Source organism: Amorphus coralli DSM 19760 (genome assembly GCF_000374525.1).
Taxonomy (GTDB): Bacteria; Pseudomonadota; Alphaproteobacteria; order Rhizobiales; family Amorphaceae; genus Amorphus; species Amorphus coralli.
The window spans coordinates 616,097-673,045 of the sequence record NZ_KB894571.1 but is presented as its reverse complement, the minus strand read 5'-3'; the positions used below and the strand labels follow the sequence as shown (position 1 = coordinate 673,045).

The window sequence follows — 56,949 nt, the reverse complement described above, 5'->3', positions numbered from 1 at the left end:
GCTGGTGGATCTGCGCCGGAGCGTCGACGATGGGTCGGGCGGCGAGACCGAACTTGCCTTTTCGGTGGCGCGAGTGGTGCCCGGGGCGATGGATGAGGGACGCATCCAGTTCCTGACCCACCATACCGAGCAGGCCATGTGGCAGCCGCAGATGCTGGACCATCCCAATGGCGCGGAATCGCTGAGCGACCAGATCGTGGTGGTTGCCGACATCGGCGAGGCGACCCAGCGCTGGGAGCGGTTTCTCGGACGGTCGGCGACGACAGTCCGATGCGGACGCCTGTTCGAACTGGAGCGCGGCCGCCTGGTGCTCTGCGATGTCGCCTATGGGGCGGCCGCTGTCCCCGGCCCGCATCCCGCACCGCCTTTCATGGCGGCCTACGGGATCGGGGTCGCGGACCTTGAACCGGTCCGCGCCTGCCTTCACCGTGCGGGCATTGCGCCGGCTGAAGAGGCAGAGGGCCGGGTCACGGTCGCCTTCCCGGAGGCACTCGGGATCGGCGCGATGCACTTCCTCACGGAGGCCGCCAATCCGCACTGGCTGGCCAAAAGCTGAACCTGGCAGCGCAACGGGTGTCTTGATGGCAGAGGTGGATATTCGCTTCGCGCAACATCCGTTCTGGGACTTCTCTCTCGCCGTCTACGGCCACGAGGGCGTGGCGGCCGCCAGTCTCGACCTGCAGGATCGCGTCGGCCTCGATGTGAATTTGCTCCTGTTCTGCCTCTGGGCGGGCCTGGAGCGTGGTGTGGCCTTCGATCGGGAGAGTTTCGCGCCCGTGGTCATTGCCGCCGATGCATGGAACGAGAGCGTGGTTCAGCCCATTCGCGCGGCCCGCCGCCGGCTGAAGCAGGGCTCGGCTTACCTCCGTGATGACATCACCGAGGGATTGCGCAGGCAGGTCCTGGAGGCCGAGATCGGCTGCGAGCACGGCGAGCAGCTGATCATTGCTGCAGCGGCCGAGGCGGTGCTCGCCAAGGCGAGACAAGGCACCGTGGCCGAAGCCGTTGCGGCCAATCTCGCCGTCTACGCGGACGCTGCGGGCTTCCGGTTCTCCAACGCCGACAGGTTGCCGCTCGCGCGGGTCCTGTCGGCTCGTCTTGACGCGACGGGGACCGAAGACGTGCTTCAAACGCTGCTTGCTTCCGGCTAATCGAGCGGTGCGCCGGCGGGCCCGATCCGGCCCATCATCGAATTGACCGGCTCCGCCGGCCCGATGATAGGGTACGCTGCCCGCGCTGCGGGTCGACCCTGTTCCGGAGAGCCTCATGCCGATCGTCAACCGTTTCTCCGATCTTCTGCCGGATATCACCGCCTGGCGGCGCGACTTCCACCAGTATCCCGAAACGCTCTACGACGTTCATCGCACGGCCGGCCGTGTCGCCGAGCTGCTGACGGCGTTTGGAGTGGACGAGGTGGTCACCGGCATCGGACAGACCGGCGTTGTCGGCGTGATCCGCGGCCGAAACACGGCGTCGGGCAAGGTGATCGGGCTGCGCGCCGACATGGATGCGCTGCCCATCCTCGAGACCACCGGCAAACCTTACGCCTCGAAGGAAGACGGCAAGATGCACGCCTGCGGCCACGACGGCCACACGGCAATGCTCCTCGGCGCGGCATACTACCTGGCGGAGACGCGCAATTTTGACGGCACGGTGGTGCTCGTCTTCCAGCCGGCCGAAGAAGGCGGCGCTGGCGGCAAGGCGATGATCGACGACGGGCTGATGGAGCGGTTCGGCATCCAGCAGGTCTTCGGGATGCACAACTATCCCGGCCTGCCGGTCGGGGAGTTCGCGGTTCGCCCCGGCCCGTTCATGGCGTCGGCGGACGTGTTCGAAATCGTCGTGGAAGGGCGTGGCGGTCACGCCGCCTGGCCGCATACGACGGTAGATCCGGTGCTGGTGGGAGCGCAGGTCGTCACCGCCGCCCAGTCGATCGTGGCGCGTTCGGTGGACCCGCTGGATGCGGCGGTGGTGTCGATCACGCAGTTCCACGCCGGCGACACCGACAACGTCATCCCGCCATCGGCTTGGTTGGCGGGGACGGTTCGCACGTTGCGCCCGGATGTCCGCGACTTCGTCGAGAAACGGCTGGGCGAGCTGGTAGCGGCAACCGCGGCCGCGTTCGGGGCGCGGGCGACGCTCAGCTACGAGCGCAACTATCCGGTCGTTGTGAACCATCCCGCCGAGACGGCATTCGCCGGCAGCGTTGCCGCCGGCATCGCAGGTGCCGACCGGGTCGAAACCGATGCCGCGCCGATGATGGGTGCGGAGGACTTCTCCTTCATGCTGGAGGAGAAGCCGGGCGCATTCATCTTCCTCGGCAACGGCGACAGCGCGAAGCTGCACAACCCGGACTACGACTTCAACGACGACGCCATTCCATACGGCTGCTCCTACTGGGTGAAGCTCGTGGAAACGGCGATGCCGGTGCGGGCCTGAGCGCCGGTCCGGCCTTCGATCAGCTTCCGACCAGGCGGAGCTCGCGCTTTTTCTCGAAGACCCGCAGCACCTTCTCCAGGTCGTGGCCGCGCTTGAGGATCGCGCCGCCGGCGTTGACCACCGCATAGGCGCCCTGCTTGCGGGCGTTCGCCGGCGTCTTGGTCACCCGGTAAAGAGGCACCTCAGCGGTGCGCCGGAATATGGAGAACGTCGCCTGGTCCTTCTGATGGTCGATGGCGTAGTCGCGCCATTCGCCTTCGGCGACCTTGCGACCGTAGACGCGAAGGATGGTACTCAGCTCCGTGCGGTGGAAGGTCGTGAGCCGGAGTGGGGCGTTGCTCGGCTGCGATCCGCCGAACGGCACCACGCCGGCCGGAAATCGACTGTCTTCCGTATCGCTCATTGCGCCTCCTGCCGTCATGTATCTGACATGATCGGGGCAAAGTGGCCGGGCATCAAGGGCGGGCGGCCCGATGCGGAAAACGCCGGGCCGGGGGCCGCGGGCACAAATTTTTTTCTGCGCGCCGAAATCGCGGATTTCCTGGGTTTTCGCGGATGAGAATGATCACCCTTCTGCCTTATTTGAGCCCTTGCTCCGCCACGGGGAACCTGCATGGTTTTCGAGCGTTACCCGGTTGATCCGGCCGCGCTCGGCTTTGGCAATCGTCAGCCCCCCAGCCCCCCGAAGCTGACGACGCGGCCGGATCGCCTTTTCCAGGTCAACGCATGGGCCGGCCGCAAGGTCGGCCCTTTTTTTATGTCCAGCGTCCCTCCTGGGCGCGCCGAGCCTCTTTCATCTTCGCCGTCGCCGACATAGCTATGCGGACGCATGGGCGCGCGCCGACCAATGGCAGCGTGCCGTCCTGGACTCGTAGCAAACAAGACGGTGAAAACGGCCATGACCGGCGAAAACGACACCTCGCCCGCATCCGAAACCCGCGCCTTCGAAGCCGACGTCGCGCGGCTGCTGCACATGATGGTGCACTCGGTCTACTCCAAGAAGGACGTCTTCCTTCGGGAGCTGATTTCCAATGCCGCTGATTCCTGCGAAAAGCTGCGCTACCGCGCACTGACCGATTCCGACCTGCTCGGCTCCGACACCGATCTCAAGGTGACCGTGGAGGCCGACAAGGCGAACGGCACTCTCACCATCGCCGATAACGGCGTTGGCATGTCGCGTGACGAACTGGTCGAAAATCTCGGCACCATCGCCCGCTCCGGAACCCGCGCCTTCCTCGAGGCCACCGCCGCCTCCGGCGAGAATTCCGGTCTGATCGGCCAGTTCGGCGTGGGCTTCTACTCAGCCTTCATGGTTGCCGGCGAGGTCACCGTGGCCAGCCGCGCCGTCGGCTCGGACGAGGCGTGGACCTGGCGCTCGGACGGAACCGGATCCTTCACCGTCGAACCCGCCGGTACAGAGGCTCCGGCGCGCGGCACACGGGTGACGCTGGTGCTCACGGATGGTGCCAAGGAGTTCGCCGAGACGGCGACCATCGAGCGCACCATCAAGCACTACTCGGCCCACGTGCCGGTGCCGGTCTTCGTGAAGGAGGCCGGCGACGCCGCCGACAAGGAGGTGGTGGACGGTACCGCACTCTGGGTGAAGCCGAAGTCGGAGATCTCCGCTGAGGAGTACAAGGAGTTCTACCACTTCGTTTCCGGTAACTGGGACGAACCGGCCTTCACCATTCACTACCGGGCCGAGGGACGACAGGAATACACCGTCCTCCTCTTCATGCCGGAGCAACAGCCCTTTGATCTGTTCGATCCCGACCGGCGCGGGCGCGTGCGCCTCTATGTGCGTCGCGTCTTCATCACCGACGACGCCGACGTGCTGCCCTCCTGGCTGCGCTTCGTGCGCGGCGTGATCGATTCCCAGGACCTGCCGCTCAACCTCTCGCGCGAAATGCTGCAGACGAATCCGCTGCTCGCCTCGATCCGCAAGGCGGTCACCAATCGCGTGCTCTCGGATCTCGAAAAGTCCGCCACCAATGATGCGGAGGCCTACCAGCGCTTCTGGGAAGCCTTCGGCGCCGTCCTGAAGGAGGGCATCTACGAGGATCCGGAGAGGCGCGACGCGCTCTTCAAGCTTACCCGGTTCCACACCACGACCGATCCGGAAGGTTGGCGGTCGCTCTCCGACTATGTAGCCGCCATGAAGGAGAAGCAGACCGCCATCTATTACGCCATCGGCGACAACGCCTCGACGCTGGCCGAAGCGCCGCACCTTGAAGGCTTCCGGGCCCGGGGCATCGAGGTGCTCCTCCTGACCGACCCGGTCGATTCCTTCTGGGTTCAGGCGGCAGTCGGCTTCGAGGGCAAGCCGCTTCAGTCGGTGACCCAGGGCAAGGCCGATCTGGACGCCATCCCGCTCTCCGATGCCGACGAGACCAGCGCGGACGACGCCGCAAAGCCCGGCGATGTCGCCACGCTGACGGCGCTCTTCAAGCAGGCGCTCGGTGACCGCGTGAGCGAAGTCCGCACCTCCGAACGACTCGCCACCAGTCCGGCCTGTCTGGTTGCTCCCGACATGGGGCCGGATCGCCAGTTCGAGAGGCTCATGGCACGCCAGCGCGGCGGTGGCGCCGGACGGCTTCCGCCGGTTCTGGAACTCAACCCGGGCCATCCGCTGGTGCGCTCGTTGTCGGAGCGCGCGAGCCGCGGTGGAGAGGCGCCACGGCTTGAGGAAGCCGCTTTCATGCTGCTGGCCAGCGCCGAGATCCTCGACGGCGAGGCCCCGAGCGATCCGGCGGCCTTCAATCGGCGTCTGCTGGGCATGATGGAGCAGGCGTTTTCGGTTCCCGGTGGAGAGGCGTCCGAGGCGACTGCGCCGGACGTCGCGGATCAGGGTTAAAGGCGGATTAACCTTGTTCGGATAGTCATCGGTCCCGGATCAAACCGAGACCGATGATGACCGGACAGCACCGTTCAGAGTTTCCGGCGCACATTGCCGACTCGCCCTTCCAGCGTCTTGCTGCGCTGATTTCCACCGTGCCGCCAGGCGCGACCCCGATCGATCTCGCCGTTGGCAATCCACGCCACGCGGTCCCTTCCTTCGTCCGCGAAACCGTCGCGGCCCACGCCGAGGGCTTTGGGGTCTATCCGGCGATCAGGGGCGCTGACGACTTTCGCGCCTCCGTGGGCGACTGGCTGGAAAATCGTTACGGGCTTGGTGGCCTGCTCGACGCGGAGACAGGCATCCTGCCCCTGAATGGCAGTCGCGAGGGTCTCTATTTCGCGACCCTCGGCGCCGACTCCTACCTGAAGAAACCGGGTGACCGGCCTGTGGTCCTGGTGTCCAACCCCGGCTACCCGGCCTATTCCGTCGGGGCCTTCGCCGTGGGTGCGGAGATCCTGCCGTTCGCGCCGGCGACGGCGGACGGCGTGATGCCTGACTGGGACGCCCTCGGCGGGGATGTCCTGGACCGCACCATCGCCGTCTTTGTTGCCTCGCCCGCCAACCCGCAAGGTACCGTGGCGAGTAAGGCAGACTGGCTGCAGCTCCTGGAACGGGCTGAGCGTCACGAGTTCATGGTGTTCGCCGACGAGTGCTACTCGGAGATCTACCGGGGCTCCGTGGCGCCACCGGCCGGCGCTCTTGAAGCTGCCGCCGAGCGGGGCAGTGCGGCGCGGGTCGTCGTGTTCAACTCTCTGTCCAAGCGCTCCAACCTGCCCGGCCTGCGCTGCGGATTTGCCGCAGGCGACCCGGCGTTCCTCGCCAACTGGGCGCGGCTTCGCAACATGGCGGCACCGCAGGTCCCGACACCGACCCAGGCCGTTGCTGCCGCAGCTTTCCGCGACGAGGACCACGTCGTGGACAATCGTCGTCTTTACGACGCCAAGTTCGCCCTTGCCGAACAGGCCCTCGGCGATCTCTTTCCCGCGATGACGCCGCCGGGCGGTTTTTTCCTGTGGCTCGACGTCTCGCGGTTCGGACCTGATCCCGACGTCAGCCGTCGCATGTGGGCGGAGGCGGGGGTGCGGACCGTCCCGGGCTCCTATCTCGGAGCGCCGATGGCCGACGGGATCAATCCCGGCGAGGGCCATGTCCGCATCGCCCTGGTGCAGGACGAAGCCACCACCGAAGAGGCGCTCGGTCGCCTCGCTGACATGTTCAGGAGCCGTTGATGACGATGCTGCGCGCCTTGCCGCTCAACGATCTCTTCGACCATCCCGCCGTTGAAGCGCTGATCGGGCCGCTCTGCCGTGCCATCGGCGTGGCATTGGTGCTGCTGTCGGTGGGGCTGGTGGCCGCGCTGGCGAGCTGGTCGGTCACCGATCCCAGCCTCAGCTATGCCGCGGATCTGCCCATTCATAACTGGATGGGCTGGCCCGGATCGGTTGCCGCGGATCTCCTGATGCAGACGGTCGGGCTGTCCGCACCGCTGATTCTCGTGCTGCCGCTTGCCGTTGCCGCGCGGCTGCTTCGGCGCCGCCCGATTCATCTTCACTGGTCGCGGATCGCCTATACGCTCCTTGCCATCGCGGCCGCCTCCGGTGCGCTTGCCCTCCTGCCGGAACCGGCGAGCTGGCCGCTGCCCACCGGTCTCGGCGGGGCCCTTGGTGATGGCGTGATCGCCCTTGTGGCCGCGCCGCTCGGCGCCGATGCCGGGGTTCGCGGCTTCGCAGCGCTGTTCGTGCTGGTGGTGGCCGCGGCGTTCAGCCTGCGCCGGGCTGCGGCACCGCGCCCCACCCACCGGCTAGCGGCTCAGGCGGTCGAATCGCGCGGGCTCGGCATCCGAAAGACGGTCTCCAAGGACGAGATGGCGGGAACGTCGCGCCGCTCGGCCATTCGGGTGGAGCAGGACGAAGAGGACGACGAGGACGAGGCTGGCGGCGATGGCCGGTTTGCCGCCTTCGTGGGGCAGGCGACCCATTGGGCGCTGTCGACCCGAGCGCGATTCCGCCGACGGTTCGGCCGCGACGAGGCGCCGCGCCATCCTGAACCGAAGTTGCGCACGGGCTCCCGCCTGCGCGACGCGCTTCTCAATGTCACCGAGACCGAGGACGAAGACGCCCTTGAGAGCGTGTCGGCCGAGCCCGAAGCCCTGCGTCCGCGCCGCTCACGGGTCGAACCCCGCTTCGATCTTGGCGCTTGGTCGGAGGATTTGGCCGATGCGGTGGCCGACGTGCGCGATGCGGGCCCTGAAGGAACCTATGACGACGCGGATTGTGGTCAGGACTACGACGACGGCATCGACCCGTTTGCCACCTTCGACGAAGACGAGGAGCCGCCGTTCGAGCCCGATCCGCAGCCGGTGAGAGGTCAGCGGCAGGCTGCCCGCCCGACCGCCGTGGAGCCGCCGTCGAGCACCACTCGGGTCACACCGGCGGCCGGACCGGCCAAGACCGGCAAGCGCATCATCCGCGAGGCGCAGCCCTCGCTGCTGCGCAACCCCGGCGAATACGAGCATCCGCCCCTCGGCTTGCTGGCGGCGCCACCGGCCGGCCGCCGAGACACCGCAATGACCTCGGAGGCGCTGGAGCAGAATGCCCGCATCCTGGAAGGGGTGCTCGACGATTTCGGGGTGCGCGGCGAGATCATCAACGTGCGGCCCGGCCCGGTGGTGACGTTGTACGAGCTGGAACCGGCCCCCGGTATCAAGTCCTCGCGCGTGATCGGCCTGGCCGACGACATCGCCCGCTCCATGAGCGCGATCTCCGCCCGCGTGGCCGTCATCTCCGGCAAGAACGCCATCGGCATCGAGCTTCCTAACGAGCGCCGCGAGACGGTCTTCCTGCGGGAGCTCCTGGCCTCCAACGACTACGAGAAGTCGAAGGCCCGGCTGGCGCTGGCGCTGGGCAAGACGATCGGTGGCGAGAGCGTCATCACGGACCTGTCGCGCATGCCGCATCTGCTGGTCGCCGGCACCACCGGCTCGGGCAAGTCGGTGTCGGTCAACACCATGATCCTGTCGCTGCTCTACCGGATGACGCCGGAGCAGTGCCGGTTGATCATGATCGATCCGAAGATGCTCGAACTCTCCGTCTATGACGGCGTGCCGCATCTTCTCACCCCCGTCGTGACCGACCCAAAGAAGGCGGTGGTCGCGCTCAAGTGGGCGGTGCGCGAGATGGAAGAGCGCTATCGCAAGATGGCGAAGCTCGGCGTGCGCAACATCGATGGCTACAACAACCGTCTGGCTGAGGCGCAGAAGAAGGGCGAGGTGCTCACCCGCGTCGTGCAGACCGGGTTCGACCGCGAGAGCGGCGAGGCGATCTTCGAGGAGGAGACCCTCGATTTCGAGCCGATGCCCTACATCGTGATCATCGTCGACGAGATGGCGGACCTGATGATGGTTGCCGGCAAGGACATCGAAGGTGCCATCCAGCGCCTGGCCCAGATGGCCCGTGCTGCCGGTCTGCATCTGATCATGGCAACGCAGCGCCCGTCGGTCGACGTCATCACGGGGACGATCAAGGCGAATTTCCCGACCCGCATCTCCTTCCAGGTGACGTCGAAGATCGACAGCCGCACCATCCTCGGTGAGATGGGCGCGGAACAGCTTCTGGGGCAGGGCGACATGCTCTACATGGCCGGTGGCGGGCGCATCCAGCGCGTGCATGGGCCGTTCGTCTCCGACGAAGAGGTGGAAGAGATCGTCGCCCACCTGAAGGCTCAGGGCGTTCCGGACTATCTCGACCAGGTGACGGAAGAGGATGGCGACAGCGGCCAGTCGTCCTTCGATATGGGCGTCGACAACATGTCGGAGTCCGATGATCTCTACGACAAGGCGGTGGCCGTGGTGCTGCGCGATCGCAAGGCCTCCACCAGCTACATCCAGCGCCGACTTTCCATCGGCTACAATCGAGCCGCCTCGCTCATCGAGCGGATGGAGGACGAAGGGGTTGTCGGCGCCGCCAACCATGCGGGCAAGCGGGAGATCCTCGTGGGAGACCCTGAGGGAGCGGATCAGTGATGCTGCCGCAACTTCGTCAAATCCCGGGTCTATCCACCGGCGCAACGGCGCGGCCCTTGACTGTGTTTTCCAGGCCGCAGCCGAACCCACTCAGGAGACTATCGGCAATGAAGCGCACCTCCACGCGCCACTCCTCCCATGGCGGGGCAGGCTTCTGGATCCGGATCGTGGCCATCGTCGCCGCGCTCACGGGCCTGACGCTGGCCGCATCGGCGGCCCGAGCGGAGACCTCCGCGGACGACGCCCTGCAGGGCATCAACGAATATTTCAACGGCATCGACACCATGCGCGGCCAGTTTGTGCAGATCGGCCCTGACGGAAGCCGTACCGAAGGCCAGTTCGCGCTGAAGCGCCCGGGTCTGGTGCGCTTCCACTACAATCCGCCGGCGCAGATGGACATCATCTCCGACGGCACCTCGGTCGCCGTGCGCGACCGCAAGCGCGCTTCCCAGGATATCTGGCCGCTGAAGCGCACGCCGTTGCGCTTTCTTCTGTCGGACCAGATCGATCTGACCCAGGACGCGAAGGTCTCGCGCGTCGAGGTCCGGCCGGACGTGGTGCTTGTCACCATTGCGGAAAACACCGCCTTCGGCGATGGGACTCTGACGCTCATGTTCGACCGCGGGACCGATGAGCTGAAGCAATGGGAGGTGGTCGACGCCCAGGGCCAGCGCACCCAGGTCTCCATCCACAACGTCGCGCTCGACACGCCGGTTGACCCGGATCTCTTCAAGATTGACTACACGGTGATCCGCGAAGGCGTGAACAATCGCCGTTGATTGAGACCGAGGGTCTCAGGCGCGCCGGTGATTAGGCCGGCGCAAACAGGCCGCTTGTCGGCCGGATTCGGCGATGGCACAGTCGCGCCATGATCAGCCCTCGCAAGAGCTACGAACCCGGTCACCAGCGGAAGTTCCTGGTGGTTATCGACGAGACGCCTGAATGTGATCGGGCGGTCGTCTATGCAGCCAAGCGCGCCGAGCATACCGGCGGCAAGCTCGTCCTTCTCTACGTGATCGCTCCCGGCGAATTCCAGCACTGGCTGGGCGTCGAGACCATCATGCGCGAGGAGAAGGAAGAAGAGGCCAACGCCACGCTGTCGCGCTTCGTGGACCGCGCCCGGGCAGTGGCCCGGGTCGACCCGGAAACAACGATCCGGGAGGGCAGCCGGGCGGAGGAGATCCGCAATCTGATCGACGACGACGAGGATATTGCGATCCTCGTGCTGGCGGCGGGGGTCGGCTCCGATGGGCCCGGACCGCTGGTCGCCTCGGTGGTCGGTGCCTCCAGCGGCTTCCACATCCCGGTCACCATCGTGCCCGGCGACCTCTCCGACGAGGAAATCGGCGGCCTCGCCTGATCGCGGCGAGGTGCTACCGGCTGGAAACCGGACCGGTTCCCGGTTACATCTGCCTGCGCCCGCTTGTCGGTTTGCGGACCCGGATTGACGGGGAGAAGCGATGCCTCGCATCGGGCCGAGACCGGGGAGGGAACGGCAACATGGCTGACAGTGCGGAACCCCAGTTCCACGTGGGTCCGGCGACGGTGGTGGAAACCGCGGCCGTCAAGGTTGATGGCACGGCCCGCATCGACGGCACGTACCACGGCGACCTCGAGGCGACCCACCTGGTGGTTGGCGCGAGCGGCCGGATCGTTGGGACCGTCCGGGGCGAGACGGCGGATGTCGAGGGCCAGCTGGAGGGGACACTTGCGCTGTCCGGCCAGCTGACCGTTCGCTCCACAGGGGTTCTGCGGGGCAATGTCGGCTATGGCGGGCTTTCGGTCGAGGCCGGAGCACGCCTTGTGGGCGACGTCTCTTCGGGCACGTCGGACGGTCCCGTCCGCACGCCGAAGCCTTCGGCGACGCGCGCCCCGGCTGTCGCTGCGGCGACTGGCCGATCGCGCCGGACCACCGACGACATCTGAAGCCGGGATCGTGCCCGTTAAGGCGACGATCACCTTTCCCGCTTCAGGTGGGGGACGCGGCAGGCTGCTCATCACGGAAAGGCGGGAGACATGGCGAAGGCGACCAAGGCCAGCGAACCGGCAAAGCGGCGGTCGATCATCTGCGCGGCGCGCAGCGGCGGCCAGGGCAAGACGACGATCGCGCAGCTCGTTCACGCCGTCTGCCAGCGCCACAACATCCCGCATATGCTCTATTCGGCTGACTTTCTCGGCCGCAACGACAGATCAAAGCTCGGCAAGCTCTATCCGGGACAGGTCACGGAGCTCGGCACCGGCGCTTCCTTTGACGACGTGAAGTCGAGCGCCGACATGAACCAGTCGGTCCGCTACTGGGATCGGCTCGGCGACGTGCTGGTGGAGGGTGGCGCCCTCATCGATCTCGGCGCGAATGTCATCGACCGCGTCTTCGAATGGGCGGAGCAGCGCCGGGCCGCACTGGTGCTGGACAAGCGCCAGGCGCCTGGCATCGACATGTGCGTCGTCTGCAAATCGACCATGCATTCCGTTGAACAGGCGGCAAGCCTCGCCAACACCTTCCTGGAAGGGCGGCTATTCCCGGTCGGGCGGGTATTCGTGATCATCAACGAGGCCGACGGCAAGGTCCTTACGGAGGAGGCGCGCAACAAGCTGCTGCCCCTGAAGGATCACGCGGAGGTCGACATCATCCGGCTGCCCTATTGCGATTCGGAGGTCTGGCACCTCACCGAGCTGCACGAGAAATCGCTCCACGAGGCGCTGGAATGGGATCCGGATGAACTGGTCGAGACCTATGACATCGACATCTGGGAGGCGACGTCGGGGTTGGCCGAACTGCGCGCCTGGTACGAGGTCTTCGAAAAGAAGGCGTTCGCTTCCGGGTTGATCGCCCGCAACTCCGGTACGCCGTCAGACGAGCCGTCAGACGAGCCGTCAGACGATCCGTTCGATGCCCCGTTCGCGGACGACTGACCGGCCGACGTTTGTTGCTGCGACCCGAAAGCGCTTGCGTCGCCCCTTGAAGCGACGGCCGGCGCACCCGATAACAACTCCAAACGAGCGACTTCCCGGTCCATCAGTGCGGCCTTGAACCGCAACGGAGGAACCATGTTCATTCAGACCGAAACCACCCCCAATCCGCAGACGCTGAAATTCCTGCCGGGCGAACCCGTGCTCGGCGAAGGCACGCGGGAATTCCGCGCCCCGGACGAGGCTGGCGCGTCGCCGCTCGCCCAGCGTCTGTTCGCAGTCCCCGGCGTGACCGGCGTTTTCCTCGGCTCCGACTTCGTGTCGGTTACCAAGGACGAGCAGGATTGGCAGCACCTCAAGCCGGCCATTCTGGGCGCCATCATGGAGCACTATCTCTCCGACGCTCCTATCGTGGTCGATGGCAGCGTGGAGGATACCGGCGAGGAGTTCTTCGACGAGAAGGACGAGGCGACGGTTGCCATGCTGAAGGAGCTTCTCGACGAGCGGGTGCGTCCGGCGGTGGCCAATGACGGTGGTGACATCACCTTCCGCGGCTATCGCGACGGCGTCGTGTTCCTCTCCATGCGCGGCGCCTGTGCCGGCTGTCCGTCGTCCACCGCGACGCTTCGCATGGGCATCGAGAACCTGATGCGCCATTTTGTCCCGGAAGTTCAGGAAGTGCGGGCCGTCGAGGCCTGACTCTCGGTCGTTGCCCGCCAGGTGCGCGCACCAGCGGGTTCCCTGACGGGCCAAATCGTCTATAGCGGGCGTCGGTAATGGCGGCCCGCGCCCATCGGCGCGCGCCGCAACGATTGCGAGCCCGGGCTGACAGCGATGCACGTCCTCGTCCTCGATACGGCGCTCGGCGCCTGCCAGGCAGTCGTCGGCACCACTGACGGCGTCGTCGCCTGTGCGCGTCTGACACCTTCTGTCGGCCAATCCGAGGCCATTGTCCGGTTAGCCGAGGAAGCGCTCACCGAGGCGGGGATCGGAGCGCGCGATCTCGATCGTATCGGCGTGGTCGTCGGTCCCGGTAGCTTCACCGGTCTCAGGGTCGGGGTGGCGGCCGCGCGTGCTCTGGCACTTGTCGCCGGCTGCCCCGCGCTCGGGCTGTCGAGCCTCGCTGCGCTCGCGACCAGCCTGCCGGAAACGTGGGACAATCCGTCCGTCGCCGCCATCGATGCCCGCCACGGCGCCGTCTATGCCCAGCGCTTTGCCCCTGGACGATCGCCGCGCTTCCCGGCATCCCATATCGCTGTGGCCGCGCTCGTGGCGGAGCTGGAGGACGGTGTCGTCCTGGTCGGGTCCGGGGCAGCGGCGTTGGCCGAGGCCCTAGCCGAGCGCGGGGCGAGGCCGGGGGCCGTCGACCCCCTGGCAGCGCCGGACCCGGAGGCGCTACTTGCGCTAGCGCTGGCCGCCGAGCCGCCGTTCAATCCGCCGCGCCCGGCCTATCTCAAGGCACCCGATGCCAAGCCTGCCCGGTCCCTGGTGGGGCGGAGTCGATGATCGGGTTCTGGGCACCGGCGCCCCGGCTGATCGATGACGCCGCACCGGAAGACCTGCCACACATCGCTGAAATACATCGCGCCTCGTTCACCCAGGAATGGACCGTCGACGAACTGGCCGCCCTCTTGTCCCAGCCCGGGGTGACGGCGCTCGTTGTCCGGCGGGCGTCGTGGTGGACCAGTCCCCGTCCCATCGGCTTCCTGCTTTTGCGGGTCGCGGCGGACGAGGCGGAGATCCTCACCGTGGCTGTTCACCCCTCCAATCGTCGCGGAGGCGTCGGTAGGTCGCTGGTCGCCGAGGCGCTTCGCCGGCTCTATGCGGACCGTGTCGCGACAGTGTTCCTCGAAGTCGCGGCGGACAACGAGGCGGCGCTTGCAATCTATCGCCGCCTCGGCTTCACCATGGTGGGCGAGCGGCCCGCCTACTATTCCGGTACAGGCGCCGGGGGCGGTCTTGCGCTTGTCATGCGCTGCGATCTTGGCTAATCGCGCCAGGTAGGGTTTCGATCGCGGCCAGGGTGATCGGTCATCCCGATGTTGACCGCGACGGGATGACAGTGATGGCCGGAACGGCAGACAGGACCTCAGCCGAACCGGACCAGGTTTCGGGCAAACCGGGAGACGGGCCTTTGGCCGAAGACGACAGCCGGAGCGAAGCGAGCCTGGAAGAGCAGTGTGTCGCTCAGGGCATGCGAATGACCGAGCAGCGCCGGGTCATCGCCCGTGTGATCGAGGCGGCCACCGACCATCCGGATGTCGAAGAGCTGCATCGCCGCGCCGCGAGCATCGACAATCGCATCTCCATTTCGACCGTCTACCGGACCGTGAAGCTGTTCGAGGATGCCGGCATCATCGAACGCCACGATTTCCGCGACGGCCGCGCCCGCTACGAATCGGTGCCGGGAGAGCACCACGACCACTTGATCGACCTGCGCACCGGCACGGTTGTCGAATTTCGCGACGAGGAGATCGAGCTGCTTCAGGAAAAGATCGCGCGCGAACTCGGCTTCAAGCTGGTGGACCATCGGCTGGAGCTTTACGGTGTTCCGCTCGACGATCCCGCGAAGAAGACGCGCTGACGCCCATGGGTGTGCTCCGGGCCATTCTCATCATCCTATCGCTGACGGTCGTAACGCTGGTGCTGATCCCGGCCCAGTACATCGCCTTGTGGACCCGCTCGAAACGGGCGGAGCGCATCCCTCATCTTTGGCACAGGATCACCACGCGCCTGCTCGGCATCCGGGTGATTCAGCATGGGGTTCCTACGACCGACCGCCCGCTTATGATCGCCTCCAACCACGTGTCTTGGCTCGACATCACCGTGCTCGGCTCGCTGATGCCGCTCTCCTTCATTGCCAAGGCAGAGGTGGCGACGTGGCCGGTCTTCGGCCTGTTCGCCAAGCTGCAGCGTACGATCTTCGTCGATCGAAGCCGGCGCCACGCCACCGGAACGGTGGCCGGGGCCATCGCCGAGCGCCTGAGGCTGGGCGATGTCATGGTGCTCTTCCCAGAAGGCACATCCTCCAGCGGAACGTTCGTGCTGCCGTTCCGGACGGCGCTGATCGGGGCGGCGAAGGAGGCCGTCGCCGGCGAGAACGACCGCATTTGGGTGCAGCCCCTGGCCATCGCCTACACCCGGCTCTACGGGATCCCGCTGGGGCGCTACCGCCGACCGATGGTGGCCTGGTATGGCGACATGGACATGGCGCCTCATCTCTGGGGCATCCTGAAGAAGGGGCCGCTCGACGTGGAGATTACGTGGGGTGAGGCGGTGTCCTTCGGTCCGGGCAGCGACCGCAAGGAAATCGCCCGCAAGGCGGAGGACATCGTGCGTGGCGCAACGGTGCGGGCCCTTACGGGCCGGACCGGTGACGCGCCTCCGGCAGCAGTGGGCACGGCCTGATCCAAGGCGCGCCGGACGTCCGCCACGGGTACCGCCGCCGCTTGCATTTGCGCGCGATTGCAGGGACGGTCAGGCATGGTTTCCAACCGCCCGTTGCCGCAATCCGAATCGGCAGAACGCTGGCACCGCACGCGGCGCTGGCTCTATGGTGCGATCGCTGTCTGCTCGGTGCTGGCGCTCCTGGGCATGGCCACCTTCGATGTGGTTGGAACTCTCTACAGCTACACCCGAGGAGCCGGCGGCACCGTTTCGGCCTTCGTCGATCTTTGCATCGTCGCCAGCTTCGCCCTGATCGCGGTGCTCGCGGTCTATTCTCACGATCTCTCCCGGGAGGTGGCGCGCAGGCGGGAGGCAGAAGGCACCGCCGTTCAGCTGGCCCTGTTCGATCCGCTCACGGGCCTGCCGAACCGGCGCAACTTCCTGCAGACCTTTGACTGGTGGCTAGAGACCGCAGAGCGCGAGGGAACGCGGGTATCCCTCGTGGTCCTCGATCTCGATCGCTTCAGGGCGGTGAACGACCTGCATGGCCACACCGGCGGTGACGCGTTCCTTCAGGAAGTGGCAAAGCGGTTGCGCAGGGTGGTGCGGGCGCCGCACTTCGTGTCCCGGCTCGGGGCCGACGAGTTTGCGATCCTCATCCTGGGCGGCGAAGGCGCCGACCTCGTGCGCACGGTCCGCAGGCTTCTCAAGGAGACACGCCGGCCTGTCCGGATCGGGGAGGCCGATGTGATCCTGACGGCGAGCATCGGCATCGCGATTTTTCCTCGGGATGGCACATCGCGCGAACTGCTGCTCCAGCGCGCCGACCTGTCGATGAGCCGCGCGAAGGCCGCGGGCCGCAACACCTATGCGTCCTTCGATCCCGAAATCGACAGCGAGATCCGGTTCCGGCTATCGCTGGAAGCGGATCTTCCGAAGGCGCTGAAAAGCGGCGCCATCGTTCCCTATTTCCAGCCCTTCGTGGATCTGTCGACGGGTGCGATGGTGGGCTTCGAGGTGCTCGCCCGCTGGCATCATCCGGAGCACGGTATGCTGGGTGGCGAGACGTTCATTCCGCTGGCCGAGGAGATCGGTCTCATCGACCCGCTGTTCGGACACATTCTCAAGGCCGCCTGCAGCGAAGCCATGCTCTGGGACCGGCCCCTGCGCATCGCCGTCAACGCCTCGCCGCTGCAACTCGGCGAGCGCCGGCTGGTCGAGACAGTGATTGCATGTCTGGAAGAGTCCGGCCTGCCGGCCGAGCGCCTCGAGATCGAGATCACAGAGAATTCCCTCGTGCACGATTTCCCGCTGGCGCTGGAGATCGTCACGGCCCTGAAGTCCGTTGGGGTGTCCATCTCCCTTGATGATTTCGGCACAGGCTATTCCAACCTCCGCCACCTCAACGAACTCGCAATCGACAAGATCAAGATCGACAAGTCCTTCATCATGCGCAGGGGAGAGGGGGAGGTCACCCAGACGGTGGTCGATCTCGTGGTGGCGCTCGGCCACAGCCTCGGCCTGAAGGTCACGGCCGAAGGGGTTGAGACGCTCAGCGACGCGCTATGGCTGAAGGAGCGGGGCTGCGACTTCGGCCAGGGCTACCTTTTCTCCGAAGCCATTCCGCCCGGCGATGTGCCGGCGCTTCTGGCGGCGGCGGACCCGGCAACCGGCATCGGCCCGCAATGAGTGCTTCCCGGGTGGCGGCCGGCACGGAAATCACCGGGCTGCGCCCTTGCGTTCGCCACTATTCTGCGGCACGCCCAAGGGACGAATGGAAGCGGTGGTGATGACGGACACGAAGCGCGTATTCATCAAGAGCTACGGCTGTCAGATGAACGTCTATGACGCGGAGCGCATGGGCGAGGCCCTGGCGGCCGAGGGCTATCAGCAGACCCAGTCGGTGGACGATGCCGATCTGGTGCTCCTGAATACCTGCCATATCCGCGAGAAAGCGGCGGAAAAGGTCTACTCCGAACTAGGGCGGATCCGCGTCCTCAAGGAAGAGCGGAAGGCAGAGGGCCGTGCGCTCTCGGTGGGCGTCGCCGGCTGCGTTGCCCAGGCGGAGGGCGATGAGATCGTGCGCCGCGCGCCGACCGTGGACTTCGTGGTCGGGCCGCAGTCCTACCACCGGCTGCCGGCTCTCCTGGAGCGCTCCAGGGCGCAACCGGGTGTGGTCGACATCGATTTTCCCGCCGAGGACAAGTTCGATGCGCTGCCCGGTCGCACACGGCCGGGCCTGATCTCGCGCGGGCCGACGGCATTTTTGACCGTGCAGGAAGGCTGCGACAAGTTCTGCGCCTTCTGCGTCGTGCCCTACACCCGCGGCGCCGAGGTGTCGCGGCCCGTTGCGCGCATCATCGCCGAGGCCGAGGATCTGGCTGCCGCCGGTGTGCGCGAGGTCACGCTGCTGGGGCAGAACGTCAACGCCTACCATGGCGAGGGGCCGGACGGCCGCGTCTGGGATCTGGCGCGCCTCTGCTACCGGCTCTCCGAGATCGAGGGGCTGGCGCGTATCCGCTATACGACCAGCCATCCGCTCGACATGACTGACAGCTTGATCGAGGCGCATCGGGATCTGCCTACGCTTATGCCTTATCTGCACCTGCCCGTGCAGGCGGGATCGGACCGGATCCTGGCCGCGATGAACCGCCGTCACGCTGCCGAGGAGTACGTTCGGCTGATCGAACGGATCCGTGCGGCGCGGCCCGACATCGCCCTCTCCGGCGATTTCATCGTCGGCTTTCCCGGCGAGACCGATGCGGACTTCGAGGACACGATGCGGCTCGTGGAGACGGTCCGCTATGCCTCCGCCTACTCGTTCAAATATTCCTCGCGTCCCGGAACGCCGGCCGCAGGTAAGGGCGAGCAGGTGCCCGAGCCGGTGAAGGGTGAGCGACTGCAGCGCCTGCAGGCGCTGCTCAACGAACAGGCCGATGAATTCAACCGGTCAATGGTCGGCCGCACCTTCGACATTCTGCTTGAAAAGCCCGGCCGGCGCGAAGGTCAGCTCACCGGCCGATCGCCCTATCTGCAGCCCGTTCACCTGTCCGCACCGCACGCGGCAATCGGAGACGTCATGCAGGTTACCGTGACGGACGTCGCAGGCCACAGCCTGTTCGCCGAGCCAGTCGGCTCGGTTTCTGCCGAGGCGCCGCGTGTCGCCGTCGGAGGCGCCGCTTGAGCCCCGGCCGGCGGACGGGCGCGGCACCGGGGGCCGGTCGGCCCAGCGTTCCGGCTTCCGACACGACCCATATCGTGCTGGCCTTCGACGACAACCGGATCGTCGGCGACCTGTTCGGCCAGTTCGACCAGAACCTTGCCCTGGTGGAGCAGCGTCTGGGCATCGAGGCGGTGGCGCGCGGCAACCAGGTCACCATCAAAGGACCGCACGACGCCTGCGAAACGGCGCGGACGGCGCTGGAGTCCCTCTATCACCGCCTCAAGAAGGGCGACGAGATCCAGCCCGGCGACGTGGAAGGGGCGCTGCGGATGGCGCAGGCCTCAGAGGGCCAGCTCAGCCTGCCGACCCTGGAGAAGGACGGCCGGTTGGCGCTTGCCCAGGTGTCCACCCGCAAGCGGACGGTGGTTGCGCGGACACCCGCCCAGGACGCCTATATTCGGGCCATGGACCGGGTCGACCTGGTCTTCGGTCTCGGCCCGGCGGGTACCGGCAAGACCTTCCTGGCGGTGGCCTATGCCGCAACGCTCCTGGAGCGCGGCGATGTCGCGCGCCTGATCCTGTCGCGGCCGGCCGTGGAGGCAGGCGAGCGCCTTGGCTTCCTGCCCGGCGACATGCGCGAGAAGATCGATCCCTATCTCAGACCGCTCTACGATGCGCTGTATGAGATGATGGCGCCGGAAAAGGTGGAGCGCGGCCTCACCTCGGGGATGATCGAAGTGGCGCCGCTCGCCTTCATGCGCGGCCGGACGCTCTCCAACGCGGTGGTGATCCTCGACGAAGCCCAGAACACCACGTCGATGCAGATGAAGATGTTCCTGACCCGTCTGGGCGAGAACTCCAAGATGGTGGTGACTGGCGACCCCAGCCAGGTCGACCTGCCGCCCGGTCAGGTGTCGGGCCTTCGCGAGGCGGTATCGGTGCTGGAAGGGGTCGAGGGCGTGGCCACGGTGCGGTTCTCCGATGCCGACGTGGTTCGCCACGAACTGGTCGCGCGCATCGTGCGGGCCTACGATCAGACCAGCCGCGATGCGCTTGCCGAGCGTGAGGAGCGTCGAGGTCAGCCCGCGGCGGGTGCGACGCGGCCGAGCGCGCAGGACAAGTCGTGAAAGTGCCGGAACTGCGGTCCGCCCCCGTCGACGTCGATATCGACGTCATCCGGGACGCGGATGGCTGGCCACCGGAAGCCGTCCTGGTGCGCATCTGCGACCAGGCGGTGGCAGCGGCCTGCTCACAGGGCGAGGTCGTGCTGGCCGATGGGTGCGAGTTGGCTATCCTGTTCGCTGACGACGAACGGGTTCGCGACCTCAATTCGGAGTTTCGTAGCAAGGATCAGCCCACCAACGTGCTGTCCTTTCCCTCAATCGGGGATGGCGTGCGCGGCGAGCCGACCCATCTAGGGGACATCGTGCTGGCCTACGAGACCGTGGCGCGCGAGGCGGAAGAAAGCGGCAAGCCGTTCGAGCACCACCTGGCGCACCTCGTCATGCACGGCTTTCTCCACGTCCTCGGCTACGATCACGAGGACGAGGCGGAAGCCCGCGTGATGGAGGCGCTCGAGACGCGGGCCCTGGCGTCGCTGGGGATCGCCGATCCATATGCCGACGAGGACGAAGACGAACCGTAGCCGTTCGAATGCGTTGCGCTTGCACGGTGAAATCGAGCATTCTTGCCATGCAAGGTGATCTATTCTGCACCGCGGTCAAGAAACCGCGGTAACGGAAGACTAGAAACGATGGTCGGCCCATACGCTCCGGAACCCGCCGGGGACGGGGCGCGGGCCATGCCGGATGCCGGCAAAGGAGCGGACGGACCAGTCTGGAATGAACGACGAACCTCAGAGTACTGGCGCGGCGACGCCGCGCCCCGACGACCGCGAAGCCGACCTGGCCGACAGTAGCAGCGAGGACGCCGCCTCCGGTTCCGAACGGTCGAACGACGGATGGCTCGAGCGATTGCGCTCGGCTGTCGGGTTCAAGACGAATGGCTCCCTGCGCGATGATCTGGCCTCCGCCCTCGCCGCGGAAGAGGACGGCCCCGCCGCCTTCACGCCGGAAGAGCGGCTCCTGCTTCGCAACATCCTTCACCTCAGGGAAGTCCGCGTCGACGACGTGATGATTCCCCGCGCCGATATCGATGCCATCGACGAGCACGTGGCGCTTGGCGAACTTCTCAAGCTGTTCCGCGAATCCGGCCATTCGCGCATGCCAGTGTTCCGGGAAACCCTCGATGATCCGGTCGGACTCGTCCACATCAAGGACGTGATGGCCTACATATCCGAACGCGCCAGCACGCTCGCCGCGGAGGGCCCCGCGCTCGATCTGCGCCAGGTGGATCTCGCCGTGCCGCTTGCCGATCTCGGACTCATCCGGCCCGTCCTGTTCGTGCCGCCGTCGATGCCCGCCGCCGACCTGATGGCCAAGATGCAGGCGACCCACATCCAGATGGCGCTGGTGATCGACGAGTATGGCGGAACCGACGGCCTCGCTTCGCTGGAAGATCTGGTCGAAACGGTGGTCGGCGATATCGAGGACGAGCACGACGAGTCGGACGAGCCCATGATCGTGCGGGCTGGTGAGGACGTCTGGGTCGCGGATGCCCGCGTTGCGCTGGACGATGCCCACGAGATCATCGGCGAAGACTTCATTGTCGGCGAACATGGCGAGGACGTCGATACCCTTGGCGGCCTCGTCTTCTCGCTGCTGGGCAGGATCCCCGTGCGCGGCGAGCTGATATCCGCGCCGGACCTGCCCGGGTTCGAGTTCGAGGTTCTCGACGCCGATCCGCGCCGCATCCGTCGCATGCGCCTCTACCGCCGGAAGGCTCGCGGCGCGCTCGGACGCAGGCCCCGGGAAGAGGCGAAACGCGCGCCCGAGACCGCCGAGACGTGACGCCGGCGCCGACCGCCGGAACCAGGGGCAGGCGGCCAGCCGTCCAACGCCTCTTGGCGGCCACGACCTCGCTGACCGGCTGGCGCCGCCGGCTTGTGGCGCTCGTGACAGGGGCGGTGTCCGCTGCCGCAATGCCACCCTTCGGCGTCGCCTGGATCCTGTTCCTGACGCTCCCGATCCTTGTCCTGCTCCTCGACGGGGTCGCGCGGGCGTCGGCCCGGCGCCGCAGGGTGGTGGGTGCGCTTTCGATCGGCTGGTGGTTCGGGTTCGGCTATTTCCTGGCGGGTCTCTGGTGGATCGGCTCGGCCTTTCTCGTGGAGGCGGAGGCGTTTGCATGGATGATCCCGTTCGCGGTGGCCGGTCTCCCGGCGGGACTTGCCCTCTTCTATGGCGCGGGAGCGGGCTTCGCCATGACGCTCTGGCAGCCGGGCCCAGGGCGGATCGTGGCGCTGGCCGTGGGGCTCTCCGGGGCTGAATGGCTGCGCGGCCACGTGCTGACTGGCTTTCCGTGGAACGGTCTCGGCTACGCGCTCGCCGCCGACGATGCCCTCATGCAGGCCGCTTCACTGGTGGGCGTCTACGGCCTCGCCCTGCTCAGCGTCCTTTTCTTCGCGAGCTCGGCGGCGGTGGTTCGTGACGGGGCCCTCGTCAGGGGGCGTGAGGTCCTCGGACCTGCAGCGGCGCTTCTGCTTCTTCTGGGGATGGCGATATGGGGCTCGGCCCGCCTCGGCGACCCCCCGGCGTCCGACACGACGTCAGTGCCAATACGGATCGTTCAGCCATCCATCGACCAAGCCGACAAGTGGAAGCCGGAACTCGCCACCACGGTGTTCGAGACCTATCTCTCGCTGACCGAGGAGCCCGCCTCTGACGGGGGCGCTCGCCCGGACGGGCTGGTTGTGATCTGGCCTGAAACCGCAGTCCCGTTTCTCCTCTCGGAGGCTCCGGTGGCGGTCGAGGCAATCGCGGATAGCCTGCCACCGGGCGGCCGGCTCCTGACCGGTGCCGTCCGGGTCGAGCGCAACCCGGAGGCCGTCAACGGTGCGGACTATTTCAACAGCATTCTTCAGGTTGCGCCCGATGGCCATCTCTCGACCCTCTACGACAAGGTTCACCTCGTGCCGTTCGGAGAGTTCCTGCCGTTTCAGGATCTGGTCGAGCGTATCGGCCTTGAGCAGCTGACACAGCTTCCGGGCGGCTTCTCGGCCGGTGTTGAACGCACGAGCCTGCAGGTCGAGGGCCTGCCTCCGTTCAGCCCGCTCATCTGCTACGAGATCGTGTTTCCCGGCGCGGCTTTGAACGATGCCGACCGTCCTGCCTGGATCCTCAACGTCACCAACGATGCCTGGTTCGGACTGACCCCAGGTCCATATCAGCACCTTCTCCAGGCCCGCGTCCGGGCCGTCGAGGAGGGGGTGCCGGTGATCCGCGCGGCCAATACGGGCGTTTCCGCCGTGATCGACGCAAACGGCCGTGTCGTCTCTCGTCTCGGGCTTGGGGAGAGCGGTATCATTGACGCGGCCCTCCCCGCAGTGGCGCCGCCCACACTCTATGCGCGCGCTGGTGATGGTCCGTTCTGGGCGGCTGTCGTCCTTGCGTTCATTCTGCTTGTCCTAAGCCGGCAACGGATTTCGAGACGGCGGAAAGATTGACGAACCGGTCCGGCGGCGCCCATTATCCCGCTTCCCTGCAGGGGCGAGGCCTAAAGGCGAAGTTTCACCCTCGGGGCTTCCGGCAACAGGAAGGACGGGTCCGCCATGGCGCAGAAGAAGGTTCCGAACCCGGTCGACGTGCACGTCGGCAGCAGGGTGCGGATGCGGCGGATGATCATGTCCATGAGCCAGGAGCGCCTCGGCGACCAGCTCGGTGTGACCTTCCAGCAGATCCAGAAATATGAAAAGGGATCGAACCGGATCGGCGCGAGCCGCCTGCAGCAGATCGCGCGCGTTCTGCAGGTGCCGGTTGCATTCTTCTTCGAAGATGCTCCGGACGGATCGGGCAACGGAGCCGGTTTCGCCGAGGCGCATTCGCCGAACTATGTGACCGACTTCCTGTCGTCCGGAGAGGGGCTGGCGCTCAACAGGGCTTTCGTCCGGATCTCCGACGCGAAAGTTCGCCGTCGTATCATCGACCTCGTCGAGGCGCTTGCCGACAAGCCCTCTGAATAGTGCTTCAGACAGACTGAAATGCCCGGCTTTGCTCGCTTCCCTTCAAGGGATTTGCGGCTTGACCGGCTTTCTTATCCTTGTCACATAGCCTCGCCGGCCCTTGCAGATACGGGGGCCAATGCGCCGCCCTAGCCCGCCTTCCGGCGCCATGCGAGGATCAGACAAGTGCCGCACGAGAATTATCTCTTCACCAGCGAGTCCGTTTCCGAAGGTCATCCCGACAAGGTCTGCGACCGGATCTCGGACACGATCGTCGATGCCTTCCTGTCCGAAATGCCCGAGGCGCGGGTGGCGTGCGAAACGCTGGCAACGACGAACCGCGTGGTGATCGCTGGCGAGACCCGCGGTCCCGACACGCTGACCCATGATTATCTCGCCCACCTGGCGCGCCTCGCGATCCGCGACATCGGCTATGAGCAGGAAGGCTTCCACTGGCAGCACGCCAAGGTCGACGTGCACCTGCACGCCCAGTCGGCCGACATCGCCCAGGGCGTCGATTCCTCGGGCAATAAGGACGAGGGCGCCGGCGACCAGGGCATCATGTTCGGCTATGCCTGTCGCGAGACGCCGGAGCTGATGCCGGCGCCGATCTACTATTCACACAAGATCCTCAAGCTGCTTGCCGATGCCCGCAAGTCGGGCCGCGAGCCGGCGCTGGAGCCTGACGCGAAGAGCCAGGTGACGATCGCCTACGAAAACGGCAAGCCGGTGCGCTGCACCCAGGTGGTGCTGTCGACCCAGCACACGGGTGACCTGTCCTCCCAGGACGTGCGCTCGATCGTGGAGCCCTACATCGCCGCGGCGCTGCCCGACGACTGGATCAACGACGATACTGTCTGGCACGTGAACCCGACCGGCAAGTTCATCATCGGCGGTCCGGACGGCGACTGCGGCCTCACCGGCCGCAAGATCATCGTCGACACCTACGGCGGTGCCGCACCGCACGGCGGCGGTGCCTTTTCCGGCAAGGATCCGACGAAGGTCGACCGCTCGGCTGCCTACGCGGCCCGCTATCTGGCTAAGAACGTGGTCGCTGCGGATCTTGCCGACCGCTGCACCATCCAGCTCGCCTACGCCATCGGCGTGTCGGAGCCGCTGGCCGTCTATGTCGACCTGCACGGCACCGGCAAGGTCTCCGAGACCGCGGTGGAGAAGGCCTGCCGCGAGGTCATGAACCTGACGCCGCGCGGGATTCGCGAACACCTGCAGCTCAACCGTCCGATCTACGCGCGCACCGCGGCCTATGGCCATTTTGGTCGCGCGGCGGAAGCCGACGGTGGCTTTTCATGGGAGAACATCGATCTGGTTCACGCGCTCCGCGACGCCGCGCGCTGACGCCGGACTGGTGAGTTCCTCCGACGATGACACGCTGCGCGGCGGCCCCGCGCAGCGTCCTGCCCGCACCCTGTTCGGGCGGCGCAAGGGCCATCCGCTGACTGAGACGCGCGCGGCCCTGTTCGAAACGGTGCTGCCGCGCGTCGCCGTGCCCCTCGACAACGATTGCCTCGATCCCGAAGGCCTCTTCGCCTTTCCGGTGAACGATGTCCGGATGGAGATCGGCTTCGGTGGCGGCGAGCATCTCGTCCACGAGGCGGAGACACGCGCCGCCTCAGGCTTCATCGGCTGCGAGCCGTTCGTGAACGGCATGGCCAAGGCCTTGGCTGCCGTCGACGAAGCGGGGCTCGCCAACGTGCGCCTGCACTTCGGTGATGCGGTCGAGATCCTCGACCGGTTGCCTGATGCCTCGCTCGCCCGGGTGGATCTGCTTTATCCCGATCCCTGGCCGAAGAAGCGCCACTGGAAGCGCCGTTTCGTCGCCGACGACCGGATCGACCGGATCGCGCGCGTATTGCGGCCCGGTGGGCAGTTCCGCATGGCGAGCGACATCCCGTCCTACGTGGACTGGACGCTCAAGCACCTCATCGACCGCAGCGACTTTCGCTGGACGGCACGGGCAGCCGCCGACTGGCGCACGCCCTATCCGGGCTGGCCTGGAACCCGCTACGAGGCCAAGGCGCTGGAGGCAGGCCGCGTGCCCGCCTATCTGACCTTCGAGCGGGTCTGAGCGCCGCGACCGACATGAAAAAAGGGGAGCCCCCCGGCTCCCCTTCGTCGTTTCCAGGGCCGTGCCCTTACCTCAGGTAATCCCGTAGGCGGCGACGGCGGCGAGGTTCACGATCTCCGAATCCTTGGCACCAAACGGCACAATCTGGACCGGCTTGTCGAGGCCGACGAGCAGCGGGCCGAGCACCATCGATCCACCAAGCTCCTGCAGCGTCTTGGTGGTGATGGAGGCGGCGTCGAAGGTGGGCATCACCAGCACGTTCGCCGGTCCGGAGAGGCGGCAGAACGGATAGGCGGACCGCATGATGTCGCCGTTCAGCGCCACGTCGGCTGCCATCTCGCCATCGTACTCGAAGTCGACCCGGCGCTGGTCGAGGAGTTTCACCGCTTCCTGGACGCGGCTTGCCCGATCGCCCGGCGGGTGGCCGAACGAGGCGTAGGTGAGCAACGCGACGCGCGGCTCGTAGCCCAGGCGACGGGCCACGTGAGCGGCCTCTTCGGCGATGTCGGCCAGGTCTGTGGCCGACGGGTCGTCGTGAACAGCGGTGTCGGCGACGAGCACGGTGCGACCGCGCGCCAGCACCATGGAGACGCCGATCATGCAATGGCCGGGTTTCGGCTCCACCACTCGGCGCACCGTATCCAGCGCAACGGAATAGTTGCGCGTGACGCCGGTGACCATGGCGTCGGCGTCGCCGAGGGCGACCATGAGCGCCCCGAAGAAGTTTCGGTCTTGGTTCACGACGCGCTGGCAATCGCGCAGCAGCATGCCTTTCCGCTGCAGCTTGGAATAAAGATACTCCGCATAGTCGCGGTTGCGGCGCGAGAGCGCGGCGTTGAGCACTTCCAGGCCCGGCTTGAGCTCGATGCCGGCGGCGAACGCGGTCTCCCGGACGCGCTCCTCGCGGCCGATCAGGATGGCGGTTCCGAGCTCCTGCTGGACAAAGCTGGCCGCTGCGCGGATGACGGCCTCTTCCTCGCCCTCGGCGAAAACGACGCGCTTGGGCGCCTGGCGCACCTTCGTGAAGATCCGCTGCAGAGAGCCGGCCACCGGGTCACGGCGCGCCGAGAGGGTTTCCGCATAATCCTTCATGTCGATGATCGGATGGCGGGCCACGCCGGAATCCATCGCGGCACGGGCAACGGCCGGCGGGATTACCGAGATGAGGCGCGGATCGAACGGCACCGGGATGATGTAGTCCGGGCCGAAGCGCGGCCGGTTGCCCTGATAGGCCGACGCCACCTCGTCCGGCACGTCCTCGCGGGCGAGCTTGGCGAGCGCCTCGGCCGCGGCGATCTTCATCTCCTCGTTGATGGCGGTTGCCCGGACATCGAGGGCGCCGCGGAAGATGTAGGGAAAGCCGAGGACGTTGTTGACCTGGTTGGGATAGTCGGACCGGCCGGTCGCGATGATCGCGTCGTCGCGGATTTCGGCAACCTCCTCCGGGGTGATCTCCGGGTCGGGGTTCGCCATGGCGAAGATGATCGGGTTCGGCGCCATGGAGCGCACCATCTCGCGGGTGAGTGCGCCCTTGACCGACACGCCGAAGAAGACGTCGGCGCCTTCCATGGCGTCGGCGAGCGTCCGCGCGTCGGTCGGAACCGCGTGGGCCGACTTCCACTGGTTCATGCCTTCGCCGCGACCCTCGTAGATCACGCCCTTGGTGTCACAGAGAATGACGTTCTTGTGCGGCACGCCCATTGCCTTGACCAGTTCGATGCAGGCGATGCCCGCCGAACCGGCGCCGTTGCAGACGATCTTCAGGTCTTCCAGCTTGCGGTCGGTGAGGTGCAGGGCGTTGATCAGGCCGGCTGCGGCGATGATGGCGGTGCCGTGCTGGTCGTCGTGGAAGACCGGAATGTCCATCAGTTCGCGCAGCTTCTGCTCGATGATGAAGCAGTCCGGCGCCTTGATGTCCTCCAGGTTGATGCCGCCGAAGGAGGGGCCGAGATAGCGAACGCAGTTGATGAAGGCATCGACGTCGCCGGTGTCGACTTCCAGGTCGATACCGTCGATGTCTGCGAAGCGCTTGAAGAGGACCGCCTTGCCCTCCATCACCGGCTTGGAGGCCAGCGCGCCGAGGTTGCCGAGGCCGAGAATGGCGGAGCCATTGGAGATGACGGCGACCATGTTGCCGCGTGCGGTATAATCGAAGGCGCGGTCCGGGTCTTCGGCGATGGCCAGCACCGGTACGGCCACGCCCGGCGAGTAGGCCAGCGACAGATCGCGCTGGGTCGCCATGGGCTTGGTCGGGGTGACTTCCAGCTTGCCGGGCCGGCCGCGCTGGTGAAACTGGAGCGCCTCCTGGTCGGTGAAGGCCGGGCGGGTGCGGCGGCTGCCGTCGCTCGTCATGGTTATGCGTTTCCTCGAATTCCGGGGCGGTCGGCGTCGGGGCTGTTTGCAAGCCCTTCAAGGTTGCGGACCTTACTTTGCCCTCCAGGGCCTCACAAGCCGCCAGCCGAGGCTCCGGCCATCGTCGCAGGCGAAAACCCTTGGAGGAGTGAGCGCGGTCCCGTGTATCGGGCCGCGCGGTTTGCTATGACCGGAGCGGCCATGGAAGGGGACATGCATGGACGCTGAGGCAAGCCCGGCCGCCAGTCGGCCGACGCCGATGATGGAACAGTATATCGAGATCAAGGCGGCGAACCCCGACTGCCTGCTGTTCTACCGTATGGGCGATTTCTACGAGCTGTTCTTCGATGATGCGGCCGTCGCGGCGCGTGCGCTCGGCATCACGCTCACCAAGCGGGGAAAGCACCTCGGCGAAGATATTCCCATGTGCGGTGTGCCGATCCACGCCGCCGACGACTATCTTCAGAAGCTGATCGCGTTGGGCCATCGCGTTGCCGTCTGCGAGCAGACGGAAGACCCGGCGGAGGCGAAGAAGCGCGGCTCCAAGTCGGTGGTGAAGCGCGACGTGATCCGGCTGGTGACGCCGGGCACGCTGACGGAAGAGACCCTGCTCGAGGCCGGTCGCGCCAATCACCTTTTGGCCCTCTCGCGGGTGAAGTCGGGAGCCGGCAACGGTGAACCCGCCTACGGGATCGCCTGGATCGACATTTCAACGGGCGCGTTTCGGGTCTGTGAGACGACCGGGCCGGCGCTCTCCGGCGAGATCGCCCGCATCGACCCCAGCGAGATCGTCGTGGCGGAGCAGGTTGCCGACGAGCCCGACGTTGCGCTTGCACTCTCCTATGCGCGCGGCTCAGTCACCCCGGTTGCCAGGGCGCTGTTCGACGGCACGATTGCCGATGAGCGCATCACCCGCTACTTTTCCGTTGCCACGCTCGATGCCTTCGGCACGTTCTCCCGCGCCGAGATCGCCGCGGCCGGCGCTGCGCTCGCCTACGTCGAGAAGACGCAGATCGGCGTACGTCCGCCGCTGGATCCGCCGGTGCGCGATGCGGTTGCCGCGACGCTCGCCATCGATCCGGCGACGCGCGCCAACCTCGAACTGACCCGCACGCTGTCCGGCGAGCGCAAGGGCGCGCTGCTTGCTGCCGTCGACCGCACCGTCACGGGCGCCGGCAGCCGGCTGCTTGCGGAGCGTTTGTCCAGCCCGCTGACGGACCCCGAGCGAATCGGCGCACGGCTGGATGCGGTCGGCTTCTTCCTCGTGGAGGAGCGGATGCGCATCGACCTGCGCGCTCGGCTCTCCGGCGCGCCGGACATGCCCCGCGCGCTGTCGCGGTTGGCGCTAGACCGGGGCGGCCCACGCGATCTCGGTGCGATCCGGGAAGGGTTGTCGACCGCCCGCTCGGTGCTCGGCGATCTTGTCCAAGCCGAGTCTCCACTGCCCGCCGAGATTGCCGGCGTGCGGGAGGCGCTGGACCGGCTTCCGGCTGATCTCCTCGATGACCTCGACCGTTGCCTGGAGGACGAGCTGCCACTCATCGGGCGTGACGGCGGGTTCGTTCGCAAGGGGGTCGACGCCGATCTCGACGAGGCGCGGACCCTGCGCGACGAGAGTCGGCGGGTCATTGCTTCGCTGCAGGCGACCTACGCCGAGGAAACCGGTGTCAAGTCACTGAAGATCAAGCACAATGCGGTGCTAGGCTGGTTCGTCGAAGTGACGGCGCTGCACGCCGACAAGCTGATGGCCGAGGTGGCGACGGGGAATTCCAAGTTCCGTCATCGCCAGACCATGGCCGGGGCGATGCGTTTCACGACTGTCGAACTCGCGGAGCTGGAATCCGCCATCGCCAATGCCGCTGACCGGGCGCTCGCCGTCGAGTCGCGGATCTTCGCCCAGCTTCGGGAGGCGGTCATTGCCGCGGCCGATCTACTCAAGCAGGCGGCAGACGGCCTTGCCAGGCTCGACGTCGCGACCGCGCTGGCCGAACTCGCGGTGGACCAGCGCTACGCGCGCCCGCTTGTCGACACCTCGCAGCGCTTCTGCATCGAGGGCGGCCGTCATCCGGTGGTGGAGCAGGCGCTCGCCGAGGCCGCTGCCGATCCGTTCGTCGCCAACGACTGCGACCTCTCGCCCGTTGCCGGCGACGCCGGGCGGATCGTGCTCGTCACCGGCCCGAACATGGGAGGTAAGTCGACCTTCCTGCGCCAGAATGCGCTGATCGCGATCCTCGCCCAGGCGGGATCCTATGTCCCAGCCGTCAGGGCTGAGATCGGCGTCGTCGACCGCCTGTTCAGCCGCGTCGGCGCGGCCGACGACCTGGCGCGCGGACGTTCTACCTTCATGGTGGAGATGGTGGAGACGGCTGCGATCCTGAACCAGGCCGGGCCGCGCTCGCTGGTGATCCTCGACGAGATCGGTCGCGGAACGGCGACCTATGACGGCCTCTCCATCGCCTGGGCGGCGATCGAACACCTGCACGAGGTGAACCGGTCGCGCGCGCTGTTCGCCACCCATTATCACGAGCTGACCGCGCTCGCCGATCGGCTGGAACATTGCGCCAACGTCACCATGCGGGTAAAGGAGTGGAAGGGCGACGTGGTCTTCTTGCACGAGGTGGTTGCAGGTGCCGCCGACCGCTCCTACGGCATCCAGGTGGCCAAGCTGGCCGGCCTGCCCAAGGCGGTTGTTGCGCGGGCGCGCGACGTGCTGAACCAGCTCGAAGCCAGCGATCGCAAGTCGGATCGTGCCGATCTGGTCGATGACCTGCCGCTCTTTTCAGCCACCGTGCAGGCCGCTCCCACAACGCACGCCACCCCGGTGGAGGATCCGCTCAGGACCGCGCTCTCCGTCATTCACCCCGACGATATGAGCCCGCGCGAAGCGCTGGACGCTCTCTACCGGCTGAAGGCAGCGGCGCGCACCGAGGAGGATATGGAATGAGCAAGGGATACTGGATCGGCCGGGTCTCCATCTCCGATTCGGAAGCCTACAAGCGCTATACGGAGGCGAATGCAAAGGCGTTCGCCGATTATGGCGCCCGCTTCCTGGTCCGGGCGGGGCCCTCCGAACTGCTGGAGGGCGACGCGCGCGAGCGCAACGTCGTCATCGAGTTCCCCACCTACCAGGCGGCGCTCGACTGCTGGCATTCGGCGGATTACCAGGCGGCCCGCACGCTGCGGAAGGATGCGTCGCTGATCGACCTCGTCGTCGTCGAGGGCTACGACGGACCACAGCCTGGCGGCGGCTGAGGCCCGCCGCCGCGTTGCCCCCGACGTGGTCCATGCGATAGAAGGCGGCTCAAGACCTTCGACGGGACGCCGCCCCGGCGGCGATGGGTGAGGATACAATGGGCACGATGCGACTTGTCGTCGTCGGAGCAGCCGGCCGGATGGGGCGCGTCCTGATCCGTGCCGTCAGCGAGATGCCGGGGGCGGAACTTTCCGCTGCCGTCGAGCGCGCCGGTGCCCCGGAGATTGGCGACGACGCCGGCACACTGGCGGGCCTCGCGCCGCTCGGCGTCGCCGTGACCGACGATCCGGCCGCGGCCTTCGCCGAGGCGGACGGCGTTCTCGACTTCACCCTTCCTGCCGCAACGGTGGCCTTTGCAGAGCTGGCCGCCGAAGCCGGCATCGCTCACGTCATCGGCACGACCGGCCTCGCCTCGTCCGGGGATGCGGCCATCGAGAAGGCGGCCGAAACGATCGCCATCGTGAAGTCCGGCAACATGAGCCTGGGCGTCAATCTCGTGGCCGGCCTCGTTGAGAAGGCGGCCCGGGCACTTGGCGAGGACTTCGACATCGAGGTGCTGGAGATGCACCACCGGCGCAAGATCGACGCGCCGTCTGGCACCGCTCTGCTGCTCGGTAAGGCCGCCGCCGCCGGCCGCAACGTGCCGCTGGACGAGCGTGCCGTCTATGCCCGCGAAGGCGAGACCGGTGCCCGCGAAACCGGCGCCATCGGCTTCGCAACCCTTCGCGGCGGCACCGTCATCGGCGAGCACAACGTCATCTTTGCAGGCGAGGGCGAGCGTGTCGTGCTCTCACACATTGCCGAGGACCGCACGATCTTTGCTCGGGGCGCCGTGAAGGCCGCTCTGTGGGCCCATGGCCGCGGGCCGGGCCTCTATTCCATGGCGGATGTCCTGGGCCTCAACGACTGAGCCCGGGCGCGCGCCGCTTCATCATTGTCAGGAGTAGACTATGGACCGTCTTCTTGTGCTGGTTCGCCACGGTCAGAGCGAGTGGAACCTCAAGAACCTCTTCACCGGCTGGCACGACGTGGCGCTGACCGAACAGGGTGTGGCAGAGGCGCACAAGGCGGGCAAGGCGCTGAAGGGTCTCGGCTACTCGTTCGACATCGCGTACACCTCGGACCTCAAGCGCGCCCAGGACACGTTGTCCATCATTCTCGATGAGCTGGGCCAGGCCGACCTTTCGGTGGTGAAGGACCAGAAGCTCAACGAGCGCGACTACGGTGACCTGACCGGCCTCAACAAGGACGATGCCCGCGCCCGTTTCGGCGAGGAGCAGGTCCATGTGTGGCGCCGCTCGTTCGATGTGCCGCCTCCCGGCGGGGAGAGCCTCAAGGACACGGCGGCGCGCGTGCTCCCCTATTACGAGGACACGATCAAGCCGAAGGTGCTCGGCGGCGAGCGGGTCCTGGTTGCAGCCCACGGCAACTCGCTGCGCGCGCTCATCATGGACCTGGAGGGTCTGTCGGGCGAGGAGATCGTGCAGCGCGAACTCGCAACCGGCGTGCCGATCATCTACCGCCTCAACGAGGACGGTTCCGTGGCCGAGAAGAAGGATCTCGCGGCCTAGGTGCGAGGCCGTCGGGTCCAGGACATGAGCGATGGCGGTCCGCGCGCTTGATGCCGACGGGATCCGCGAGCACCGCAAGGCGCTCGGCCGGATCCTCGTCGACTGCGTGGAAGCCGGCGCGGCGATCGGCTTTGTGCTTCCCTTCGGGCTGCGCGAGGCGATGGACTACTGGGACGAGGTGGCGACGCAGGTCGAGGCCCGGCGGTTCAAGCTCTTGGTCAACCACTCCCGCGAACACGGCCTCGTCGGCGCAATCCAGGTCACCCTGAAAATGCCGGCGAGCGAGGCACATAGGGCCGAGCTGATGAAGCTCATGGTCGCGCCGGAGCATCGCGGCATGGGAGCCGGCGGTGCGCTTCTGCGGCGTGCCGAGGTGGAAGCCGCGCTGCACGGACGAACGCTGCTGTCGGTCGAGGTTGCCGCCGGCAGCGATGCGGAGCGTCTTTGTGTGCGCCATGGCTGGCGTCCGGGCGGCGTCATCCCCGGCTATTCCAGCTATCCCGACGGCACCTTCTGCGACACGATCTTCTTCTGGAAGGCGATCTGAGCGGGAGCCTGTTCAGTCGGCGGTGAGCATGCGCCGCCATCGTCCCGGCGCGAAGCCATACGTGTCCTTGAACTGCCGCGTGAGATGGCTTTGGTCGGAAAAGCCCGCCTCCAGAGCGGCCTCGGCCAGGCCCAGTCCCGATCGGATCAACGCCCGGACGCGGTCGAGGCGGCGCATCTTGACGTAGCGGTACGGACTGACGCCGTGCACGCCGCGAAACTGGCGGTAGAGCGTCCAGCGCTCCAGCCCGCTCAGCCGCTCCAGCGTCTCGATCGAAAAGTCCTCCGTCGGCGCGGCGTCGATCAGCGATACCACCCGCTCGATCGCCTGTATGTCGACAGATCGCGCAGCCGACGTGTCCGGGCCGGCCAACGCCGCCAGCGCATCGGCGAGGGAGGTGTCGATCTCCGTTGCCTGCATCTCGGAAATTGGCGTGTCGAAGTCGGTCATGGCGAGCCGCATCGCGGCGGCCAGCCGCGGATCGGCGCTTACCGGGTCGGGCACGAACGGCATCCGGCCGCCGAGGGCCTCGGCGATCCGGTGCGGCGCGACGTAGAGCGCGGAGTAGACAAGCCCGGTCTCAGTCCCCGGATGGCCGTCATGGAGTTCGTCCGGGTGAAGTACGAAGACGTTGCCGGAGAGGGACGTGCGGGAGGAGCCGCGGTAGCGGAACGCCTGCACGCCGGAGAGCGTCATGCCGAGCGCGTAAGTGTCGTGGCGGTGCGGCGCGTAGGCCTCGCCGGCGAGGCCGATCTCGGCCCGCTCGATGCCGCAGGCGCTGCCGCCGAACCTCATCCGGCCCCGCATCGCGAGGTGGCGGCGTGTGTCAGGATCGTTCAAGAGCGTCCCTCCCGTTCGCGCTAGCATGGCGTTCGTTGACCGGAGGTTGGACATGCTCGAGGCGGTGCTGGTGATAGTGTCTGTTGCCCTGCCCCTGATGGGAAGCCCGGGACCGAACACGCTGTCGGCGGCGGCCGTTGGATCGGCCTTCGGCGTGCGTGATGGCGCGCGCTACGTCGCCGGCCTGAGCGTCGGGGCGGTAACGGTGCTCCTTGTAATGGCCTCCGGGGTCACCGGCATGCTCATCGCGGTTCCAGGTGCGCTGCCCGTGCTCATGACGCTGGCCGGCGCCTACATTCTGTATCTGGCCTACCGGATCGCGACCGCCCCCGTGGCCGCAGCGCGCGATGCCGGGCGTCGGGCGCCATCCTTCGCAGCTGGGTTCCTGCTGGCAGTCGCCAACCCCAAGGCCTACGCGGCCTTCGGTGCGATCTACGGCTCGACGGCCAGCCTGGGCGGCGGTACGGCCGCCTACGTGGCCCTGCGGATCGGTGTGGTGGTGGCGCTCATCGCACTCGTCAATCCGGCCTGGCTGGCGCTCGGCTCCGCGTTTACGCGGGTGCTTTCCTCGCCGCGCTGGGGCCGGATCGTCAACGTCGCCTTTGCGGTGCTGCTTGTGGCGTCGGTGGCGGTGATGGCCCTGTGAGCCCGGCGGGTGCCCGACTGGTCCAGGATTGTCTCAGGCGGCAATCACCCGAGGCGCGGGAAACACGATGTCGACCACAGTGCCCTGGCCGGGTTCGGAGCGGATCTGGAAGGTTGCGCGGTTTGCCTCCGCCAGTGCCTTGGTCAGCGGCAGGCCAAGACCTGTGCCGCTCTTGTCGGTCTGGCCAACACGGCGGAAAGGCTCCATTGCCGCCTGCAGGTCATCGGCCGACATGCCAGGTCCGGTGTCGCTGACCCGCAGGATCACCGCACCGGCCTCGTCTGCGAATGTGGCGAGAGAGACTTCCCCGCCGGACCGGTTGAACTTGATGGCGTTGGACAGGAGGTTGAGCGTGATCTGCCGCAGCGACCGGCTGTCGGCCAGGATACGCGGCAGATCCGCCTGCAGCCGCGTGCGGATAGCCACGCGCTCTGTGTGGGCCTGCGGCTCCATGATGTTGGCGCAGTCGCGCGCGACATCGTTGATCGACACCGGCTCGAACGAGAGATCGAGCTTGCCGGCCTCGATCTTCGACAGGTCGAGCAGGTCGTTGACGAGGCTCAGGATGTGGTGTCCCGAGATCGAGATGTCGCGCAGATAGTCCCGGTAGCGGTCGTTGCCCAGCGGGCCGAGCTTCTCCGCCAGCATCACGTCGGCGAATCCGAGGATGGCGTTGAGCGGCGTACGGATCTCGTGGCTGATCCGCGCGAGCATCTCCGACTTCTGGGCATTCGCGGCCTCCGCCGCCCGGGTCGCTTCGGAAAAGCGCGCCTCTGCCGTCTTCCAGCGGCCGACATCGCGCAGCACCACACAGGCGCGCTCCGTATCGCCCACGCGGCCGAGCGACAAAGCCAGCGGAACGCGCCCGCGCTCGCGGCAGAGGCCGACGACTTCGTCGAGCACCAGCGGTCGGGAGGCATCGTGTCCGACGGCCAGGTCGGCGAAAAGAGCCTGGACCGCGGCGCTGTCCTCCTCGGCAAGAAGATGGTCGAGCCGCATGCCCCGGAACGCAGACGCCGTGCGGTTGAAGATGGCCTCGGCGCCGCCGTTGGCGATCAGGATGCGGCGGTCGGCATCCAGCACGAACACGGCATCCGGAATTGCGTCGAGAACGCTCGCAACGGCCGGCGCCTCGCCGGATGGGGCGTCGCCTGCGGTGTTTCCGGTATCGGGGACGGAGGCGTCCCGCCCCGGTCCGGTATCGGTCTCGTCGCTCATGGCGCGGTCCTCCCGGGGGCTCTCGCCGGCGGGCGAAGCCCGCAAGAGTACCAGAAGCGCGCGCTCGTCGCCCCATGGCACGGAATGAAGCCGGACCTCCGCCGGAATGGCGTGCCCGTCGGCGTGACCGAGGTGCACCGTGCCCTCCGGCGCGTCAGGTTCGTCCTCGTCGTCCGCGAAGACGGCAGTCAGCCCGCCTGCCCGGATCAGCGCTGACAGGGTGCGGTGACCGAGCAGCTTCAGCGCGGCCTTGTTGGCGTGCACCAGACGGTCGTGTTGGGAGACCAGCAGCGCCACCGGCAGGCGGTCGAGCAGGCGGGTGTCCGGCTGGGGGCGCTCTGGACCGGCGAATGCCGACGGCATCGGGTCGGCGTCGCTCCGACGCTGCCAAGACCGGCTGCGCGTGAGGGGGGCGGGTGCGGTGGCCGGACGGGAAGGCGGGGCCGGCTCGGGTGCCACGGCACCACGGGCAGGCACCGTGTGCAGCGGTGCCGGCTCCGCCGGCCTGTAGGCTGCCGGTTCGTCGTCGTCGCCCTCGTAGCGGGCACCCAAAGCTGCCGCGATCAGGCGGAAGGCTTCGCGCTCGGGACGGGAAAGATGCCGGTTGTCCATGGCTGGCCCGTCCCGGCCCGGCATGCGCACGACATTGGTCGGTGGATCGGCGCGCAGCGGCGGGGCTGGGTGGGCCGGTGACGATGCCTCGACCGCTGAAAGGCGGGGGGCGGCGGGTAGGGCAGTCGGCTCTTTCACGGCTTCGGCAACCGTGTCGCCGGTCCGGATCAGGCCGAAGCCGCGGAACCCGACGAACTCCCGGTCGCGACTTTCGATGGCGAGCCCGGCGAGGTCTATGGGCACCCGCCCGCCATGGCGCGCGCTCGGCCAGTAGATGGTGGTTCCGCTCCACGCGGCGCGCTCTGATAGCGCGAACGCGAACGCACCCTCCGGATCGAGGTCGTAGGTGCTCGACAAGTCTTTCCAGGGCAGGCCGAGAAGTCGCTCGGTCTCGCCGAAGACGCCGCCGAACTCGGGCGAGAGATAGGTCAGCCGATCGTCGCCGTCGGTCTGCCAGGTGAAGCGGATGGGACGCGCAGCGGGCGTCTCGGCTGCGGCCGGTTCCGCTTCGCCCGTCCGGGCGACGTCGTTCTCATCGTCCATCGTCGTGGGCTCTTCCGCCTGGTCCTCACCATCGGCGCGGGCGCGCAGCTCAATGGTCTCCATCGTGTCGAAGGTGGGCGTATCCACGGCCTTCGCGCCGAGATCCGTCGCCGCCGGCGCCTGGCATCGGGAGAGGTGGACCGCGTCCAGCGGGGGGCGGATATCGGCCATCGTCTCTTCCGGCGTGTCTTTCGGCGTGCGGGGGGCGGAGGTGCCGGTCGCGGCGGGCCAGTTCTGCCGCGAAACCCCGCCTGCCTCTGTCATGGTCGGAACGGGCTCCGGCGCCCCTGCCCATGCGGAGGGCGGCTCCGTCAGGCGCAGATATAAGCCGAGATTTCCCAGCGCAATCGAGCGGCCACCAGCCTGTCGGGGGTACCAGTCGCTTCCGGACCTGGCGACCAACGCGCCACTGGCATCGACCACCGAAGCACCATCTCCGCCCACGAAGCGCGCGAAGGCTGCCAGCGGATCGCGGGCGCGCAAGGACAGGCTTGCCGGGGCAGCTACCAGAGTGAAGGCGACCGGCTCACCGTGCTCGCCCGCGTCGATGGCGTGCACCAGGCACTGCAGCACGAGGATCTCCGTTCCGATCCGGATGCGGACCAGCGTGGAGCGTTGCTCGGGGCCCCTGAGGGCCACATGTCGAGCCAGGTCGCGGGCAAGGCGCGCGGCGCGGCGGGACGGCGTGGTCACCATCTCCCACGCCGTGGCATGGTCGCACAGGCGGGCGCCCGACGCGTTGGCCCAGACCACCTTCTCCCGCGCCGGGTCCACGACGACGATCGGACGCACTTCGCGTGTCGCTCCGCCGATCTCGGCGTGCGTGCACAGTCGAAGAAAGGTTTCGAACGCTTCGTTCATGGGAAGGACGTGACAGGCTCCCCGTCCATCTGGCCCGCTGTTGCTCCGGTCGGAAAGTGCCCGTTTCCGGCTAATTTCGCGTTAATACAAAGCGTTGCGAGCGGGGTCCACCGGATGCGACGCCGTCGCGCCGGTCTTTGCTCGCGAGGGTTAATGCCGGTCGTGCCGTCGTTGCGGTGCAGCAGACTTCATGCAAGACTTTCAACCCGTCGAGCCGGAACCCGGTCCATTCTTACTGGGTTCACATTTTTATGGGTTCTTTGCTGCACCGGAAGTCGGTGACGAGCGTGCAAACGGGAGGGTTCGCGATGAACGACAAGCTGAACAGCCAGTTCGAGGTGCCGGATCAGCTCCGGACCTATGCCGAGCAGAGCGTTACCCAGGCCCGCAAGGCGATCGAGGACTTCATGAAGGTCGCCCAGACGACCGTCACCTCGGTCGAGGGCTCCACCCAGCAGGTGCAGGCGGGTGCCGCCGACATCAACAAGAAGATGCTGACTTACGCGGAAGAGAACATCTCCGCGGCCTTCGACTTCGCCGAGAAGATGGCGCGGGCGAAGGACATGGAAGAGATCATGAAGCTCCAGTCGGAGTTCATGACCAAGCGCATGTCGGCCTTCGGCGAGCAGACCCGCGAGATCGGCGACACTGCGGCCAAGACGGCCAGCGACGTGGGCCAGAAGGCCACCAAGGGCTGACGCCCGACGGCCAGAGTTCAACGGGCTGACACCACGGGGCCGGCCGGCGGGCAAGCCGGCCGAATGTGGTGCTCGACTTGGTTTTGCTGCACTGCAAAAAAATTGTTGCATCGCGAAGGGCGGTGGCCTATATGGGGTGTGTCGCCCAATGGGCTGCCGGGTTCGTGAGTAGCGACCTAGGATTGCGTACCGGGAGCCGCAAAGTCACAGGCTTTGTCAATCGTGCGGCTCGACGACCGAGTCGGCGCGCAGATTGAAGGGACTGAGAATCAAATGGCTAGAAAACCAGTGTCCAAGCCCGATGCCGCGAACGCGGCCGAGACGGCTGCCGAAACCGTGACGGAAACGGCGGCCGAAGCCACCGAGATGGCCGAACAGGCCACCGAGGCGGCGGTCGAGGCAGCTGAAACGGAGCTTCCGGGCAACGTCACGCCTTTCCCGGGCTTTTCCAGCGAGAAGCTCGAGATTCCGGAAACGGTTCGCGAAATGGCCGAGCTCGGCGTGGAGCGAGCCAAGAAAAACTACGAATCTTTCAAGAATGCGGCTGAGGAGGCCACTGACATGATGGAAGACGCTTACGAGAACGCCCGCAAAGGCTTCGTCGACCTGAACATGAAGGCGATCGAGAACGCCCAGTCGAACACCGACCGCGCTTTTTCCTTCGCCAAGGAAATCGTCGCTGCGAAGTCGATGTCCGACGCTGTCGAGCTGCAGACCAAGTTTGCTCGCGAGCAGTTCGAGACCTTCACCGCGCAGGTGAAGGACATGCAGGAGCTGGCCACCAAGGTGGCGTCCGAGAGCTCCGCTCCGGTCAAGGACATCTGGGAAAAGACCCAGGAGAAGATGAAGGTCGCGTAACGCGCCTCTCTTCACCCTCGACTCTGAAGGCGCGTCGGTGCTTCCGGCGCGCCTTTCTCGTCTTCGGAAGACCTTGCTCGTCGACGCGATTGCCAGGCGCCCAACCCGCATTTTCGCGGCGGTGGATCGTGCTTTCCACCGGCTTGCAAATCGGTTTCGTTGAACTTAGGGTGCCGCTCCGTTCGTGCCGCCTTAGCTCAGTTGGTTAGAGCGCTGGATTGTGGATCCAGAGGTCCCCCGTTCAAACCGGGGAGGCGGTACCACTCCCTTCCCACCATAGACGGCTCTGACATCCGCACAGGCGGGATGATCATGAGCCGGTGCGCAGGCGCCCGGCCCGGTTCACGACCTCGCTGATGGCGTTGCGGGCGAACGCCGCGGGCCCGAAGGCGACTTTCGACAACGGATCGATGACCAGCGTGCGCTGCCGGCCGATGGCGCCGTAGGTGGCCTCCACGACGCGCTCCGGGGCGATGGCGCCGGGCAGGTCGCCTCCCTCATACCCGGCATTCTGACCGAACTCCGTCCGGGTCGGCCCGGGACAGACCGTCAGGACGTCGAGCGGTTCGCCGGCCAGTTCCGCTGCCAGCGCCTCGCCGAACGACAGGATGAAGGCCTTGCTGGCGGCATAGGTCGCGAACTGCGGGACGGGCACGAATGCCAGGCTGGACGAGATCGTGATGAGCGCCGCGCGTCGGCGCTGCGCCTCCGCACTGGCGACAAGTGTCGGGACGAGGGCGTGGGTGAGGGCAAGGACGGCCGTGATGTTCACGGATATCACTGCCTCGTGGCGCTCCATCGGTGCGTCCATGAAAGCGCCGTAGGTTCCGATCCCGGCATTGTTGACGAGCAGATCTATGCCTTCCGCCTCCGCACGCCGGATGACGCTATCGCGGCCATCGGCCGTGGCAAGATCCGCGGTGATCACCTCCACGTCCCGGCCCTCGGCTTGCAGCATCCCGGCCGCCTCGCCGAGCGCGGCCTCGTCGCGCCCGGTCAGCAGAATCCTTGTCTCGGGAGACAGTCCCTGGGCATAGGCCCTGCCGAGCCCACGGGAGGCACCGGTAATCAAGGCACACTTGTAGGTGCGGTCGGAACGGCGATACACGGCGGTCTCCTCGTCTCGAAGCTCCCCAGGCCACACATATAGGGCAGCCGCCGGGCTTCGCCCTCCCCAACCTCGGATCAGACGATCGAGACCGCACCGCCTCCGTGGCGGGTCAGGCGCCCGGCAAGATCGAGCTCCAGCAGAACAAGCTGAACCACGGCTGGCGAAAGCCCCGTCTCGCGGATGATCTCGTCCACCGAAGTGGGCGTCGGGCTGAGGGCCTCGACGATCGCCGAACGGGCGCTGTCGTCGGCCTCCGGTACGGGATCGCCGTGCGCCATGGGGTCCTCCAGTCTCGGCGGCGGCGCGTGCGGACGGTCGAGCAACGGTCCGAGAGCCTCGATCACATCGGCCGCGCCGGTGATCAGCGTGGCGCCTTCCCGGATGAGATGGTTGCACCCTTCTGCCCTCGGGTCGAGGGGAGAGCCGGGAACCGCGAAGACGTCGCGACCCTGCTCGCTGGCAAAGCGTGCGGTGTGCAGAGAGCCGGATCGTCGTGCGGCCTCAATGACCACGACGCCGAGGCTCATACCGGAAATCAGCCGGTTGCGCCTGGGAAAGTCCTGGGCACGGGCGGCCCACCCGATCGGCATCTCGGTGACGGCGATGCCGCCCTGATCGACGATCGACTGCAGGAGCGGGCCGTGTTCCGGTGGGTAGATCCGGTCCAGCCCGCCGGCCAGAACGGCTGCGGTCCCCGTCCTGAGGGACGCTTCGTGAGCAGCGGCGTCGATGCCGCGTGCCAGCCCGGATATGATGGCGAAGCCGGCCTCGCCGAGATCGGTCGCAATCCGGCGGGCAAGCTTGCGACCGGCAAGGGACGCATTGCGGGCGCCGACAATGGCCGCAGCGGGACGCGCACAGATCTCATCGCCGCCGAGAATGGAAACGATGGGCGGCGGCGCATCGACGTGGCGCAGGTGCACAGGATAGCCGGGCTCTCCGATGGCGACGATGCGGGCGCCGATGGCTTCCGTCGCCTCCAACTCCGCTTCCGCGTCCTCCCTGGAAGCGATGCGTATGCCGCGTGCGGCTCCCCCGCGCCGGGAGAGGTCGGGGATGGCCTCGACCGCCGCTGCGGCGGATCCGTAGTGGTTGAGGAGTTCGCGGAAAGTGGTGGGACCGACCCGCTCCGACCGGATGAGGCGGAGCCAAGCAATGCGCTGCTCCGCCGTCAATCGCACGGCCGAAGGCGGGTCGCCGGTCATGTCTTCTGGCCGATCTTGCTTTCGGTGCCGTTCAGGAGGCGGCCGATATTCTGCCAGTGCTTGGCCCAGGACAGGACCGTCAGGACCGTGAAGAGCTCCGCCCACTGGGTGCGGGAAAAGGCAAACAGGAAGACCACGGTCGCTAGGCTTGCAATGAGTGCGGCCAGCGACGAGTAGCGGAAGAGAAACGCCATCGCTAGCCACACGGCGGCGAAGATCAGGGCTGCGGGCCAGGTAACGGCAATCAGGATGCCGAGATAGGTCGCCACCCCCTTGCCTCCACGGAAACCGACCCACACGGGAAAGAGATGACCGAGGAAGGCGCCGAGGGCCGCCAGCACCACGAGGTCCGGGCCCCAGTGGGCGGCGACCAGGACCGCAACGGCACCCTTGCCGGCATCGCCGAGGAGGGTGAGGGCGGCGAGCCCCTTGCGTCCGGTGCGCAGAACGTTGGTCGCGCCGATGTTGCCTGAGCCGATCGTGCGCAGGTCTCCGGCTCCCGCCAGCCGCGTGAGGATGACGCCGAAGGGAATGGAGCCAAGCAGGTAGCCGAAGGCAAAGGCGGCGAGAAACGAAGGCAGCGCAACGGACCAGCTGATCGGGTCGGGCATAAAAGCGTCCTCGGAGCTTGCTGTGCGACGAGCGCGAACGACCCTAGAGCCTTTTCCGATGCGGTGAAAATAGCTGATGATGAGGTAAGGGCCGACCGCATGGCGCCTCTGTCGGCCTGCGCGGGCGTATCCGGGCGGCAGGCGCCTGCATCCATTGCGTTGCTGTTGCCTGCCGGCCGCATGGCCGCTCGCATGGATGGATCGAGCGACGCCCGCGTTCAGCATTGCTTAGGGGGCGGGGCCTTAGCATCGCTCCCCGATTCGTCGAATCGCGCCTGAGATCGCGCGCCTGAACCGCGCCGCCCGGGCCGGCGCAAAGGAGCCGACCGAGATGACGACCCCATCGGATTCGCATACTGGCGACGCGGACTGGCTCGATCCCTTCGAAACGCACCGGATCACCAACCAGGTGCCGCCCTCCGACGGTTGCAACCTGTTCGACGGCGATCCCATCCTGCTTGCCATGCTGGAGGAGGTCCTCGAACCAGAGCTGGAGGACGAGCTCTATCGGGCGGGAGCCTACTGGGGATCGGCGGATGCGCGGGACTTCGCCCGGCTCGCCAACGATAACACGCCGGTCCTGCGCACCCACGACCGCACCGGTCGCCGGCTGGACGTTGTCGAGTATCACCCCGCCTACCACGCCCTCATGAGCCGGGGCGTGGCGGCCGGGCTGCATGCCTCGATCTGGGAGGAACCCGACGGCCAAGCCGGCCGCCAGCACCGTCAGCGCGCGGCCCGCTTCTATCTCGCTGCCCAGACGGAGTGCGGCCATCTCTGCCCGCTCACCATGACCAATGCCTCGCTGGCGGCTCTGGCCACCTCGGGCGACCTCTTCGAGGACTGGCTGCCCGCTGTCTGCTCGCGCCGCTACGACTACCGGTTCCTGCCCGCCGGCGAGAAGGCGGGGGCAACGCTCGGCATGGGCATGACGGAGAAGCAGGGCGGTACCGACGTGCGCGCCAACCGCACCGTCGCGGAGTGGAGTTCCGCCGACGAAGCCTACCGGCTGATCGGTCACAAATGGTTCCTGTCGGCCCCCATGTCCGACGCGTTCCTGGTTCTTGCCCAGGCGGCGCAGGGGCTGAGCTGCTTTCTGGTGCCGCGCTGGAGGCCGGACGGCACCATCAACGCCATCGCGTTCCAACGCTTGAAGGACAAGCTCGGCAACCGCTCCAATGCCTCTTCCGAGGCCGAGTTCACCGGCGCGACGGGCTTCCTGGTGGGCGACGAGGGCAGGGGATTGCGCACCATCCTTGAGATGGTCACGCTGACCCGGCTGGACTGCGCGGTGGCGTCCGCCGGTCTCATGCGCGCCGCTGTCTCGGAGGCGGTGCACCACGCGCGCTATCGGTCCGTGTTCGAGAAGCGGCTCATCGAGCAGCCGCTGATGCAGCGGGTCCTCGCCGACATGGCGCTCGACGCGGCCGGCGCGACGGCGCTCTCCATGCGGCTGGCGGAATCCTACGACAAGGCGGTCGACAGCGATCTCGAGCAGACCTACGCGCGGCTGATCACGCCGGTGGCGAAATACTGGATCTGCAAGTCAGCGCCGCGCGTCGCCTACGAGGCGATGGAATGCCTCGGCGGCAACGGCTACGTCGAGGAGTCGGCGCTGCCGCGGCTCTATCGCGAGGCGCCGGTCAACGCGATCTGGGAAGGATCGGGCAACGTCATGTGCCTCGACGTGATGCGCGTTGCCCAGCGCATGCCGGAGGCGATCGAGGAGGTCCTGGCCGCCATAGGCGACGACCTCGGCGAAAGCGTCGGACCGGAAATCAATGCGCTGAGAGCGGCCCTCTGCGACGGCGACCCGGAAGAAGGGACGCTTCGGGTCCATACCGAACGGCTCGCACTCCTGGCGGCGGCGGCCGCCTTGCGCCGTCACGCCCCCCGGGTCGTCTCCGATGCCTTCCTGGCGGCCCGGATCCGGGCTCCCTGGCGCGGCTCCTACGGCACGCTCGAAACCCGCTACGACGCCACTGCGCTCATCGACTTCATCGTCCCGGATCTGTGATCCGAGGGCCGGGCGTGCAGGGCGAGCGGCAGCGCCGTTTTCCCTGACGACACGGCGTAGCGCGCCGGCCCGCCTTCGCCGAAGTGCAGATACGGTCTTTGGATCGCGCGGTTGATCCCCGCTGTGGGTGGCTTGCACTGCCGGCTTGCCGGCGGGCTCGGTCGCTGCTAGGAAAATGTTATGTTATAACATTGCATATCGAGGGAGCCCGATGCCCGACCCGCACCTGCCCGTCACCGTCCTGTCCGGCTTCCTCGGTGCCGGGAAGACGACGCTTCTCAATCACATCCTCAACAATCGCGAGGAGCGCCGCGTCGCCGTCATCGTCAATGACATGAGCGAGGTGAACATCGACGCCGATCTCGTGCGCGGTGGCGGTGCCGACCTGTCGCGAACCGACGAGCGGCTGGTGGAGATGACCAACGGCTGCATCTGCTGCACGCTGCGCGAGGATCTCCTCATGGAGGTCAGGCGCCTCGCCGTCGACGGAGCCTTCGACTATCTGCTCATCGAGGGGACGGGTATCGCCGAGCCGCTGCCGGTCGCCGCCACCTTCGAGTTTCGCGACGAGAATGGCCGCTCGCTCTCCGATGTGGCGCGCCTCGACACGATGGTCACGGTCGTCGACGCGGCGAACCTGCTCCGCGACTATGCCAGCCACGATTTCCTGCGCGATCGCGGCGAGACAGCAGGCGAGGCGGACGATCGCTCTATCGTCGACCTCCTCGTCGACCAGATCGAATTCGCCGACGTCATCGTCGCCAACAAGATATCCGAGCTGGACGCGGACGGCCGGGCCGCCGTGCGGGCGGTGATCAAGGCGCTCAACGTCGATGCGCATCTGATCGAGACGGACTTCGCCCGCGTTCCCCTTGCGGACGTGCTCGATACCGGGCGTTTCGATTTCGAGCGCGCCCATGAACATCCGCTCTGGTTCAAGGAACTCTACGGCTTTTCCGACCACACGCCGGAGACCGAGGAGTATGGCGTCTCAAGCTTCGTGTATCGCGCCCGCCGTCCGTTCCATCCGCAGAAATTCGCCGACTTCACGGCGCGCACCTGGTCGGGCCTGATCCGCGCGAAGGGGCTGTTCTGGCTGGCCACGCGTCCTGCCTGGGTCGCCGATTTCAGCCTGGCGGGCTCCATCGTGCGAACCGAGGCCATGGGCTACTGGTGGGCCGCCGTGCCCAAGGAGCGCTGGCCGGCCCATCCGGAATGGCAGGAGATGCTGCACCAGCGCTGGGCGCCGGTGTGGGGCGACCGCCGTCAGGAACTCGTCTTCATCGGCAATGCCATGAACGAGGCGGCCATACGCGCGGCGCTCGACGATTGCCTGGTCGACATTAGCGAGAGCGAGGGCTTCGACCCTGCACGCTATCGCGATCTGCCCGATCCCTTCCCGGCATGGCGGCGGGCCGATGCGGCCTGAGACATTTCCCTCCCGCTCGACGCCGAAACCGCCCGTTGCCGGCCCGCTGGCGAACACGCTGGATCGATCGGGCCCCATTACACTCCTGGCGCGAACGCTTGATCCGGTGATTGCGCGTGCCATCGACGAGGTTCCGTCCGAGATCCTGCCGGAGATGCGGGCGGACGGCGACCTCGAAGCGATCGATGCCGCGCTGCGTCAGGGTCTGGCAGATCTGCGCCGTTGGCAGCCATGGCTCGAAGCCTGGCTGCGCGATGACGTGTCCTTTCTGGCGCGCCTGTTCACCGAATTGACCGACGCCCCGGTGCTCGCGCTGCGGATGGAAGTCATCGACGACGACGCCTGCCGCCGCTTTCACACGGACCGGGTCACCCATCGCCTCGTCACGACCTATCGCGGAGACGGGACGCAATGGGTCTCGCCGCGTGATTCCCATCTCGTGGTGGACGGCAGGCTTGAGGACGACTCCGCCTGCAGGCGGCTTGAGCGCGGCGCGGTCGGCATCCTGCGCGGTAGCAGGAACGCCAGCCCTGACGCCCCTGCGGTCCTGCACCGCTCGCCTCCGGTGCGGGGGACGGACGCGGTGCGCCTATTCCTGGCGATTGACGACATGCGGGATTGGCAAGCCCCGCAGAGTCTGCGGGCACCAGGGTCTGCAGGTCGGGCGCAGTAGACGAGTGAAATGCCGGCATTGGGCCGGTGTCATCCACAACTGGAAAGAGCAAGCAATGAAGTCTCGTATCGTCAGGCGTCTCGGCGCCCTCGCGCTCGGCGCCCTGCTGGCGGCAGCCCCGCAGGGGTTTGCGGATGCGGCCGGAGGCACCCAGGACAAGAGCGTGCAGGCCCACGACCATGGTGACCACGCACACAGCCACGATCACGGGTCGGAGCGCATCTACAAGGGATATTTCGAAGACAGCCAGATCAGCGCGCGATCGCTCTCGGATTGGGAGGGCGATTGGCAGTCGGTCTACGAGCATCTGAAGGCCGGCAACCTCGATGCCGTCATGGCGCACAAGGCGGAGCACGGCGACAAGACGGCCGACGAATATCGCGCGTACTACGACACCGGCTACCGGACCGACGTGGAGCGGATCACCATCGAGGGCGACGCCGTCACGTTCTACGAGAACGGCGAGCCGATCAGCGGCCGGTACGAGAGCGATGGGTACGAAATCCTGACCTACAAGGCCGGCAATCGCGGCGTGCGTTTTATCTTCGAGAAGGTCGACGGCGCCGCCGCCGCTCCCGAGTTCATCCAGTTCAGCGACCACCGTATCGCTCCTGCGCGCGCCGATCACTACCACCTTTACTGGGGCAATGACCGCGCAGCCTTGCTGGAAGAGGTGACCAACTGGCCGACCTACTATCCGTCGTCGCTGACAGCGGATCAGATCGCCCGCGAGATGATGGCGCACTGAGCGGTCGAATGGCGCGGTACCGGCCGAGATTGCCGAGCGCGAGCGCTTCGGTCTCGTCCGGTACCGCGATCTGGCTGACGCGCTTCCTCTCTTCGCGCGGGCCAACGCGGCGTGAGGCGCGCCGGAAGCTTGGTGGAAGCTTTGGTCTGGTCGTGGCTGGCCGGTCAGTCGAGCCCACCCGACCCGATCCGGTCGAGTGCGCCTTGCAGGATGTAGGCGGCGGCGACCTTGTCGACGAGTTCGGCGCGGCGGGCGCGCGAGGCGTCCGCGGCGATCAGCGTCCGCGTCACTGCGGCCGTGGACATCCGCTCGTCCCAGGCCAGCATCGGCAGGTCCGTCAGCGCCGCGAGATTCTTCGCGAAAGCGCGTGTCGCCTGAACGCGAGGTCCCGCGCTACCGTCCATGTTGAAGGGCATGCCGAGGACGAGCCCGCCGATCTCCCGGTCCGACGCCAGCCGCAGGAGCTCCGCCGAATCCGTCTTGAACGCCTTGCGGCGGATGGTGATCAGGGGGGTGGCGATCCGGCGCCCGAGATCGGAGATCGCGATCCCGATGGTCTTGGTGCCGAGGTCGAGGCCGAACAGCGCCGTTTCTCCGGGCGCGGCCAGGAGGAAGTCGTCGAGCGAGAGCAGCGGATCCTTGCGTGCTGTCATGCGTTGGCCTTCGTCTCCTTGTGCCCGTCGCCCGGGGCACCGGTTGAGCCGCGGCGAAGCGGCTGCTTATAACCGTTGCCACCGGCTTCTGGGAGAGGCCCTGCCGCCCACAGGCTTGTCAATCGACCCACCCGCTTTGCCTGGGCGCTGTGTCGTCCGGGCGCGAGACGAGGGAGCAATCCGCAATGCAGATCACCTGGCTTGGACACTCCGCCTTCCGGATCGAGATGGGCGAGGCCGTCGTGCTGATCGACCCGTTCCTCACCGGCAATTCCGTCTTTACCGGGACCGTCGAGGCAGCCCGGGAGCGCGTCACCCATATCGTGCTCACCCATGGCCACGACGATCACCTGGGTGACACCCCGGAGATCGCCAAGGCAACCGGCGCACAGGTTGTCGCCAATTTCGAGCTCTGCATGTGGCTGCAGGAGGTGCACGGGATCGAGAACATCAACCCCGGCAACACCGGCGGAACGGTCGATGCCGGCCCATTCAAGATCACCTTCGTGCGCGCAGACCACTCGTCCGGTGTCCGCCGCGACGGCCAGTCGGTCTATTTCGGCAACCCGCTGGGCGTGATCCTGACCGCCGAAGGCCAGCCGACCCTCTACCATATGGGCGACACCGACATCTTTTCCGACATGGCGCTGATCAACGAGCTCTACCAGCCGGAGATCGGCATTGTTCCGATCGGCGACCGCTTCACCATGGGCGCCCGCACGGCGGCGCTCGCCTGCACACGGTTCTTTTCGTTCAAGACAATCATTCCCTGCCACTACAAGACGTTTCCGATCATCGACCAGTCGGCCGACGCCTTCCTGCAGGAGATGGGATCCGGCGCGAAGGTGGTGCGCGTCCCCGAGCCGATGGTGCCTTTCGAGGCCTGATCACCGCTGGCGTCAGGTGTGGACAAAGCCGAAGGCCTCGACCGGGTGCGGCCAGCGCGCCGCCGGATGGCCTGCGGCGACGTCAAGCAGCGTTTCCATGAAAGCCCAGGTGGCCTCGTCGTGGACGAGGTGATGGGTCAGGATGCCGATGGGTGTCGGATCGTCCGCGCGGCGGTCGATCTCCGCGTCCAGCGCATCGGCCAGAGTGCTCCAGCCGGCAAAGGTCCGGCCGGAGCGCCAGGCGATGGGATCGATGTGGGTGTCGAGCCGCCGATCGGCCGTGCCGAGGCGCTTGAAGCAGGAGAGGCCGGGCAGTCCGGTCTCGACCCGCTTCGCCGCCACGCTGTCCGATATCCTGTTCCAGGGCGGCACCAGCACCGGCAGAAAGCGGCTGCCGAACATCCGCGACATGCGCTGGTGGCCGCGGCTGAGTTCGTCCAGAACGGCCTCGAGCGGCCGGTCGTCGCCCAGTTCCGCCGATTTCCTGTCCGCTGGGGCGTGGTTCTTGTGTGCCCAGCCATGCTGGAGGACCAGCACGTCGCCTGTCGGCTCCAGTCGGTCGGCCAGGCTGCGTTCGGCGTTTGCGGGGATCACGGCGAGCGACAGCGGCACCGAATGCCGCTCGGCCAGCGCAAGCAGCCTGTCCAGCGCGGGCGTGGGCGCCACGGCATCGTCATCCCGCCACCAGAACGCAAGCGTGCGACCCGCGGCGCCAGCCTGATCCAGCCGGGAGCGAAGCCTTTCGGCCAAGTCGGTCGCGGTCATCGCCTCAATAGCCTTTCCGTCGCTGCGTTTCATCGATCAGGATTTCGGCGCTCGAGGCTGCACCGTCGATTCTCAGCACGAGGTTCGGCGGTTCGAGGGCCATAGCCCGGTCGGCGGCCGCCGCCAACTCCGCAGGGTGCAACTGCTCCTCGCTGAGAAGCGTGGCGATCCCGCGCTCCGCCAGAATCTGGGCACGCTGCATCTGCTCCGTCTCGCCTTCCTCCGCGAAGGGAACGAGCACCGCCGGACAGCGCGCCGAAAGGACATCGAGTACCGTGTTGTAGCCGGCCTGGCTGATGGAGACGGCCGCGCGGGACAGGAGCCCCGGGAAGTCGGTGCGCGCGCTCTCCACGATGGTACCAGGTCCGGCGCGTCCCTGGAGTTTGGCGAGCCGCTCGGCCCCATGTTCCCGGCTGACGAGGATACGCCACTGCCCCGTTGCCCGCCTGGTATGGGCGCGCGCTTCCAGCGCGGTCTGCAGCAGTCGGTAGCCAACCGGACCGCCGCCACACGACACCACCACTTCGTTCTCGCCTTCGCTGCCGGGCGGCACGGTCCCGGACGGGGCGTGGACGTAACCGGTATAGCGGACGATGTCGGCCACTTCGGACGCGAAGGGAAAGGAATCGTCGAGGCGGACAAAGGCGGGATCGGAGTGGACCAGGATCACGTCGTAGAAGGTGCGCGCCACCTCCGCCATCCAGCGCTCCTTGGCGATCTCCTGCTTGCGCACCAGGATATCGCGGACGGAACAGGCGATCAGGGGCGGTCGCGTCATCGCGCCTGCCACCTCCAGTGCCGGGAACAGCTCGAAGGCAAACTGCCTGCGCCCCAGCGGGAAGGTCTCGGTCAGGAAAAGATCGGGAGCCATCTCGGCCACGAGCGCGCACAGCCGGTCGGCGCGCTCCGTGCGCAGCGCGTCGTCCAGCTCCCGCCCGTCGGCGGCGACGAGCCGGGAGAACGTCGCATCCGCCGCGCGCACGGACGGCAGATGCTCAATGGTCAGGCCCTGCGTATCGAGCGTCGCCGGCAACGCGTTGCCCACCACCAGGCAGACGTCGACATCGCGTGTGGCCAGCGCGCGCGCCAGGGCGACCGCGCGCACGACATGGCCAGTGCCGAGAAGGTGCTGGACATAGAAGAGGGCTTTCATGCCGGCCGGACCGTGTCGTGATGGCGGCGCGCCGCCGCAAGAATGTCGGCCAGGCTAGCCACCGCCTGGGCGATATCGTGGCGGGAGGTTGCGGTGCTGCGAGCAGCCTCGGCGTACCGTGCACGCCTGGCCGGATCGCGGATCAGGCCGGCCACGGCATCCGCGAAAGTACCGGCATCCTCCGAAGCGACCAGCACGCCGGTCTCCCCGTCCGAGACCACTTCCGGCACGCCGCGGCTGTTGCCGCCGACCACGGCCAGCTGCGCAGCTTGCGCTTCCAGGAAGACAAGGCCGAAGGGTTCATTGACGGCCGGCCAGACGAACAGGTCCGCGTCTGCGTAAACGGCTGGCATCCGCTCTCTGTCCACCGCGCCAAGAAACCGGGTGCGCTCGGGATCGAAGAGAGGGCGGATCCGGTCGGCCGCTTCGCCGCCGCCGGCGATGGTGAGATGCCAGTCGAGATCGCGAATGCGCGAGAGGGCATCGGCGAGGACCCGGTAGCAGGCCTCCTTGTTGCCGGGCCGCATCATGCCGGCGGCCAGCAGACGCACGGGCGCATTCGGTCTCGGCTGCGACCGATCGATCGTGGCGAAAGGCGCGGTATCGATGAACGGAGCGAGCGCGAACAGGCGATCCCGATCCACCCGCTCGCTGAGCCCTTCGCGATCGGCACCGTGCATGGCGACCACAGCGTCGGCAGCAGCAAGCGCCCTGTCGGCGGCTGCGAATCCTGGCGCCCAAGGCCCCGTCGCACGTTTCGCCGCCCGGCTTGCCTCGATGACCACGTAGGGAATGCCGAGGGCAGCGGTGACCGCCGGCCCGATCCAGTCGGGGGCCTTGTGGTAGAGGTGATAGGTGATCCAGGCAGACGGCCGGTCATCGCTTCGCCACGACGACACAAGGCGTGCAGTCTCGTTCCTCGACGCCGCTTCCAGGTCCACAAACCGCGCCGCATCGGGCACTGCCTGCCAGGTGACCAGCCGCGAGGCGAGGTCGGCAGGTTCGCCGAGCCGGTCGAGAATGCGCAGGATGAGCCGCGCGATTTCCCGATCGCCGGAGGCGACGGGGTCGTCCGGCGGTTTCATCGGGCAATAAAGAGCGATGGTCATGGCCGGTCCCACCATCGCGGGACACGCCCCGGAAACGGCGTCACGCCGCCTGCCGCCTCTTTGCGGCGAACCGGTTGGCGAGCCAGTCGAAGCCCGGCTCGCTGGAAAAGCGCTCGCGCACGTCGGCGGCAGCCGCGTGGCCGAGCCGCACCCTGAGCGCGGGATCGGTCACCAGCGTGTGCAGCGCATCGGCCAGCCCGGCGGCGTCGTCCGGGTCGACCAGCACGCCGGTCGTGCCGTCGCGGATCAGCTCGGGAATGGCCGAGACGTCGGTCGCGAGCAGGGCGAGCCCGCTTGAGGCCGCCTCCATCAGGACGTTCGGCAGGCCGTCCCTGTCGCCGGAGCGCGCGACGCGGCTGGCCAGCACGAACAGGTCGGCCTCCCGGTACGCGGCGACCACGTCGTCGCGCGACTTCGCGCCGTGGAAGGCGATTCGCTCGCCGATGCCGAGCCGGTCGGCCAGCGCCTGCAGCTTCCCGGTCAGCGGACCCGCGCCGATATGATCGAAGCGCCAGGCAAGGGTCTTCGGCAGCTTCGCGAGGGCCCGGATCAGGCGGTCGAGCCCTTTCTTCTCAACCGCGCGGCAGACGGAAAGGATCCGCACCGGGTCTCCCGATCCGTCCCGGGCCGGGCGCGTCTCCTCGGCCGGAAAGCGGGAGAGTTCCAGGCCGTGATAGACGAGATCGACGCGGTCGGGCGTCGGTGCCAGGCTGCGCAGATAGTCGGTGTTCGTCGCGGTGCAGGTCACACCCCAGTCGGCGTCGGCGAGCTTTTCGCGCAACTCCCACTCCGGGGTCGTCCAGATGTCCTTGGCATGGGCGGAAAACGACCAGGGCAGCCCGGTCATCTTCGCCGTATAACGCACCACCGACGCCGGCGTATGCAGATAGTGGACATGCAGCCGGTCGATGTCGGCCGGCAGTTCGTTGGCCAGCACGCAGGCCTGGCCGAAGCGCCGGTGGCGGCTCGCCGATCGGTCGCGCTCGAGATCGGCGCGATAGGCGCGTTCGGCCTCGGCGTATCCGGCAAGCGTCTCGGCATGCCGGCGTCCCGCGCGCACCCGAGCAGGATCGTCCTTCAGATATTCCGGCAGATAGAGGACATCGGCCGAGATCTGGTCGTGCAGATCGTGATGAGTCAGGTCGGTCGGGTGGCGCAGGGAGACGATCAGGCTTTCCACCCCGCGCCGCTCCAGGCCCAGGATCTCCTGGGCAATGAAGGTCTCCGACAGGCGCGGATAGCCTTTGACGACGATGGCGATGCGTCCCATGGGCCTATTCGCCAGCCGCTTTCCGGCGCGTGGCCGGCTGCTGTTCGGTGAGGAATTCCGCCACTCGCTTGTCGATCACGTCTAGCCCGTCCAGGAGCCCGTCCACGCCGGCGACCGACGGCGGAGCCTGGCGGGGCAGGCGCGCGAGTGCGTCCACCATGGCGTCGACGTCCGGGTAGCGCTCGATCGGCAGCACGCTGACGAGCCCCGCCGTTTCCGCCTTCGCCGCACGGATCGCCTGCTCGCGACGGGGCTGGATGCGCGGCACCAGGAGCGTCGGCTTGTCGAAGGACAGGATCTCGCAAAAGATGTTGTAGCCCCCCATGCCGACGATCGCGACGGCCTCTTCCATCAGGTGCTCGATGGTGGGCGTGAAGCGGATGATGTGCACGTCGCGCAGATGCTCGGTGCGGGCGATGAACTCTTCTTGGCTTTCCGTGGCCATGAACGGGCCGAGCACGATGATGGCCGGGAACAGCGGCTGTTCGTGGGCCTCGTAGGCGCGCAGCACCCAATCGACGAGTTCAACGCCGTCACCGCCGCCACCCGGCGTGACCAGGATGTAGGGTTCCTCGCCGAAGGGCGAGCGGAAGGAGTGCGGAGAGGGCGCCCCCGCCTCGCGGCGGAGATAGCCCGTGAACAGCGCCTTGTCGCGCACGCTGTCGGGCACGCCGATGCCGGCCAGCGGGTCGTGGATCTGCTTGCGGCCATAGACCCACACGTCGTCGTAGAGGTCCTCGACCGCTTCTTGCGCCCCCTTGCGCTGCCACTCCTCCTTGAGGACTTCGGGGTCGTCCATCACGTCGCGCAGGCCCAGCACAAGCCGGGTGCCGCGCTTGCCGAGCTGCTCCAGCGTCGAGCGCACCTCGCCGCGCAGGCCGAGCGGCTCCTTGTCGACGATGAAGACGTGCGGATCGAACACTTCCGCCGTGTGCTCGATGATGGAGGCTCGCAGCTCCAGCATCTCCTCGATGCCGAGCGGCAGCGTGTGGGCCGTGTACTGGCCATTGCGCAACTTGATGACGCCGGGCACGCGGACGAAGTCGACGCGGCTGCGGAAGTCGAACGAGCCGATGATCGGCGAGCCCGACAGGATGATGACTGACAGATCGTCGAACTCGCCGACGAGCGAGTGCGCGATCGTGCGGCAGCGCCGCAGATGGCCCAGCCCGAACGAATCGTGGCTGTAGATCAGGATTTTCGGTTGGTCGCACCGCATCAGCAGATCGCCGGGAACACTCTTCGCTGGCTTGGCGGCCCTGCCAGGGTGGCACGCGGGCCGGTACGCTCAGGTCCCGTCGGGGTCGCGAGGCGGACTGTCGAGAATTCCCCTGGGCTCCGTGGGCGACCCTAATCCGGAATGGAAGGCGGCGTCCAGCGGAACGGGCGCGTTCGCTCTCCCGTCCCCCTACATTCAGGAGCGGTTAAGGCTGAAACGACCGAGGCGGCGTGCGAACGCGACGATTCCGGTTTATGTCTTGCCGAGGCGTACCGGTCGGTTCACGGAATCGGATGCGCGCGGCCCCGCCGGGGGGCGGTCGAGGCAGGCGGATGCAGAAAAGCCTTTTCGGGTTCATCTGGAAGTTCAGCAAGCGTCAGCAGCTCACGATCCTCGGGATCACGATGCTGTCCTTCCCGATCCTCTACATGACGCTGGAGTTGCCGAAGTGGATCGTCAACGACGCCATCGACGGCTCGGATTTTCCGCGCACGATCCTCGGCTACCAGCTTGAACAGATTCCCTATCTTCTGACGCTGTGCGCGATCTTCCTCGGCCTCGTCGTCCTCAACAACGTCGTTAAGTTCGTCCTCAACGTCTACAAGGGCGTTGTGGGCGAGCGCATGCTGCGGCGGCTGCGCTACCTCCTCTATTTCCAGATCATGCGCTTCCGGCTGCCGCAGTTTCGTGGCGTGAGCGCCGGCGAGCTGATCTCCATGATGATCGCCGAGGTGGAGGATCTCGGCGTCTTCATCGGCGATGCGGTGGCCACGCCCGCCTTCCAGGGCGGCACGCTGATCGTCTACATCGTCTTCATCTTCGTGCAGGATCCGTTCCTTGGCGCGGCGGCGGTCTCGCTCTACCCGATCCAGGGCTACATCATTCCGAAGCTGCAGCGCCGGGTGGTCCTGCTGGCGCGCGACCGGGTGAAGAACGTCCGCAAGATCTCCGACAAGGTCGGTGAGAGCGTCGCCGGCATCACCGAGATCCACGCCCATGACACCTCCCAGTGGCATCTTGCTGATATCACTGACAAGCTTCTGACGAACTACCGAATTCGCTTGGAGATCTACAAGCGGAAGTATATGATCAAGTTCATAAACAATTTTATGAACCAGCTTCCGCCGTTCTTCTTCTATTCAGTCGGCGGTTATCTTGTGATTTCCGGCGAGCTGACCTTCGGTGCGCTGGTGGCGGTGCTGGCGGCCTACAAGGACCTGGCCAACCCCTGGAAGGAACTGATCACCTACTACCAGAACCTGTCGAACATGAACGTGAAGTACGACACGGTCATTGAGAATTTCGATCCGCCAAACATGTACCCGCCGACCCGGCTCGATGCCGATCGCGAAGAGGACGTGTCGCTCGACGGGGACATCGTCTTCAACAATGTCAGCGCGTCCTTCGGCAGCGGTCAGGAAGTCGCGGACATCCGGCTCACCATCCCGGCTCACGAGCAGATGGTCGTGTTCGGCTCCGGGTCCAGCGGACGCACCGAGGTGCTGCTTCTCGCGGCCGGTCTGATGGACGCTGCATCCGGGCGTGTGGAGATCGGCGGCAAGTCTCTCGACCAACTGGCGGAATCCGCGCTCGGCCGCGACATCGCCTATGTCGGCCCTTCGCCCTACATGTTCAACGACACCATTCGGGGCAACGTCGTCTACTCGCTGCGTCATCGGCCGGTCGGGCCTGCCGAGATCGACGAGGACGAGCACAAGCTGCGCCTCTCGGAGGCAAAGCTCACCGGCAACAGCCGTTACGATTTCGATGCCAGCTGGGAGGATCTCGCCAGTGCCGGCGTCGAGGACGCCCGCGATTTAGACCAGCACATCCTGGATCTGTTCGACCGGACGGGCCTTGGCAACGACCTCTTCCGCATGGGCCTGAAGTCCAACATCGATCCCGAGGCGGATCCGGAGCTCGCCGAGCGCGTGCTGGAGGCACGGCGCACGATCACCGAGCGGATCCGATCCGACGAGGAACTCAGGGACCTCGTCGATCTCTGGCGTGCCGATGCCTTCAATCCGAACGGCTCGCTGGCCGAGAACGCTCTGTTTGCCCTGCCGTCGGATCCTTCCGTGCCGCTGGAGCAGATTGCCCAGGATGCGGACGTCATCGCGGCCCTCAAGGAGGCCGGTG

At 66.9% G+C, this 56,949-nt stretch carries 51 protein-coding genes and 1 tRNA gene (2 of these 52 only partly in view); 39 read left to right on the top strand and 13 right to left on the bottom strand.

Annotated features, from left to right (window positions below):
- From C507_RS22310 to C507_RS0107260, 3 genes are all read left to right on the top strand, one after another.
- Window positions 1-556: the 3' portion of a VOC family protein gene (locus C507_RS22310; RefSeq protein WP_018699014.1), read on the top strand. It extends 386 nt beyond the left edge of the window; 556 of the gene's 942 nt are visible here — the last part of the coding sequence; its start codon lies beyond the left edge, outside the window; its stop codon occupies window positions 554-556.
- 25 nt (window positions 557-581) lie between these two features.
- Entirely contained in the window at window positions 582-1,151 is a 570-nt protein-coding gene (locus C507_RS20670) for a TIGR02444 family protein (protein ID WP_018699013.1), read from the top strand.
- Window positions 1,152-1,266: 115 nt separating this feature from the next.
- Window positions 1,267-2,439, top strand: a complete 1,173-nt coding sequence (locus tag C507_RS0107260; protein WP_018699012.1) for a M20 aminoacylase family protein — start codon at window positions 1,267-1,269, stop codon at window positions 2,437-2,439.
- Window positions 2,440-2,458: 19 nt separating this feature from the next.
- Here C507_RS0107260 and C507_RS0107255 read toward each other — a convergent pair whose 3' ends face one another.
- The gene (locus C507_RS0107255; RefSeq protein WP_018699011.1) at window positions 2,459-2,842 is read right to left on the bottom strand and encodes a DUF2794 domain-containing protein; all 384 of its coding nucleotides are present in this window, start codon (window positions 2,840-2,842) and stop codon (window positions 2,459-2,461) included.
- 495 nt (window positions 2,843-3,337) lie between these two features.
- Here C507_RS0107255 and htpG point away from each other — a divergent pair, with 495 nt between their 5' ends.
- The 21 genes from htpG to trmB all read left to right on the top strand — a co-directional run bounded on the left by htpG (window position 3,338) and on the right by trmB (window position 25,961).
- Window positions 3,338-5,293 (top strand): molecular chaperone HtpG, encoded by a 1,956-nt coding sequence (gene htpG / locus C507_RS0107250; RefSeq protein ID WP_018699010.1) that lies wholly within the window; start codon window positions 3,338-3,340, stop codon window positions 5,291-5,293.
- A gap of 56 nt (window positions 5,294-5,349) precedes the next feature.
- The gene (locus tag C507_RS0107245; RefSeq protein ID WP_156829189.1) at window positions 5,350-6,567 is read left to right on the top strand and encodes an aminotransferase class I/II-fold pyridoxal phosphate-dependent enzyme; all 1,218 of its coding nucleotides are present in this window, start codon (window positions 5,350-5,352) and stop codon (window positions 6,565-6,567) included.
- Window positions 6,567-9,359: a DNA translocase FtsK gene (locus C507_RS0107240; RefSeq protein WP_018699008.1), complete on the top strand. Its 2,793-nt coding sequence runs from the start codon at window positions 6,567-6,569 to the stop codon at window positions 9,357-9,359. The genes C507_RS0107245 and C507_RS0107240 overlap by 1 nt, the downstream gene beginning before the upstream one ends.
- A 107-nt stretch (window positions 9,360-9,466) precedes the next feature.
- Window positions 9,467-10,138, top strand: coding sequence for a LolA family protein (locus C507_RS0107235; RefSeq protein WP_018699007.1), 672 nt, complete (start codon window positions 9,467-9,469; stop codon window positions 10,136-10,138).
- Between the two features lie 89 nt (window positions 10,139-10,227).
- Entirely contained in the window at window positions 10,228-10,719 is a 492-nt protein-coding gene (locus tag C507_RS0107230) for a universal stress protein (RefSeq protein WP_018699006.1), read from the top strand.
- Between the two features lie 140 nt (window positions 10,720-10,859).
- Window positions 10,860-11,285 (top strand): bactofilin family protein, encoded by a 426-nt coding sequence (locus C507_RS22305; RefSeq protein ID WP_018699005.1) that lies wholly within the window; start codon window positions 10,860-10,862, stop codon window positions 11,283-11,285.
- A gap of 90 nt (window positions 11,286-11,375) precedes the next feature.
- Window positions 11,376-12,272, top strand: coding sequence for a hypothetical protein (locus tag C507_RS20660; RefSeq protein ID WP_018699004.1), 897 nt, complete (start codon window positions 11,376-11,378; stop codon window positions 12,270-12,272).
- 135 nt (window positions 12,273-12,407) lie between these two features.
- Window positions 12,408-12,968, top strand: coding sequence for a NifU family protein (locus C507_RS0107215; protein ID WP_018699003.1), 561 nt, complete (start codon window positions 12,408-12,410; stop codon window positions 12,966-12,968).
- Between the two features lie 135 nt (window positions 12,969-13,103).
- Complete coding sequence (gene tsaB, locus C507_RS0107210; RefSeq protein ID WP_018699002.1) at window positions 13,104-13,775, top strand: tRNA (adenosine(37)-N6)-threonylcarbamoyltransferase complex dimerization subunit type 1 TsaB; 672 nt, start codon at window positions 13,104-13,106, stop codon at window positions 13,773-13,775.
- Window positions 13,772-14,260, top strand: a complete 489-nt coding sequence (locus tag C507_RS0107205; RefSeq protein ID WP_018699001.1) for a GNAT family N-acetyltransferase — start codon at window positions 13,772-13,774, stop codon at window positions 14,258-14,260. The genes tsaB and C507_RS0107205 overlap by 4 nt, the downstream gene beginning before the upstream one ends.
- Before the next feature lie 209 nt (window positions 14,261-14,469).
- Entirely contained in the window at window positions 14,470-14,853 is a 384-nt protein-coding gene (locus C507_RS0107200) for a Fur family transcriptional regulator (protein WP_018699000.1), read from the top strand.
- Window positions 14,854-14,858: 5 nt separating this feature from the next.
- The gene (olsA, locus tag C507_RS0107195; RefSeq protein ID WP_018698999.1) at window positions 14,859-15,677 is read left to right on the top strand and encodes a lyso-ornithine lipid O-acyltransferase; all 819 of its coding nucleotides are present in this window, start codon (window positions 14,859-14,861) and stop codon (window positions 15,675-15,677) included.
- Window positions 15,678-15,752: 75 nt separating this feature from the next.
- On the top strand, window positions 15,753-17,345 hold the full coding sequence (locus tag C507_RS20655) for a putative bifunctional diguanylate cyclase/phosphodiesterase (RefSeq protein WP_018698998.1): 1,593 nt from the start codon (window positions 15,753-15,755) through the stop codon (window positions 17,343-17,345).
- A gap of 100 nt (window positions 17,346-17,445) precedes the next feature.
- Entirely contained in the window at window positions 17,446-18,840 is a 1,395-nt protein-coding gene (gene miaB, locus C507_RS0107185) for a tRNA (N6-isopentenyl adenosine(37)-C2)-methylthiotransferase MiaB (RefSeq protein WP_245559655.1), read from the top strand.
- Window positions 18,841-18,914: 74 nt separating this feature from the next.
- Window positions 18,915-19,946: a PhoH family protein gene (locus C507_RS0107180; protein ID WP_018698996.1), complete on the top strand. Its 1,032-nt coding sequence runs from the start codon at window positions 18,915-18,917 to the stop codon at window positions 19,944-19,946.
- Window positions 19,943-20,464, top strand: a complete 522-nt coding sequence (gene ybeY / locus C507_RS0107175) for an rRNA maturation RNase YbeY (protein ID WP_018698995.1) — start codon at window positions 19,943-19,945, stop codon at window positions 20,462-20,464. The genes C507_RS0107180 and ybeY overlap by 4 nt, the downstream gene beginning before the upstream one ends.
- Window positions 20,465-20,660: 196 nt before the next feature.
- Window positions 20,661-21,728 carry a hemolysin family protein gene (locus C507_RS0107170; protein WP_018698994.1) on the top strand — a complete coding sequence of 356 codons (1,068 nt, stop codon included), beginning with the start codon at window positions 20,661-20,663 and terminating at the stop codon, window positions 21,726-21,728.
- 53 nt (window positions 21,729-21,781) lie between these two features.
- Entirely contained in the window at window positions 21,782-23,380 is a 1,599-nt protein-coding gene (lnt, locus tag C507_RS0107165; RefSeq protein WP_018698993.1) for an apolipoprotein N-acyltransferase, read from the top strand.
- Window positions 23,381-23,485: 105 nt separating this feature from the next.
- Complete coding sequence (locus C507_RS0107160; RefSeq protein ID WP_018698992.1) at window positions 23,486-23,896, top strand: helix-turn-helix domain-containing protein; 411 nt, start codon at window positions 23,486-23,488, stop codon at window positions 23,894-23,896.
- A 165-nt stretch (window positions 23,897-24,061) separates the two neighbouring features.
- On the top strand, window positions 24,062-25,231 hold the full coding sequence (gene metK / locus C507_RS0107155) for a methionine adenosyltransferase (protein ID WP_018698991.1): 1,170 nt from the start codon (window positions 24,062-24,064) through the stop codon (window positions 25,229-25,231).
- Window positions 25,232-25,238: 7 nt separating this feature from the next.
- A complete protein-coding gene (gene trmB / locus C507_RS0107150) occupies window positions 25,239-25,961 on the top strand; it encodes a tRNA (guanine(46)-N(7))-methyltransferase TrmB (protein ID WP_425386848.1) in 723 nt (240 codons plus the stop codon).
- 72 nt (window positions 25,962-26,033) lie between these two features.
- Here trmB and C507_RS0107145 read toward each other — a convergent pair whose 3' ends face one another.
- Window positions 26,034-28,313, bottom strand: a complete 2,280-nt coding sequence (locus C507_RS0107145; protein WP_018698989.1) for an NADP-dependent malic enzyme — start codon at window positions 28,311-28,313, stop codon at window positions 26,034-26,036.
- Window positions 28,314-28,530: 217 nt separating this feature from the next.
- Here C507_RS0107145 and mutS point away from each other — a divergent pair, with 217 nt between their 5' ends.
- The 5 genes from mutS to C507_RS0107120 all read left to right on the top strand — a co-directional run bounded on the left by mutS (window position 28,531) and on the right by C507_RS0107120 (window position 33,684).
- Window positions 28,531-31,257, top strand: a complete 2,727-nt coding sequence (gene mutS / locus C507_RS0107140) for a DNA mismatch repair protein MutS (RefSeq protein WP_018698988.1) — start codon at window positions 28,531-28,533, stop codon at window positions 31,255-31,257.
- Entirely contained in the window at window positions 31,254-31,565 is a 312-nt protein-coding gene (locus C507_RS0107135; RefSeq protein ID WP_018698987.1) for a DUF1330 domain-containing protein, read from the top strand. Before mutS ends, C507_RS0107135 begins: the two co-directional genes overlap by 4 nt.
- 83 nt (window positions 31,566-31,648) lie before the next feature.
- Window positions 31,649-32,476, top strand: a complete 828-nt coding sequence (dapB, locus tag C507_RS0107130; RefSeq protein ID WP_026318921.1) for a 4-hydroxy-tetrahydrodipicolinate reductase — start codon at window positions 31,649-31,651, stop codon at window positions 32,474-32,476.
- A 40-nt stretch (window positions 32,477-32,516) separates the two neighbouring features.
- Window positions 32,517-33,137, top strand: a complete 621-nt coding sequence (locus C507_RS0107125) for a 2,3-bisphosphoglycerate-dependent phosphoglycerate mutase (protein ID WP_018698985.1) — start codon at window positions 32,517-32,519, stop codon at window positions 33,135-33,137.
- A 31-nt stretch (window positions 33,138-33,168) separates the two neighbouring features.
- The gene (locus C507_RS0107120) at window positions 33,169-33,684 is read left to right on the top strand and encodes a GNAT family N-acetyltransferase (protein ID WP_018698984.1); all 516 of its coding nucleotides are present in this window, start codon (window positions 33,169-33,171) and stop codon (window positions 33,682-33,684) included.
- A 12-nt stretch (window positions 33,685-33,696) separates the two neighbouring features.
- On the opposite strand, the gene C507_RS0107115 is transcribed toward C507_RS0107120, so the two are convergent.
- Window positions 33,697-34,479: an AraC family transcriptional regulator gene (locus C507_RS0107115; protein ID WP_040400800.1), complete on the bottom strand. Its 783-nt coding sequence runs from the start codon at window positions 34,477-34,479 to the stop codon at window positions 33,697-33,699.
- 97 nt (window positions 34,480-34,576) lie between these two features.
- On the opposite strand from C507_RS0107115, the gene C507_RS0107110 reads away from it, so the two are divergent.
- Window positions 34,577-35,170 carry a LysE family translocator gene (locus C507_RS0107110; protein ID WP_018698982.1) on the top strand — a complete coding sequence of 198 codons (594 nt, stop codon included), beginning with the start codon at window positions 34,577-34,579 and terminating at the stop codon, window positions 35,168-35,170.
- Between the two features lie 33 nt (window positions 35,171-35,203).
- On the opposite strand, the gene C507_RS20650 is transcribed toward C507_RS0107110, so the two are convergent.
- Entirely contained in the window at window positions 35,204-38,404 is a 3,201-nt protein-coding gene (locus C507_RS20650) for a sensor histidine kinase (protein WP_018698981.1), read from the bottom strand.
- 308 nt (window positions 38,405-38,712) lie between these two features.
- Between C507_RS20650 and C507_RS0107100 the strand changes: the two genes are divergently transcribed.
- The 3 genes from C507_RS0107100 to C507_RS0107090 all read left to right on the top strand — a co-directional run bounded on the left by C507_RS0107100 (window position 38,713) and on the right by C507_RS0107090 (window position 40,223).
- Window positions 38,713-39,102, top strand: coding sequence for a phasin family protein (locus C507_RS0107100; RefSeq protein WP_018698980.1), 390 nt, complete (start codon window positions 38,713-38,715; stop codon window positions 39,100-39,102).
- Between the two features lie 222 nt (window positions 39,103-39,324).
- Window positions 39,325-39,960 (top strand): phasin, encoded by a 636-nt coding sequence (locus C507_RS0107095; RefSeq protein WP_156829185.1) that lies wholly within the window; start codon window positions 39,325-39,327, stop codon window positions 39,958-39,960.
- A 186-nt stretch (window positions 39,961-40,146) separates the two neighbouring features.
- Window positions 40,147-40,223, top strand: a tRNA-His gene (locus C507_RS0107090).
- 47 nt (window positions 40,224-40,270) lie between these two features.
- Here the strand turns inward: C507_RS0107090 and C507_RS20645 are convergent.
- The 3 genes from C507_RS20645 to plsY form a co-directional block, all read right to left on the bottom strand.
- The gene (locus tag C507_RS20645) at window positions 40,271-41,068 is read right to left on the bottom strand and encodes an SDR family NAD(P)-dependent oxidoreductase (protein WP_018698978.1); all 798 of its coding nucleotides are present in this window, start codon (window positions 41,066-41,068) and stop codon (window positions 40,271-40,273) included.
- 77 nt (window positions 41,069-41,145) lie between these two features.
- Entirely contained in the window at window positions 41,146-42,276 is a 1,131-nt protein-coding gene (gene dprA / locus C507_RS0107080; protein WP_018698977.1) for a DNA-processing protein DprA, read from the bottom strand.
- The gene (gene plsY / locus C507_RS0107075) at window positions 42,273-42,887 is read right to left on the bottom strand and encodes a glycerol-3-phosphate 1-O-acyltransferase PlsY (RefSeq protein ID WP_018698976.1); all 615 of its coding nucleotides are present in this window, start codon (window positions 42,885-42,887) and stop codon (window positions 42,273-42,275) included. Before plsY ends, dprA begins: the two co-directional genes overlap by 4 nt.
- 331 nt (window positions 42,888-43,218) lie before the next feature.
- Between plsY and C507_RS0107070 the strand changes: the two genes are divergently transcribed.
- From C507_RS0107070 to C507_RS0107055, 4 genes are all read left to right on the top strand, one after another.
- Window positions 43,219-44,904, top strand: coding sequence for an acyl-CoA dehydrogenase family protein (locus C507_RS0107070; protein WP_018698975.1), 1,686 nt, complete (start codon window positions 43,219-43,221; stop codon window positions 44,902-44,904).
- Between the two features lie 211 nt (window positions 44,905-45,115).
- Window positions 45,116-46,333 (top strand): zinc metallochaperone GTPase ZigA, encoded by a 1,218-nt coding sequence (zigA, locus tag C507_RS0107065; RefSeq protein WP_018698974.1) that lies wholly within the window; start codon window positions 45,116-45,118, stop codon window positions 46,331-46,333.
- Entirely contained in the window at window positions 46,323-47,006 is a 684-nt protein-coding gene (locus tag C507_RS20640) for a DUF1826 domain-containing protein (RefSeq protein WP_083923394.1), read from the top strand. The genes zigA and C507_RS20640 overlap by 11 nt, the downstream gene beginning before the upstream one ends.
- A gap of 55 nt (window positions 47,007-47,061) precedes the next feature.
- The gene (locus tag C507_RS0107055; RefSeq protein ID WP_018698972.1) at window positions 47,062-47,754 is read left to right on the top strand and encodes a ZinT family metal-binding protein; all 693 of its coding nucleotides are present in this window, start codon (window positions 47,062-47,064) and stop codon (window positions 47,752-47,754) included.
- A gap of 164 nt (window positions 47,755-47,918) precedes the next feature.
- Here the strand turns inward: C507_RS0107055 and ruvX are convergent, their stop codons facing one another.
- Window positions 47,919-48,407, bottom strand: coding sequence for a Holliday junction resolvase RuvX (gene ruvX / locus C507_RS0107050; protein WP_018698971.1), 489 nt, complete (start codon window positions 48,405-48,407; stop codon window positions 47,919-47,921).
- 185 nt (window positions 48,408-48,592) lie between these two features.
- Here ruvX and C507_RS0107045 point away from each other — a divergent pair, with 185 nt between their 5' ends.
- Window positions 48,593-49,294 (top strand): metal-dependent hydrolase, encoded by a 702-nt coding sequence (locus C507_RS0107045; RefSeq protein ID WP_018698970.1) that lies wholly within the window; start codon window positions 48,593-48,595, stop codon window positions 49,292-49,294.
- A gap of 12 nt (window positions 49,295-49,306) precedes the next feature.
- Here the strand turns inward: C507_RS0107045 and C507_RS0107040 are convergent, their stop codons facing one another.
- From C507_RS0107040 to C507_RS0107020, 5 genes are all read right to left on the bottom strand, one after another.
- Window positions 49,307-49,960: a polysaccharide deacetylase family protein gene (locus tag C507_RS0107040; protein ID WP_245559654.1), complete on the bottom strand. Its 654-nt coding sequence runs from the start codon at window positions 49,958-49,960 to the stop codon at window positions 49,307-49,309.
- A gap of 103 nt (window positions 49,961-50,063) precedes the next feature.
- Window positions 50,064-51,212, bottom strand: coding sequence for a glycosyltransferase family protein (locus C507_RS0107035; protein ID WP_018698968.1), 1,149 nt, complete (start codon window positions 51,210-51,212; stop codon window positions 50,064-50,066).
- Window positions 51,209-52,321 carry a glycosyltransferase family 4 protein gene (locus C507_RS20635; protein ID WP_018698967.1) on the bottom strand — a complete coding sequence of 371 codons (1,113 nt, stop codon included), beginning with the start codon at window positions 52,319-52,321 and terminating at the stop codon, window positions 51,209-51,211. The genes C507_RS0107035 and C507_RS20635 overlap by 4 nt, the downstream gene beginning before the upstream one ends.
- Window positions 52,322-52,361: 40 nt before the next feature.
- A complete protein-coding gene (locus C507_RS0107025; RefSeq protein ID WP_018698966.1) occupies window positions 52,362-53,591 on the bottom strand; it encodes a glycosyltransferase family 4 protein in 1,230 nt (409 codons plus the stop codon).
- A 4-nt stretch (window positions 53,592-53,595) separates the two neighbouring features.
- Window positions 53,596-54,810: a glycosyltransferase family protein gene (locus tag C507_RS0107020; protein WP_018698965.1), complete on the bottom strand. Its 1,215-nt coding sequence runs from the start codon at window positions 54,808-54,810 to the stop codon at window positions 53,596-53,598.
- Window positions 54,811-55,142: 332 nt separating this feature from the next.
- Between C507_RS0107020 and C507_RS0107015 the strand changes: the two genes are divergently transcribed.
- Window positions 55,143-56,949, top strand: partial view of an ABC transporter ATP-binding protein gene (locus C507_RS0107015; protein ID WP_018698964.1) — the 5' portion only. The gene runs 851 nt beyond the window's last position; the window shows 1,807 of its 2,658 coding nt (coding positions 1-1,807); it begins with the start codon at window positions 55,143-55,145; its stop codon lies beyond the right edge, outside the window.

Excerpts from the sequence above, each read along its gene's own strand:
- C507_RS20670 (WP_018699013.1), top strand. The coding sequence starts at position 582 with ATGGCAGAGGTGGATATTCGCTTCGCGCAACATCCGTTCTGGGACTTC.
- C507_RS0107260 (WP_018699012.1), top strand. The coding sequence starts at position 1,267 with ATGCCGATCGTCAACCGTTTCTCCGATCTTCTGCCGGATATCACCGCC.
- C507_RS0107255 (WP_018699011.1), bottom strand. The coding sequence starts at position 2,842 with ATGAGCGATACGGAAGACAGTCGATTTCCGGCCGGCGTGGTGCCGTTC.
- htpG (WP_018699010.1), top strand. The coding sequence starts at position 3,338 with ATGACCGGCGAAAACGACACCTCGCCCGCATCCGAAACCCGCGCCTTC.
- C507_RS0107245 (WP_156829189.1), top strand. The coding sequence starts at position 5,350 with ATGACCGGACAGCACCGTTCAGAGTTTCCGGCGCACATTGCCGACTCG.
- C507_RS0107240 (WP_018699008.1), top strand. The coding sequence starts at position 6,567 with ATGACGATGCTGCGCGCCTTGCCGCTCAACGATCTCTTCGACCATCCC.
- C507_RS0107235 (WP_018699007.1), top strand. The coding sequence starts at position 9,467 with ATGAAGCGCACCTCCACGCGCCACTCCTCCCATGGCGGGGCAGGCTTC.
- C507_RS0107230 (WP_018699006.1), top strand. The coding sequence starts at position 10,228 with ATGATCAGCCCTCGCAAGAGCTACGAACCCGGTCACCAGCGGAAGTTC.
- C507_RS22305 (WP_018699005.1), top strand. The coding sequence starts at position 10,860 with ATGGCTGACAGTGCGGAACCCCAGTTCCACGTGGGTCCGGCGACGGTG.
- C507_RS20660 (WP_018699004.1), top strand. The coding sequence starts at position 11,376 with ATGGCGAAGGCGACCAAGGCCAGCGAACCGGCAAAGCGGCGGTCGATC.
- C507_RS0107215 (WP_018699003.1), top strand. The coding sequence starts at position 12,408 with ATGTTCATTCAGACCGAAACCACCCCCAATCCGCAGACGCTGAAATTC.
- tsaB (WP_018699002.1), top strand. The coding sequence starts at position 13,104 with ATGCACGTCCTCGTCCTCGATACGGCGCTCGGCGCCTGCCAGGCAGTC.
- C507_RS0107205 (WP_018699001.1), top strand. The coding sequence starts at position 13,772 with ATGATCGGGTTCTGGGCACCGGCGCCCCGGCTGATCGATGACGCCGCA.
- C507_RS0107200 (WP_018699000.1), top strand. The coding sequence starts at position 14,470 with ATGACCGAGCAGCGCCGGGTCATCGCCCGTGTGATCGAGGCGGCCACC.
- olsA (WP_018698999.1), top strand. The coding sequence starts at position 14,859 with ATGGGTGTGCTCCGGGCCATTCTCATCATCCTATCGCTGACGGTCGTA.
- C507_RS20655 (WP_018698998.1), top strand. The coding sequence starts at position 15,753 with ATGGTTTCCAACCGCCCGTTGCCGCAATCCGAATCGGCAGAACGCTGG.
- miaB (WP_245559655.1), top strand. The coding sequence starts at position 17,446 with ATGACGGACACGAAGCGCGTATTCATCAAGAGCTACGGCTGTCAGATG.
- C507_RS0107170 (WP_018698994.1), top strand. The coding sequence starts at position 20,661 with ATGAACGACGAACCTCAGAGTACTGGCGCGGCGACGCCGCGCCCCGAC.
- C507_RS0107160 (WP_018698992.1), top strand. The coding sequence starts at position 23,486 with ATGGCGCAGAAGAAGGTTCCGAACCCGGTCGACGTGCACGTCGGCAGC.
- C507_RS0107145 (WP_018698989.1), bottom strand. The coding sequence starts at position 28,313 with ATGACGAGCGACGGCAGCCGCCGCACCCGCCCGGCCTTCACCGACCAG.
- mutS (WP_018698988.1), top strand. The coding sequence starts at position 28,531 with ATGGACGCTGAGGCAAGCCCGGCCGCCAGTCGGCCGACGCCGATGATG.
- C507_RS0107135 (WP_018698987.1), top strand. The coding sequence starts at position 31,254 with ATGAGCAAGGGATACTGGATCGGCCGGGTCTCCATCTCCGATTCGGAA.
- dapB (WP_026318921.1), top strand. The coding sequence starts at position 31,649 with ATGGGTGAGGATACAATGGGCACGATGCGACTTGTCGTCGTCGGAGCA.
- C507_RS0107125 (WP_018698985.1), top strand. The coding sequence starts at position 32,517 with ATGGACCGTCTTCTTGTGCTGGTTCGCCACGGTCAGAGCGAGTGGAAC.
- C507_RS0107120 (WP_018698984.1), top strand. The coding sequence starts at position 33,169 with ATGGCGGTCCGCGCGCTTGATGCCGACGGGATCCGCGAGCACCGCAAG.
- C507_RS0107115 (WP_040400800.1), bottom strand. The coding sequence starts at position 34,479 with ATGAGGTTCGGCGGCAGCGCCTGCGGCATCGAGCGGGCCGAGATCGGC.
- C507_RS0107110 (WP_018698982.1), top strand. The coding sequence starts at position 34,577 with ATGCTCGAGGCGGTGCTGGTGATAGTGTCTGTTGCCCTGCCCCTGATG.
- C507_RS20650 (WP_018698981.1), bottom strand. The coding sequence starts at position 38,404 with ATGAACGAAGCGTTCGAAACCTTTCTTCGACTGTGCACGCACGCCGAG.
- C507_RS0107100 (WP_018698980.1), top strand. The coding sequence starts at position 38,713 with ATGAACGACAAGCTGAACAGCCAGTTCGAGGTGCCGGATCAGCTCCGG.
- dprA (WP_018698977.1), bottom strand. The coding sequence starts at position 42,276 with ATGACCGGCGACCCGCCTTCGGCCGTGCGATTGACGGCGGAGCAGCGC.
- plsY (WP_018698976.1), bottom strand. The coding sequence starts at position 42,887 with ATGCCCGACCCGATCAGCTGGTCCGTTGCGCTGCCTTCGTTTCTCGCC.
- C507_RS0107070 (WP_018698975.1), top strand. The coding sequence starts at position 43,219 with ATGACGACCCCATCGGATTCGCATACTGGCGACGCGGACTGGCTCGAT.
- zigA (WP_018698974.1), top strand. The coding sequence starts at position 45,116 with ATGCCCGACCCGCACCTGCCCGTCACCGTCCTGTCCGGCTTCCTCGGT.
- C507_RS20640 (WP_083923394.1), top strand. The coding sequence starts at position 46,323 with ATGCGGCCTGAGACATTTCCCTCCCGCTCGACGCCGAAACCGCCCGTT.
- C507_RS0107055 (WP_018698972.1), top strand. The coding sequence starts at position 47,062 with ATGAAGTCTCGTATCGTCAGGCGTCTCGGCGCCCTCGCGCTCGGCGCC.
- ruvX (WP_018698971.1), bottom strand. The coding sequence starts at position 48,407 with ATGACAGCACGCAAGGATCCGCTGCTCTCGCTCGACGACTTCCTCCTG.
- C507_RS0107045 (WP_018698970.1), top strand. The coding sequence starts at position 48,593 with ATGCAGATCACCTGGCTTGGACACTCCGCCTTCCGGATCGAGATGGGC.
- C507_RS0107035 (WP_018698968.1), bottom strand. The coding sequence starts at position 51,212 with ATGAAAGCCCTCTTCTATGTCCAGCACCTTCTCGGCACTGGCCATGTC.
- C507_RS20635 (WP_018698967.1), bottom strand. The coding sequence starts at position 52,321 with ATGACCATCGCTCTTTATTGCCCGATGAAACCGCCGGACGACCCCGTC.
- C507_RS0107025 (WP_018698966.1), bottom strand. The coding sequence starts at position 53,591 with ATGGGACGCATCGCCATCGTCGTCAAAGGCTATCCGCGCCTGTCGGAG.
- C507_RS0107020 (WP_018698965.1), bottom strand. The coding sequence starts at position 54,810 with ATGCGGTGCGACCAACCGAAAATCCTGATCTACAGCCACGATTCGTTC.